Raw genomic sequence first — 54298 nt, forward strand, 5'->3', positions numbered from 1 at the left:
ACAAACGCGAGCGCCCCGGAACCTGACGGTTCCGGGCCTCTCGCGCTGCGGCGATCCCGACGGGACTTGAACCCGCGACCTCCACCTTGACAGGGTGGCGAGCTAACCAACTGCTCCACGGGACCAGATTTCCTGATCTCGTTCACTCGCTTGCCGCGCTGCGAACAAGACAGACTGTAGCCCATGGTGGGCCCCCAGGTCGAACTGGCTCCTGAAGGCCCACCCGCAGCTCACGGCGCCGAGCGGGCGGCGCCGCCCCGGGCGGGTCAGAGCGTCGCCCGCGCCGCCTCCATCGCCTTCACGATCCGCTTCTCCGAGACCGGGCTCGGCGTGCCCAGGGACTGGGCGAAGAAGCTCACCCGCAGCTCCTCGATCATCCAGCGGATCGCCCGCACCTCCGGGGAGGGCTGCTGCCCGGCCGGCACCGCCGCCAGCAGCTCCCCGTACGCCTGCTGCACCTGCTGCACCTTCAGCAGCTGCTGGGCGTCCCGCTGCGGGTGGTTGGGCAGCGCCTCCAGACGGCGGTCCACCGCGAGCAGGTAGCGCTTGAGGTCCGGCAGCCGCTGCCAGCCGGTGGCCGTCACGAAGCCCGGGTGCACCAGCGAGGCCAGGTGCAGCCGGACGTCGTTCACCGCGTTCAGCAGCACCGGGCTGCTCACCGTCTTCAGCCGGGTCGAGGCCTTGTGGAAGGCGATCAGCGCGGTGGCCGTCTTCAGCGTGGTGTCCGCGGACAGCTCGTACAGGTCCGCGCGCACCTTGTCGTGCAGCTTGGCGAAGGCCGCCTCGTCCCAGGCCGGGCCGCCGGCCAGCGTCATCAGCCGGTCCGTGGCGGCCGCCACGACGTCCTCGAACAGGGCGGCGATCGAGCCGTGCGGGCTGTGCGAGAGCGCCAGCTTCGCCTGGTTGCCCAGCCGGCCCTGGATCGACTTGGCCGGGGAGTTGGTGGTCAGCATCAGCAGCCGCCTGCTCCCCTCCCACATCGACCGGGCCTGCGCCTCCGGGGTGTCGAACAGCTTGACGCCGACCGACTGCCCCTCGTCCACCAGGGCCGGGTAGGCGCGCATCGAGTGGCCGCGCGAGCGCTGCTCGAAGGTGCGCTGGAGCACCGGGAGCGAGGCCGGCCAGGCGGTCAGCCCGCTCTGCTCGATGCCCTGGCCGGAGGCGGCCGAGGAGAGCGTCTCCTTGAGCTTCGGCTTGAGCTTCAGCCGCAGCTCCTCCAGGTCCTTGGACTCGGCGAGCCTGCGCTTGCCGTCCACCACCCGGAAGGTCACCTTGAGGTGGTCGGGGACCCGTTCGTCGTCCCAGGCCTCCGGAGGCACGGTGACCGCCGTCAGGCGCTTCAGGGCGTGCTCCAGGGCCGGGAGGAGGGGTTCCTGGCGGTCCTTCACCGCGCGCAGCGCCGCCTTGGCGAAGTCCGGCGCCGGGACGAAGTTGCGGCGGATCGCCTTCGGCAGCGACTTGATGTACGCGGTGACCAGCTCCTCCCGCAGACCGGGGATCTGCCAGTCGAAGCCCTCCGCGGTGACCTGGTTCAGCACCGGCAGCGGGATGTGCACCGTCACGCCGTCCGCGTCGCTGCCCGGCTCGAACTGGTAGGTCAGCCGGAAGCGGAGCTTGCCCTGCTGCCAGTGGTCCGGGTAGTCGGCCTCGGTGACGCCGTCCGCGGCGTCGTTGATCAGCATCGACTTCTCGAAGTTCAGCAGGTCCGGCTGCTCGTGCCGGGCCTTCTTCCACCAGGAGTCGAAGTGCCGGGTGGAGACGACCTCCTCGGGCAGCCGGGCGTCGTAGAAGTCGAACAGGGTCTGGTCGTCCACCAGGATGTCCCGGCGGCGGGCCCGGTTCTCCAGCTCCTCGACCTCGCCGAGCAGCTTGCGGTTCTCCGCGAAGAACCGGTGGTGGGTCTCCCAGTCGCCCTCGACCAGCGCGTTGCGGATGAACAGCTCGCGACAGAGCTCCGGGTCGATCCGCCCGTAGTTGACCTTGCGCTGGGCGACGACCGGCATCCCGTAGAGGGTCACCTTCTCGAACGCCATCACGGCGCCGGCCTTCTTCTCCCAGTGCGGCTCGCTGTAGCTGCGCTTGATCAGGTGGCCGGCCAGCGGCTCGACCCACTCCGGCTCGATCTTCGCGTTGATCCGCGCCCAGAGCCGCGAGGTCTCCACCAGCTCGGCCGACATCACCCAGCGCGGCGGCTTCTTGAACAGGCCCGAGCCCGGGAAGACCGCGAAGCGGGCGCCGCGCGCGCCGCCGTACTCGCGCTTCTCCGCGTCGAACAGGCCGATGTGGGAGAGCAGGCCGGCCAGCAGCGACTGGTGGATCCGGTCGGCGTCCGGCTCGGCGTCGGGGTGCGGCTCCTCGACCGTGACGCCCAACTGCTTGGCGACGGTGCGCAGCTGGACGTAGATGTCCTGCCACTCCCGTATCCGCAGGTAGTTGAGGAACTCCGCCTTGCACATCCGGCGGAACGCCGAGGAGGAGAGCTCCCGCTGCTGCTCCCGGACGTAGCGCCACATCGCCAGGTAGGCGAGGAAGTCGGAGGTCTCCGAGTTGAACCGGCGGTGCCGGTCGTCGGCGGCCTGGCGCTTCTCGGCCGGGCGCTCGCGCGGGTCCTGGATGGAGAGCGCGGCGGCGATCACCATGACGTCGCGGACGCAGCCGTTCCGGTCCGCCTCCAGCACCATGCGGGCCATCCGCGGGTCCACCGGGAGCTGGGCGAGCTTGCGGCCGAGCTGGGTCAGGCGCTTGCGCGGGTCCTTCTCGTCCGGGTCGAGCGCGCCCAGCTCGTGCAGCAGGTGGACGCCGTCCTTGATGTTGCGCGAGTCCGGCGGGTCCAGGAACGGGAAGGCGGCGATGTCGCCGAGGCCGGCCGCGGTCATCTGCAGGATCACCGAGGCCAGGTTGGTGCGCAGGATCTCGGCGTCGGTGAACTCGGGGCGGGAGAGGAAGTCCTCCTCCGAGTAGAGCCGGATGCAGATGCCGTCCGAGGTGCGGCCGCAGCGGCCCTTGCGCTGGTTGGCGCTGGCCTGGCTGATCGCCTCGATCGGCAGCCGCTGCACCTTGGTGCGGTGGCTGTAGCGGGAGATCCGGGCGGTGCCCGGGTCGATCACGTACTTGATGCCGGGGACGGTCAGCGAGGTCTCGGCGACGTTGGTGGCCAGCACGATCCGGCGGCTGCGCGAGCGCTGGAAGACCTTGTGCTGCTCGGCCGAGCTGAGCCGGGCGTACAGCGGCAGGATCTCGGTGTTCTTCAGCTTCAGCCTGCCGAGGGCGTCCGCGGTGTCGCGGATCTCGCGCTCGCCGGAGAGGAAGACCAGGATGTCGCCCGGGCCCTCGGCCTGGAGCTCCTCGGCGGCGTCGCAGATGGCCTGGACCTGGTCCCGGTCGCGGTCCGCCTCGGTGGTGTCCTCGTCCTCCTCGGCCCCGTCCTCGACGAGCGGCCGGTAGCGGACCTCGACCGGGTACGTGCGGCCGGAGACCTCGACGATCGGGGCGTCGCCGAAGTGCCGGGCGAAGCGCTCCGGGTCGATGGTCGCGGAGGTGATCACGACCTTGAGGTCGGGGCGGCGGGGGAGCAGCTGCTTGATGTAGCCGAGGATGAAGTCGATGTTGAGGCTGCGCTCGTGCGCCTCGTCGATGATCAGGGTGTCGTACTGGTGCAGGTCGCGGTCGGTCTGGATCTCGGCCAGCAGGATGCCGTCCGTCATCAGCTTGACCAGGGTGTCCTGGCCGACCTGGTCGGTGAACCGGACCTTCCAGCCGACCGCCTCGCCCAGCGGGCTGTCCAGCTCCTCCGCGACCCGCTCGGCCACCGTGCGGGCGGCGATCCGGCGCGGCTGGGTGTGGCCGACCAGGCCGCGCACGCCGCGGCCCAGCTCCAGGCAGATCTTCGGGATCTGGGTGGTCTTGCCGGAGCCGGTCTCGCCCGCGACGATCACCACCTGGTGGTCCCGGATCGCCGCCAGGATCTCGTCCTTCTTCTGGCTGACCGGGAGCTCGGCCGGGTAGCCGATCGCCGGGACGGCCTGCCGGCGCCGCTCGACGACCAGCTCGGCGCGCTCGATGTCGGCGGCGATCTCGGCGGCGATCTTCTGCCGGGCCTCGGGCCTGCGGACCCGACGGGCCCCCTCCAGCCGGCGCCCGAGCCGCACCTGGTCGCGCAGGGTCAGCTCGGGCAGGCGGGCGGCCAGCTCACCTATTCCGGGGCCCTCGGCGGGTACGGTGGCGGACTGGACTGCGGGAGAACTCACTGCGGGCATCCCTCTAGGTTCGCAAGGAGGCACGGCGGAGCGCACCTCGGTTTTCGAGCCCCTCCAGTGTCACAGCCGGGGGCGGCGAATCGCGAACGACGGGCAACGGTCCGAGGCCGTCCTGGGCTCCGGGGGGTTGAGGAGGTGCTCATGGGAGCCCACAAGACCGCCCGGGACGAGGAGTTCCGGGCGTTCGTCGGCGGCGCGTGGTCACGGCTGCTCAGGACGGCGTACCTGCTCGCGGGGGACCGGCACGGCGCCGAGGACCTGGTCCAGCAGGCGCTGGAACGGGCGTACGCGGCGTGGAACAGGGTCCGGGCCGCGGACGACCCGTACGCCTACGTGCGCCGGATCGTGATCAACGAACACGCCAGACGGTTCCGGCGGCGGCTGGTCGAGTACCCCGTCACCGCGTTCCCGGACCGGCCCGCACCGGCCGGCACCGACCCGGACGACCGGGCCGTGCTGCTCGCCGCACTCGCCGCGCTGCCGCCGCGCCAGCGCCAGGCCGTGGTGCTGCGGTACTGGGAGGACCTCAGCGAGACCCAGACCGCGGCGGCGATGGGCTGCTCGGTCGGGACGGTGAAGAGCCAGGCGGCCAGAGGGCTGGCCAAACTCCGCGGGGCCTCCTCACTCATCGGACTGACGAGCATCGGAGGGACAAGATGAGCCACGACTTCCTGCCCGGGGAGGCGGCGGCCGGCGACGAGCCGGCGGCCGTACGGGCACTGGGCGAACTGGCCGGGAGCGTCGACGTCGGCACGGCCCCGTACGACCGGCTGGTCGCCGGCGGACGGCGGCGGCTGCGGCGCCGGCGGCTGCTGACCGCCGGGGCGGCGGCGGTGCTGGTCGCGGCGATCGCCGGGGGGACGGCGGTGCTCGGCGAGAGCGGTCGGCACGCGGTCTCGACCGTGGCGGTGGCGGCCTCGGCCTCGGCCTCCGTGGCGGCGGTGCCCGGTTCCCCGACGGCTCCGGGCGGTGCGGGTGCGGCCACGCCCGCGGCGACGCCCGCGACGCCGGCCGGGGCCCCGGCCGGCGCGAGCGCGACCAGGGACCCGTTCACCCCCGTCCGGGTCAAGGTCGCCGAGGGCACGGCGAACGGCCACACCTGGGAGGCCTGGGCCGCGCTGTGGCCCACCCCGGCCGCCAGGAACGAGGCCGTCGGGCAGGCCCGGCTGATCCGCGCGGAGCGGTACGCCGCCAACCCGGACGTGAAGCAGGTCGTCCCCAAGGACGTCGAGAGCAACTGGGGCCCGGAGAACGACCTGGTGAACTACTACTTCACCGTCGACGGCAAGCGGCAGGCCGACGACTCCCTGCACGCGGTCACCTCACCGGGCAGGTTCGTGGGCGGCTACGGAGGTGCGTCGCTCGGCCTCCAGCACCCGTCGGGCGTGCCGCCGGTGGTGATCGAGGCGGCCCGGGCCGAGGTGGTGAAGGTCGTGGTCGAGTGGAAGTCCGGCGGCAGCACGGAGGCGGTGCCGGTCACGGTCGGCGACTCCCCGGTCCGCTACTTCGGTCTCGTGGCGAAGCCGGACACCGACGCCGCGCGGGTCACCTACTACCGGGCGGACGGCTCGGTGGAGCGCGCCACCGACCACTGGCTCCGGACCTCCTGAGCGGGAAGGGCCGGTGGGGCGGGAGGTGACGGCAGGGCAGGTGGGGACAGCGGGAGCGGCGGGGTCGGTGGCGCCGGGCGGCCGTCAGCGGCCGAGTGCGGCCCGGTCGGCGTCCGGGAGCCAGTCGCGGGCCGGGTCGTACTCCAGCCACCGGCTGCGGGCCGCCGCGGAGGCGAACGCCCGCAGCAGGCCGTCCAGCCCGGGGTGCGGTTCGGCCTCCGGGCCGGTGCGCCACAGGAGCGACCAGGCGTAGAGCGGGGTCGGGTCCGACAGCGGGACGGTGCGCACCCCCGGAAGGCCGGGCAGCGGGCCGTCGGCGGGAACGAGGGAGAAGCAGGCCGGGTCGGCGCGGACCTGCTCCACGAAGTGCTCCAGGCCCAGATTGGCCGAGCCGACCCGCCGGGAGATCCCGAACCGGGCGGCGAAGCGGGCGAGGAAGTCCAGCCGGTCCACCGCCGCCGGACAGCGCAGCACACCGCCCCGCAGTTCGTCCGGGCGCAGGACGTCCCGGCCGGCCAGCGGGTGGTCGGTGCTCACCAGCACGTCCACCGGCTCCAGCCGGACCAGGCGGTGCGTCAACCCGTTCCCGCCGGACGGAAGCCGGTGGACCCGGCCGAACCCGGCGTCCGACTCCCCGCGCAGGACGGCCGCCGCGACGGAGGGCAGGTCCCGGCCGGGACCCGGCTCCACCTGCAGCCCCGGCGCCGCGTCCACCGCCTGCGCGACCGTGCGCATCGGCGCGTACAGGTGCCCCCACACGTCGATCCGCAGCGGCCGGGCGGCGCACCCCACGGCGGCCACCGCCCGCTCCCCCTGCACCAGCAACCGCCGGGCCGGCTCCAGGAACCGCAGCCCGGCCCCGGTCAGCCCCACCCCGCGCGCGTCCCGCTCCAGCAGCCGCACCCCCAGCACCGACTCCAGCCGCGCCACCCGCTTGGACAGCCCCTGCTGGCTGATCCCCAACCGCCCGGCCGCCCGCCCGAAGTGCGACTCCTCGGCCGCCACGACGAACGCCCGCACCTGCGCCAGATCCAGATCCACCCGGGCACCCTAGGGGACGGCTCGCCGATCGTCCCCGGGTGCGCGGCGGTGGGGGCGGGCACGCACCCCCGCCGCCCTCGCGCCCCCGCCGCCCTCGCACCCGCGACCGTCCTCCCGGCCGACAACCGGTGGTTGTCGTCGCCGTCCCCCGGTTGTTGGACCGGGGGGTGCGGCGCGGGGTGGAGTGAGGAGGTGCCGACGAAGGCGGCCCCGCGCCACCCGAACGGCCCGAACGACCCGAAGGGAACCCCCGCCGTGCCCGACCTCTCCTTCCTCGACACCCCCGGTCTGCTGCCCGCCTTCGTCGAGGAGACCCGCCCGCGCGCCCACGGCGCAGGCCTGGACCCGTACGAGTACGCCCGGGTGACCACCCCGCTGACCTCGCTGCGCGACTGGCCGGCCGCCTGCCGGGGCGCCGGCCACCGGTACACCGCGGCGGCCGAGCGGGCCGCCGCCGAGGGCCGCACCGTCACCGCCGGCGAGGCGTTCCGGAGCGCCGCCCGCTGGTACCACTTCGCCGGGCTGCTCCCGCACCCCGACCGGGCCGCCGCGGCCGAGACCGCCGCCCGGGCCGACGAGGCGATGCACCGGGCGCTGGCGCTGCTCGACCCGGGGACGGAGCGGGTCGAGGGCGAGGGCTTCGCGGGCCGGTTGCGCCGCCCGGCGTCCGGCGGGGGAGCGGCCCCGCTGGTCGTGGTGGTGCCGGGGATGGACTCGGGCAAGGAGGAGTTCCACGCGGTGGCCGAGGCCCTGCTGGCCCGGGGCGTCGCGGTGCTCTCGATCGACGGGCCGGGGCAGGGCGTGCTGGCCGCCGGCACCGTGCCGGAGCCCGAGTACCACCGGGTGGTCGGCCGCGCCCTCGACGCGCTGGCGGGCCGGGCCGGGCTGGACCTCACCCGGACCGCCGTGATCGGCCTCAGCCTGGGCGGCTACTACGCGGTCGAGTCCGCCGTCCACGAGCCCCGGCTGCGCGCCGCCGCGGTGGTCAGCGGCCCGTACCGGCTGGACTGGGACGGCCTGGTCCCGTTCGTCACCGCGACCCTGGCCCAGCGCTGCGGCGGGTACGCGGCGGCCCGCGCCTTCGCCGCCCGGGTCGACCTGACCGCCCTCGCCCCGGCGGTCACCGTCCCGCTGCTGGTGGTCGAGGGCGGCGAGGACGGCATCCCGGGCGTCACCGCGGCCACCGTCCTGGCCGAACGCGCCCCGGACGCCGAACTGCTGCTCGTCCCGCACGGAAACCACCTGCTCGGCACCGCCCTGCCGGACTGGCTCCCCACCACCGCCGACTGGCTCGCCGCGCGGCTGACCGGCTGACTGGTTGACCGGCTCACCGGCTCACCGAGCCGCCGCTGACCGGCGCAGTGCCGGGCGGCCGAGCGAGAGGACGGTGAACAGCAGGCCGCCGGCCAGGAAGAACGGCTCGTAGCCGAAGGTCGCGAACCTGGCCATGGCGTCCGGCTCGGCACCCGGCCGGCGGTCGGCGGCGAGCGCGACCCAGTCCGGCACGGACGGCGCGGCGTGCAGCACCAGCAGCGCGGCGGTGCCCCACAGCGCCGGGCCCAGCAGCCGGGCGGGCACCCGCGCGCCCCACCGCCGCAGCGGGGCCAGCGCCACCGCCGCGGCCACCGCGCACAACGGGACCGCGATCACGTCGATCACCAGCAGCGGCGTGTTGCTCCACACCGACCGCCCGTCCGGCAGGCCCAGCCGCCCGTCCGCCAGCCAGTACAGGTGCACCAGCGCGAAGGCCACCGCCCACCCCGCCGCCGCGTACCCGGCCCCCCGCACCACCCGGTTCCAGCCCGTGTCCCGTGTCGTCTCCATGCCGTCCACGGTCCCGCGCCGCCCCGCCCCGCCGGATCGTCCCGCGGGCGGCACCCCCTCCCCCGCCAGGGGGAACCGGGGCCCGCCGCAGGGACCAGTCCCGTGGGGCGGCAGCCCGTCGGCCGGTTCGGCGGGGACTTGTCGAACGACGAAGCCCCCGTAGCGAATTCGCTACGGGGGCTTCCCGGTTGTGGCCAGGGCCGGGGTCGAACCGGCGACCTTCCGCTTTTCAGGCGGACGCTCGTACCAACTGAGCTACCTGGCCGTACTGCACCGTCTCTTGCGAGACGAGCGATCCCGACGGGACTTGAACCCGCGACCTCCACCTTGACAGGGTGGCGAGCTAACCAACTGCTCCACGGGACCTAGAAGTGGCGAACCACTCAGGGTCTTGCGGTCTTGCGCACTGCACTTTACTACGGTACTGCGTGCCCCCAACGGGATTCGAACCCGTGCTACCGCCTTGAAAGGGCGGCGTCCTGGGCCACTAGACGATGAGGGCTTGTGGCCTGTTCCCGGCGTTCGGGGACGTCGAGAAGCATATGGGATGCAGGGCGGATCGCCAAAACGGGTTTCGGCCGGGTGGGGGCGGGGGTGGGCCGGACCGGTGCCGGGGGTCAGGACCAGCCGAGCTCGTCGAGTTCGTGGTCGTCGAAGCCGAAGTGGTGGGCGACCTCGTGGATGACGGTGGTGCGGACCTCCTCGACCACCTGTTCGCGGGTGTCGCAGTGGCGCAGGGTGGGGCCGCGGTAGATCAGGATGCGGTCGGGCAGGACGCCCGCGTACCACTCGCCGCGCTCGGTGAGCGGGGTGCCCTCGTAGAGGCCGAGGAGTTCGGGGTCGCTCGGGTCGGGTTCGTCCTCGACGAAGATCGCGACGTTGTCCATCATGGCCGCGAGCTGCGGGGGGATCTGGTCGAGGGCGTCGCTGACCAGCGTCTCGAACTCTTCCCGGGTCATCTCCACCGGATCATTGTCCGGTGTCGGATGACGGTGTGCCAGGTGGCGACGGCCGGTGTTTGATGGGGCTATGACGACCTCGGAGGGCGCCGTGGACGACGCCGTGGGCGACGCGCCGTCCGGCACCGCGGCGGCGGCAGCCGCGGCCGGCCCCGTCCGGAACCGCCCGCCGGTGCTGCGCGGGCAGGGGCGGGCGGTGGCGGTGGTCGCGGCGGGCGGGGCGATCGGGGCCTCCGCGCGGTACGCGGCCGGGCTCGGCTGGCAGACCGGGCCGACGGCCTTCCCGTGGACGACGCTGCTGGTCAACGTGGTGGGCTGCGCGGTGATCGGGGTGTTCCTGGTGGTGATCACCGAAGGGCGGCAGGCGCATCCGCTGGTGCGGCCGTTCTTCGGCACCGGCGTGCTGGGCGGCTTCACCACCTTCTCGACGTACGCGGTGGACATCCGCCGCCTGCTGGAGGGCGGCCGCCCCGGGCCCGCCCTGGCGTACCTCGGGCTGACGCTGGTGGGCGCGCTGTTCGCGGTGTGGGCGGCGGCCGGACTGACCCGGCGTCTGGTCCACCGGGCCGTCCGCCGCGGGGCCGGGCGGGGCACGGCCGGGTCGGCCGGGGGCGCGCGGTGAGCCGGCTGAGCGGGCCGGCGCTGCGGCTGACCGTGCTGGTCGGGGAGAGCGACCGGTGGCACCACCGCCCGCTGTACAGCGAGATCGTGCACCGGGCCCGGGAGGCCGGACTGGCGGGCGCGAGCGTGTTCCGGGGGATCGAGGGGTTCGGGGCGTCGTCGCTGGTGCACACCACGCGGCTGCTGTCGCTGAGCGAGGACCTGCCGGTGGCGGTGGTGATCGTGGACGAGGAGGAGCGGGTGCGGGCGTTCCTGCCGCGGCTGGAGGGGCTGGTGGGGGAGGGGCTGGTGCTGCTGGACCGCTGCGAGGTCGTGACCTACGCCGGCCGGGGCGCGGGGGAGGCGGCGGAGTGAACTGGCTGCTGGTGGTGGCGGGCGCGGTGGTCGGCGCGCCGCTGCGGTACCTGACCGACCGGGCGGTGCAGTCCCGGCACGACTCGGTGTTCCCGTGGGGGACGTTCACGGTGAACGTGGCCGGCTGCCTGGTCCTCGGGCTGGTGACCGGCGCGGTGGCGGCGGGCGCGGCCTCCTCGAAGGTCCAGCTGTTGCTGGGGACCGGGCTCTGCGGGGCGTTGACCACCTACTCGACCTTCTCGTACGAGAGCCTGCGGCTGGCCGAGACCGGCGCCGGACGGTACGCGCTGGCCAATGTGGCCGGCAGCGTGGCGGCCGGGCTGGCCGCGGTGTACGCGGGCGCGGAGCTGGCCTCGGCGCTCTGGGGCTGAGCGGGCGCCACGGCGCCCCCGGCGGGGCGCCCGGCGGCTCGGGGAGCGCCGGGCGCCCCGGGTGGGCCCTGAGCACCCCCTGAGCGGCCCCGGGCGGCCCCGCCCCGCCGGGCAGCTTGCGCGCTGCCCGTGTCCCGCCGGGCCGGGCGCGCGTTGGGCACCGAAAGCGGCCGCGCGCGAGTGGGCGGCCCGGGTGGGGCGGTAGAGAGGGACCTCAGTGGCTTCGGTGCGGGCGGCGCGGACGGTGCGGGCGGTACGGGCGGTGCGGGTGCGGCTGGCCGCGTCGCGCACGGTTCCGGGGCGGGAGGCGGCGGTCCTGCGCTCGCGCGCGGTGCGGGCGGCGGCGCTGCTGACGGTGGCCGGGCTCGGACTGACCGGGTGCATGTCGGTCGGCCCGGCGGCGGAGGAGAAGCACGGTGTGGCGCCGGTCGGCCAGGCCGGTCCGGCGGTCCGGCCGGGGGCGACGGGCGGGCCCTCGGCCCCGCCGGGGGCCGGGCACCCGGGCGGGGCCTCGGGGCGTCCCGACCGGCCGGGGGGCCTCCAGGGCGACGGCGGGGCGAACGGCGCGACGACGACGGGGCCCGGCGACACGGCGCCGGGCGCGAACGGCGCGGCGGCCGGGGTGGTCCCGGTGCCGGGGGCGGGTGCCCCCGACGGTCCGGGCGGCGGTTCGGCGGGCGGCGTGAACACAAGTCCCGTGCCGCACCAGGGCGGTGGCCCGGGCGGGTCCGGCGGCGCGGCCGGGACCGGCGGGGCGGGCGGCACCGGTGAGGGCCGCTCCGGCGGCGGTTCCGCCGGGACGCCCTCGGCGACCCCGAGCGGCCGGCCGTCCGGCACCCCCGCGCCCGAGCACAGCTCGCCCGCCGCGACCGTCCCGCCCGTCCCGGACCCGACCTCCGGCAGTTCCGGTTCCTCGGCCCCGAGCCCGCGCGCCGCCGGGCACTAGCGGATTGAGCAGGGCATTTGCCTCGGATCCCCAGGCTCGTCTATGGTGGTAGATCGTTCGTTTGATCCATTTGACTGGCGCCCTACTCCCATCTGGCGCCCTTGGCGCGTTCCGGCGATCCGTGGCTGACCGCATAGAGGCGGTTGTGAAACAGAACCCCGGACTTTGGCGCGTGCCACTTCCGGAAGGTTTTGCATGTCTCTCGTTGACGACGCCCGCTTCGCCATGCCCGCGAACGAGGCCGCCGCCGATGTCACCGACTCCAACGACACCCTCGACACCGCCGCGGACGAGGTGATCGCCGAGGCCGTGGAGGCCACCGAGGAGGCGGCCGCCGAGCCCACCATCACCTTCGGCGACCTGGGCCTGCACGACGACGTCGTCCGCGCCCTCGCCAAGCGCGGTGTCACCACCCCGTTCCCGATCCAGGCCGCGACCATCCCGGACGCCCTGGCCGGCAAGGACGTGCTGGGCCGCGGCCGCACCGGCTCCGGCAAGACCCTCAGCTTCGGCCTGCCGCTGCTGACCCGCCTCGCCGACGGCGAGCGCACCAAGCCGAAGCACCCGCGCGGCCTGATCCTGGTCCCGACCCGCGAGCTGGCCATGCAGGTCGCCGACGCCCTGGAGCCGTTCGGCTCGGTGCTCGGCCTGCGCCTCAAGGTCGTCTGCGGCGGTACCTCGATGTCGAATCAGATCTACGCGCTGGAGCGCGGCGTCGACATCCTCGTCGCCACCCCGGGCCGTCTGCGCGACCTGCTGAACCGCGGCTCCGCCAAGCTGGACGACGTCCGCACCGTGGTGCTCGACGAGGCCGACCAGATGGCCGACATGGGCTTCCTGCCCGAGGTCACCGAGATCCTCGACCAGGTGCCGGCCGGCGGCCAGCGCCTGCTGTTCTCCGCCACCCTGGAGAACGAGATCGACACCCTGGTGAAGCGCTACCTGAAGAGCCCGGTCACCCACGAGGTCGACCCGTCGGCCGGTGCCGTCACCACCATGACCCACCACATCCTCGTGGTGAAGCCCAAGGACAAGGCGCCGATCACCAACGCGATCGCCGCCCGCAAGGGCCGCACGATCATCTTCGTCCGCACCCAGATGGGCGCCGACCGCGTCGCCGAGCAGCTGATCGAGGCCGGCGTGAAGGCCGACGCGCTGCACGGCGGCATGACCCAGGGCGCCCGCACCCGCGTCCTCGGCGACTTCAAGGACGGCTACACCAACGTCGTCGTCGCCACCGACGTGGCCGCCCGAGGCATCCACGTCGACGGCATCGACCTGGTCCTGAACGTGGACCCGGCCGGCGACCACAAGGACTACCTCCACCGCTCGGGCCGCACCGCCCGCGCCGGCCGCTCCGGCGCCGTCGTCACCCTGGTGCTGCCGCACCAGCGCCGCGGCGTCTTCCGCCTGATGGAGGACGCGGGCGTCGACGCCAGCCGCCACATCCTGGACCACGCCTTCGACGCCGAGGTCGCCAAGATCACCGGCGCCCGTTCGCTGACCGAGGTCCAGGCCGAGAGCGCCGCCAACATCGCCGGTGCCGCCGAGCGCGAGCTCGCCGACATGACCCGCCAGCTGGAGCGCGCGCAGCGCCGCACCACCGAGCTCCGCGAGGAGGCCGACCGCCTGGCCGCCCGTGCGGCGCGCGAGCGGGCCGAGCTGGGCATCGAGGACGAGGCCCCGGCCGCCGAGGCCGAGGCCGGCGAGTCGACCGAGGCCGCTCCGGCCGGCGCCGAGGCCCCCGCGGCCGCGGCGCAGACCGAGGAGCGCACCCCGTCGTACCGCGAGGCCCGCACCGAGCGTCCGGCCTTCGGCCGCGACCGCGATCGCGACCGTGACGACCGTCGTTCGGGCGGCTTCGGTGGTGGCCGTGACCGCGACGACCGCCGCTCCGGTGGTTTCGGTGGTGGCCGTGACCGTGACGACCGTCGTTCGGGTGGCTTCGACCGTGACCGTGGCGGCGACCGCGGTGGCTTCAACCGTGACCGCGGTGGCTTCGGTGGCGGCCGTGACCGTGACGACCGTCGTTCGGGTGGCTTCGACCGTGACCGTGGCGGCGACCGCGGTGGCTTCAACCGTGACCGCGGTGGCTTCGGCGGTGGCCGTGACCGTGACGACCGTCGTTCGGGTGGCTTCGACCGTGACCGTGGCGGCGACCGCGGTGGCTTCAACCGTGACCGCGACGACCGCGGCGGCCGTTCCTTCGGCGACCGTCCGGCCCGCTCCTTCGGCGACCGCCCGGCCTTCGGCCGCGACCGCGACGAGCGCGGCGGCAGCAGCAGCCGTCCGTTCTCGCGCCGTGACGACCACCGCTCCGGCGGCCGTCCGCAGGCCGACCGCGGTGGCTTCAACCGTGACCGCGGTGGCTTCGGCGCCGGCCGTGACCGCGACGACCGCCGCTCCGGTGGCTTCGACCGCGACGACCGCAAGCCGCGCTGGAAGAACTGACGCCGCACCGGCGGTAGTCGACCGCCGGCCGGGCTGAACGTGTGAAGGGCCCGCTCCGTCCCCGGAGCGGGCCCTTCGCGTTCCCCCGACACCCCCCGACAGCCACCTCGCCGTGCCCCGGAGGTGTTGTTCTGTAGGTGAGAATAACCTGTGGCGCGCGGGCGCGACAGTCCCGTAGCGTCGCGGCCATGAGCAGCAGACTGCACGACGTGGCACGGGTGAACGAGGAGATCGCCGCACGGGGGAGCTACCGGACGGACGGGGGCGAACTCGTACGGGTGGGCGAGGAGTTGGCGGCGGCGAAGGCCGGCACGGTGTCGTACGCGCCGGACGGGCTGGACGCGCTGCTGGCGGCGGGGGCCGACGGGCCGGGCCCGGCGTCCGGGCGGATCGAGGTGACGGCCGAGGGGAGCATCCAGGCCGCCCGCCGGCTGGTCGAGGCCGGGGCGGGGCCGGTCGGGGTGCTGAACTTCGCCTCCGCGCGCAACCCCGGCGGCGGGTACCTGCGCGGTGCCCGGGCCCAGGAGGAGGACCTGTGCCGCAGCGCGCTGCTGTACAGCTGCCTGCTGGAGGCACCGGACTACTACGAGGCGCACCGGGCGTCCACCGACCTCCGGTACAGCCACCGGGTGATCGTCTCGCCCGCGGTGCCGGTGATCCGGGGCGGGAGCGGCGAGCTGCTGGCACGGCCGTACCCGGTCACCTTCCTGACCTCGCCGGCGCCCAACGCCGGTCAGCTGGAACAGCGTTCGCCCGGTTCGGACGTCCGGGGCGTGCTCGCCGAGCGGGCCCTGCGGGTGCTCGCGGCGGCCGCCCGGCACGAGGTGCGCACGCTGGTGCTCGGCGCCTGGGGCTGCGGGGTGTTCCGCAACGACCCGGCGCAGGTCGCCGAGGCCTTCGAGGGGGCGCTGGCCCGGTACGGGGCGGCCTTCGAGCGGGTGGTGTTCGCGGTCTGGGACCGCTCACCGGTCTCGGCGAACCGGGCCGCCTTCGAGGCCCGGTTCACCGCGGGGTGATCGTCCGGCGGCCGGTCACGTCCGGTGGCCGGTCACTTCCGGCGGGCGGAGAGCGCCGTCGCGGCCGTGGAGGCCGCGGCGACCACTCCGGTCACGGCCAGGACGGACGGCCAGGCGCCGATCCGCTTGGCCAGCGGGTGGGAGCCGCCGAAGGCCGCCACGTACAGGCCGGTCAGCGCCGCCGCGGTGCCCGCACCCGAGCTCCGGTGCCACTGCGCGGCCGCCCCGGCGCCGGCCACCGCCAGCACCGCGCCGCCCAGTTCGCGCCGGCCGCTCCAGCGGGCGACACCGTAACCGCCGACCAGACCGCTCGCCGCGGTCAGCGCGGCGGGCGCGGCCGCCACGAGCACGTTCGGGACCTTCGCCATCGTCGACTCCACTCGTAGAGGGCTGTTCCGGCTTCCGACCATAACCCGGTGAACGGGCCGGGCCGCCCGGGGGCCGCCGCTACCGGAACGCCTCGGCGGGCGTCTGCCCCGGCACGGTGGCGGCCAGCCGGCGGGCGGCCTCCGCCGGGTCCAGCACCCGCTCCAGCCGCAGATCGCCCGGGACCTCCTGGATGAACCGCCCGGCCGACCAGCTCCGCTCGTACGGCAACGGCTCCAGCACCAGGGTGCGCACGCCGTCCACCACCGGGACGTCGCTCGGCGTCCCCTCGTTCCAGATCCAGGAGCCGTCCGGCGCGACCAGGTTGAAGGCGCCGGTGGCGATCACCCGGCGGCCGTCCAGGAACGCCGTCCGGGCCAGCGCCACCACCTCCCGGTCCTGCGGGGTGCCGGGCAGGTGGCCGCCGCCGATCAGCACGTCGGCGAGCAGGGTGTGCAGCTGGAAGGTGTCGCTCAGGCCGCTCATCCTCAGCAGGTAGCCGGTGCCGGTGGGGCGGTCGAGCACCAGCAGCGGCTCGTCGTCGAGCATCAGCGCCAGGTGGACCAGGCCCTTGAAGTCGTGCTGCTCGCCCTCGTAGCGGTCGAACAGTTCCAGGATCACCTCGGTCACGCCCGAGGCGCGGGCCTCGGTCCGGACCTCCGGGTGCGCGTACACCGCCCAGGCCGCCTGCTGCCACAGGTGCAGCGTCCACCAGGCGACCACGGCCAGGTGCGCGTTCCACTCGTCCAGGTGCGCCGGGTCGGCGATCCGCTCGTGCGCCTCGGCCGGATCGTCGTCCTCCGCGCTGGGCAGCGGGCCGCCGCCGGTGGAGACCCAGCGCCGCACCAGCAGCTGCGCGCCGGTCAGCGCCCCGCGCAGGCCGGCCAGCACCGGGCCGGAGCAGGCGACCGGGTCGGCCCCGTGCTCCACGCAGGCGCCCACCACCATCGCCAGGTGCGCGCGGGGGAACGGCGGCGAGTCCGGCAGCAGCGCGGCCAGCCGGGGCCCGGCCGCCACCCGCTCCGCCGGACCGGCCGCGCCGAACAGCCCGCCGACCAGCCCGAGGGCGGGCCCGAACGTGTCGTCGTCCCCGGCCGCGACCGCGGCCTCCAGGGCGGCCACGGCTTCGGTGAAGGTGGGTTGTTGACGGTGCGGCGGTATCTGCTCGGTGGACATTCGCCGCAGCATAGGGGGCCGGGCCGGTCCGGCGGAAACTCCTCCGCCGTCCCGGCCCGCGGGGGCCGTTCGGCGGGCCCGTCGGGCCGGGCGGGCACTGTCGGTGCCCGGTGGCAGACTGCGACCGTGACAGACTCCGCGATCACCGACGGCACCTACCTCGTCCGCAACGTCGGCAGCGGCCTGCTGCTGCGGGTCGCCGACGCCTCCCGGCGCAGCGGCGCCCGGATCGTCCTCGGCGCGGACGACGGCGGCGACGCCCGGCTCTGGCGCCTCACCGCCGTCCACCCGGGCGGCGCGCTGTTCCACATCGAGAACGTCGGCAGCGGGAAGCGCCTGGACGTCACCGGCGCCTCGACGGAGGACGGCGTCCGGATCCAGCAGTGGTCGGCCAACGCCTTCGGCGCCCAGGAGTGGCTGCTGGAGGCCCACGTCGACGCCCCGGGCACCTACACCGTCACCAGCTTCGTCAGCGGCAAGCCCCTGACGGCCGGCGACACTTCGGAGGCCGACGTCCACCAGCGCGAGGACGCCGACACCCCGGAGCAGTGGTGGCGCTTCGAGCGGCAGGAGGGCTGAGGGCCGGTCAGGCGGAGAGGTTGGCGCGGGCGGCGTCGAGCTCGGCGTCCGTCGTGCCGTGGTGGCGGAGGTACTCGGGGATCGAGCCGTGCCGGTCGTGGATCCAGGCCAGCGAGGAGACCAGGAGCTCGGCGCCGACCGGGCGGGAGAGGCGCTCGGTGCCGGTCTCGTCGATGTACGGGGTGGGGCCCCTGTCGAGGCCGAGGCCGATGTTGGAGAGCAGGAAGTCGGCGGTGATCTCGGCCTCGGAGGCGCCCAGCAGGGACTGGAGGACGGCGATGGTGAGCCCGGTGCGGTCCTTGCCGACGGCACAGTGCACGACGGCGGCCAGCGCGTCCGGTGCGGCGAGGCGGCGGACCACGGCGGCCAGCGAGGGGCCTGCCGTCGAGGCCATGAAGGGGTAGAGGGCGGTCTGGTCCTCGGGCCAGGGCCGGTCGCCGTCCCTGGGGTGCGGGGGCAGGGTCGGCAGGCCGAGGGTCTCGTGGCCGAGGCCGTGCCGCTGGTCCGGCCAGGTCTCCAGCTCGAACGCGCTGCGCAGGTCGAAGACCGTCCGCAGGCCGAGCTCCTCCAGCCGCCGGGCGCCCTCCTCGGTCAGGGTGTGGAAGGACCCGGAGCGGTACAGCACGCCCCGGCGGAGGGCGCCGATCCCGCCCGCGTCACGGAAGTTGCGCACACCGGGGATGTCGATGAAGGCGTCGGTCATGGCCACCACCGTACGGGCGGGGGCAGGCGGGCGGAAGGAGAAGTGCGAGGCCGCGTTCCCGGCGGGACGACACCGTCCGGAACCGGTCGCCGCCGGTGCGGAACCCGCCGTTTGGCGACCGCCGTTCAGCGCCTGCCGCTCAGCGCCTGCCGTTCAGCGACCGCCGCTCAGCGACCGCCCGAGACCTCCAGGAACGCGCCCGTGGTGTACGAGGCCGCCGGCGAGAGCAGGAAGAGGATCGCCTCGGCGACCTCCTCCGGCTGCCCGCCGCGCCCCATCGGCAGGCCGGGCGCGACCCGGTCGACCCGGCCGGGCTCGCCGCCGAGCGCGTGGATGCCGGTGTGGATCAGCCCCGGCCGAACCGTGTTGACCCGGATGCCCTCGGCGGCGACCTCCAGGGCGAGGCCGCGGGTCATCGAGTCCACCGCGCCCTTGGCGGCCGCGTAGTCGACGTACTCGTTCGGCGAGCCGATCCGGGAGGCGGCCGAGCCGACGTTGACGATGGCACCGCCGCGCCCGCCGTGCCGGGTGGACATCCGGCGCACGGCCTGGGCCGCGCACAGGAACGGGCCGGTGATGTTGGCGGCCCAGATCCGGTTCAGCCGGTCCTCGTCGATCTCCTCCAGCCGGCACTGCTTCTCCAGCGTGCCGGCGTTGTTCACCAGCCCGGTGAGCGGGCCGAGTTCATTGTCCACGGTGGTGAACAGCCGCTCCACCTCGGCGGTGCGGCTGACATCGGCGCGGACCGCGAGGGCGGTACCGCCCTCCGCCCGGATCGCGTCCACGACGGCCGCCGCCGCGGCCTCGTCCGTACGGTAGTTGACGCAGACCCGGTGGCCGCGGCGGGCGGCCAGCAGGGCGGTGGCGGCGCCGATGCCGCGGCTCGCGCCGGTGACGATCAGGACCTGTTCGGTGGGGGTGGTCGACATGGCTCGTACGCTACCCGGCGGACCGGCCGGGGACACGTGCGCCGGCCACCCGCAGGGCCGCGGTCTTCGGGGCCCGGCTCTTCGGCGAGTCGAGGCCGAAGCCGCGGGCGTCGCCCGGTTCGTCCCGGACGAAGGCCTCGGTGCGGGCCGCGGCCTCCCGCAGGGCGTCGTCGAGCGGGACGAAGGGCAGCCGGACGAGCTCGGCGGGATCGTGCCCGGCCCCGGCCCGGAATTCGCTCGCCCGGCGCGGCCCGCTCCGGGGAGGATGCCCGGACGAGGACGCGGCGCCCGCGGGCCCGTCCGTCCGTCTGTCCGTCTGCGGGTCTGCCCGTCCGTCTGCCCGTCCGTCCGGGAGGAGTCCGTCGATGTCCGCCGTCCCCGCCGCCATTGCCGCCGCGCCCGGCACGGTGCTGCTCTCGGGCATCGTCGGCTCCACCGCGTACGGCCTCGCCCACGCCGGCTCCGACCTCGACCGGCTCGGCCTGTTCGCCGTCCCCACCGAGGAGTTGCACGGCCTGAGCCGCCCGGCCGAGTCCCACGTCACCACCGCGCCCGACCTCACCCTGCACGAGGCCGCCAAGTGGTGCCGGCTGGCGCTGAACTGCAACCCGACCGCCTCCGAGCTGGTCTGGCTGCCGGACGGGCTGTACGAGGTCCGCACCCCGCTCGGTGACGAACTGGTCGGTCTGCGCTCCTCGTTCCTCAGCGCGCCGGCCGTGCGGAAGGCCTATCTCGGCTACGCCGAGCAGCAGTTCCGCAAGCTGCTGGCCCGCGACACCACCGACCCGGCCACCCGCCGCCGGGCCGCCAAGCACGCCCGGCACCTGGTCCGGCTGGTCGAGCAGGCGGTCCTCCTGCACGAGACCGGCCGCAACCCGATCCGGCTGCGCGACCCCGAACGCATCCGCGAACTCGGCGAACGCATCGCCGACCGCCCCACCCTCGCGGAGGATCTGCTGGCCGGGGCCGCCGAGCGCCTCGCCGGCCCCGGCGTGCTGCCCGCCGCCCCCGACCAGCGCCCCGTCGAGGCCTGGCTCCGCCGTGTCCGCGCGGCCCACTACACCCCGCCTCAAGACCCGCTCCACAACCCCGGCACGCCCGCGCAATCCACTGGCGGAGCCCTGGGGCCCACCGGGTAGGATCGCCGTGGTCCTTCCACCCGGCACTCCGGGTGCGCCAGGGCCGCGGGCCACTAGCTCAATTGGCAGAGCTGCGGACTTTTAATCCGTAGGTTCAGGGTTCGAGCCCCTGGTGGCCCACCGCGACGAGGCCGGATCGGGAGTTCTCCGATCCGGCCTCCGCTGTTTCCCGGGCGCGGTCGTCCCGCGGTCGTCCCGCGGGCCGGAGCCGCGCGAGGCGCCCCGCGCGTTCCCCACGCGTTCCCCGCGCGTCCGGTGTGCCCAACTCCGTTGTCCGCAAAGGCGCTGCGGTGCCCGGGCCGGCCGGTCGGCGGGCCGGCGGGCCGGTCGGGAGCCGGTCGCGCGCGGCACCGCCCAGGAGGGTGGCTGCGGCGCCGCCGCGTCCCCACGGACCGTGCCGGTGGCTGGATTTCGATGTCGGCGCGAAGCGGTGACGTGGCATGGGTCACGTCGGAATCGGGCGTTTTCGACTGTTCTGCGGGGATGTTGTCCGCCGGTCGGCGGGGTTGTCCGAGGGGCCGAGGGTCGGTGATCACGTCGGGCCTAAATATGATCGGAAGCCACGATCGTCGGTAGTGGTGACGGTCGTATGTGCAACCTGGGAACGGTCCGGACCGTCTCTCTGTGTGCGGTGCGCCGGATCGTCAGGGGCGTCGCTTCCGTCGGTGAAAGGTACGCGCATGTCAGGTCGGAGGGGCGAGAGCCCGGCTCGGGGCGAGGGCGTGCCCGCGACGGAGGACGCCGCGGGCTCCGTGCCCTCCCCGCGTGCCGGCGGCCGGGCGGAGGCCCGCCGCGCCGCCCAGGGCAAGGGCGGCGGCGCGGGCGGGAAGACGACGGCGGCGTCGGCGGCGGCGGCGTCGGGCGGGCGGGCGGCGGCGCGCAAGAGCGCCAAGCCCAAGAAGAACGTGAAGAAGATCGTCGCCTGGTCGACGGCGGGCGTGCTGGTGGTCATCGCCGGCGTCGGCGGCGCGATCTACCTCAAGCTGAACGCCAACATCAAGTCCTTCGACGCCGACGCGATAGCCCGCAACCGCCCCCCGGAGGCCCAGGCCGACGCGGACGGCAACAAGCCGGTCAACGTTCTGCTGATCGGTTCCGACAGCCGGGGCAAGAACAACTCCGACCTCGGCGGCGGCGAGGACGGCGGCGCCCGCTCCGACACCACGATCCTGCTGCACGTCTACGCCGACCACAAGCACGCCGTGGGCATCTCGATACCGCGCAACGCCATGGTCCAGATGCCGTCCTGCAAGCTGCCCAACGGCAAGTGGACGAAGGGCGGGAACACCGACCTGTTCAACGCGGCCTTCTCGACCGGCGGCAGCGACGACGGCAACCCGGCCTGCACCCAGAACACCGTGGAGAAGCTCACCGGCATCCGGGTCGACCACACCCTGGTGGTCGACTTCAACGGCTTCGCGTCGATGACCAAGGCCGTGAACGGTGTGGACATCTGCCTGCCGAAGGCCATCTACGAGGGGGACATCAACCCGAACCTGAAGAAGAAGGGCGACCTCGTCCTCCCGCAGGGCAAGCAGACCGTGGAGGGCCAGCAGGCGCTCGACTACGTCCGGCTGCGGCACGGCATCGGCGACGGTTCGGACATCGGCCGGATGATGCGCCAGCAGGCGTTCCTGAGCTCGCTCGCCAGCAAGATCAAGAAGGACGGGATGAACCCCACCACCCTTCTCCCGCTGGCCGACGCCGCGACCAAGTCGCTGACCGTCGACCCGGGCCTGGACTCGGCGGACAAGCTGCTCTCCTTCGGCCTGTCGCTCAAGAACATCGACATGCACGACCTCAAGTTCGTGACGGCGCCCTGGCGCTACCGGACGCAGGACAAGAACATCGACCTGGTCCAGGCGGACGCCAACAAGCTCTGGGACACCCTCAAGGCCGACCAGACCATCGACGGCCAGAACGCCACCGGCCAGCAGCCGGACGAGCCGGCCCCCGGCGCCACCGCGCCCGCGCAGCCGCCCGCGCCCACGACCCCGGCCGCCCCCGCCGGGGACACCGGCAACTCCGCGATCAGAGTGGCGGTCTACAACGGGACCCTCTTCAACGGCCTGGCGGGCAAGGCGACCGAGCAGCTGAAGGGCGCCAAGTTCACCGCCAGCACGGCGGGCCAGGCGGCGAGCACCAAGTACAAGACCACCACGATCGAGTACGGCTCCGGGCAGAAGGCGAACGCCGAGAAGGTCGCCGCGCTGTTCCCGGGGGCCTCCCTGGAGTCCAGCGGCGCGCGGGGCATCTCGGTGATCACCGGCCAGGACTTCGCGGCCGCGATGGGGATGACGGCCGGCGCGCCCGCCGGCAGCGTCGCGCCGACCACGCCGGGGGTCCAGGCGCCCCCGCAGCCGCTGCCCACCAGCATCACCAACGACGCCCGCTCGGCGGACGACGACATCTGCGCGAACACCAGCTACGGCAGCGGCGGCTGACCGGACCCGGCGGACACGGCGGACGACCCCCGGGCCCGCGCCCTCCGAGGCGCGCGGGCCCGGGGGTCGTGCCATGGTGGGCCGTAGCCCCCGGCGGGGGCTGAGCGGTCACCGAAAGGCGGACCCCATGCCCGAGATCGCCCTCCAACTCGACATCGCCGCGCCCCGGGCCGTGGTGCTCGCCGCGCTCACCACGCACGACGGGCTGACCTCCTGGTGGACCACCGGTGCGGACCGGGACGGCGACGTCCTGCTGTTCGAGTTCCCCGACGCCCCGGAACCGTTCCGGCTGCGGGTGGAGCGGGCCGACCGGGACCGGGTGGTGTGGACCAACGCCGGCTCCTTCCCGCCGCACTGGGCCGGCACCTGGATCAGCTGGGAGCTGTCCGCCCCACCCGCCCCGCCCGCCCCGCCCGCCGCGCCGGAGCAGCCCGCCGCCTCCGACCGGGCCGTGGCGCCCGGCGCGCCCGCCGCGCCCGAGCAGCGGCCCGAGGCCCCCGAGCGCACCCGGCTGCTGTTCCGGCACGGCGGCTGGCAGCCGGGCAGCGAGGAGGGCGTCCCGGCGGTGGCCGGCACCTGGGCCGAACTGCTGGTCCGGCTCAAGGACTACGCGCAGAGCGGCAAGGTGCAGCCGTACTTCGTCACGGCGCACCGCCACGACGCCCCGTGAGCCGTCCGCGCACGGACCGCGACGGCGCGGTCGGCGCCCCGTGACGCCCCGGCCGCCGGTCGCCCGCCAGGGCGCCGTCCGGTGGCGGGATCGCGGTGGCGGGCCGATGGTGGCGTTGTACCCCCGTCGTCCCGGCCGGGCCGTACCCCCACCGGGCCCGGGCCGGGGCGAGGTCCCGACCGCCCAGACCACCAGACTGCCCCGATCGTCCCGACCACCAGACCGTCCCGACCGTCCCGACCACCACAGCCGGCCACCACCGCCTCCGGGAGGCCCAGCAATGCCCGTAGTCACCGATCCGTACCAGCCCGGCACCCCGTGCTGGGTCGACCTGATGGCGAGCGACCAGCAGGCCGCGCTCGACTTCTACCGCGACCTGTTCGGCTGGCAGGGCGAGGTCGGCCCGGCCGAGTTCGGCGGCTACGCCGTGTGCCTGCTCAACGGCCGGCCGGTCGCCGGGATCATGGCGCAGATGGCGCCCGAGGGGCAGCCGGCGCCGCCCGTCGCCTGGACCACCTACCTCGCCTCGGACGACGCCGACGCGGCCAAGGCGTCCATCACCGGGGCCGGCGGCACGGTCCTGTACGACCCGATGGACGTCGGCACGATCGGCCGGATGCTGGTCGCCGCCGACCCGACCGGCGCGGTGTTCGGGGTCTGGCAGGCGATGGACTTCATCGGCGCGGGCGTGGTCAACGAGCCCGGCGCGCTGGTCTGGAACGAGCTCAACACCGCGGACACCGGCACGGCCGGCCGCTTCTACCAGCCGGCCCTCGGGCTGCGCCCGGCCACCATCCAGGGCATGGACGGCTACTACTCGCTCAACGTCGCCGACCGCACGGTGGGCGGCATGCAGGCGATCCCCGGCTACCTGCCGCCCGGCACGCCCTCGCACTGGATGACGTACTTCTCGGTGGACAGCACCGACTCCACCGTGGACGCCCTGGTCAAGGCCGGCGGCTCGGTGATCCAGCCGGCCTTCGACATGCAGTCCGGCCGGATGGCGGTGGTCCAGGACCCGCAGGGCGCGGCCTTCGCCGTCATCGAGTCGCCCGAGGCGCAGATGCCCGACTCGCCGTAGCCCCGGATCCGCCACCGCCCGCCCGTCGCGGCCGGGTGGCCGGAAGCCGCCCTTCCCGCGACGCGCCGCCGGGAAATGGGCGGCTTCCCCCCGTTCCCGGGTAAGACTGCACCCATGCTGGGGCTACCGGACGACATCCGCGCTTTCCTCTTCGACCTCGACGGAGTGCTCACCCAGACCGCGAAGGTACACGCCGCGGCCTGGAAGGACACCTTCGACGCCTTCCTGCGCGCCGAAGCCGCCCGCACCGGCGGGCAGTTCGTCCCCTTCGACGCCGTCACCGACTACGACACCTACGTGGACGGCCGCCCGCGCCTGGACGGCACCCGCGCGTTCCTGCGCAGCCGGGGCGTCGAACTGCCCGAGGGCACACCGGAAGACCCACCCAACTCCCGTACCGTGCAAGGGATCAGCCGGGCGAAGAACGACACCGTGCTGCGGCTGATCCGGGAGCGGGGCGTCCAGGCCTACCAGGGCTCGGTGGACTACGTGCACCGGCTGCGCGCGGCCGGGCTGCCCAGTGCCGTGGTCTCCTCCAGCGCCAACTGCCGCGACGTGCTGCGGGCGGCCGGCATCGAGGAACTGTTCGAGGTGATCGTGGACGGCAACGTCGCCAGGGCCGAGGGCCTGCCCGGCAAGCCCGCCCCCGACACCTACCTGTACGCCGCCCGCGCCCTCGGCGTCGAGCCGGCCCGTGCCGCGGTCTTCGAGGACGCCCTCGCCGGGGTCGCCTCCGGCCGGGCGGGCGGCTTCGGCGCGGTGGTCGGGGTGGACCGCACCGGCCAGGCCGCCGAACTGCGCCGGGACGGCGCCACCGTGGTCGTCCAGGACCTCTCCGAGCTCCTGGAGGGCGAGTGAGTCCCGAGTCCGGCTTCGCGATCGACCCCTGGCAGATCACCGAACACGGCCTGGACCTGGCCTCGATGGCCCGCGCCGAGTCCGTCTTCGCGCTCTCCAACGGGCACATCGGCCTGCGCGCCAACCTCGACGAGGGCGAGCCGCACGGCCTGCCCGGCACCTACCTCAACGGTGTCTTCGAGCTGCGCCCGCTGCCGTACGGCGAGGGCGGCTACGGCTACCCGGAGTCCAGCCAGAGCGTCATCAACGTGACCAACGGCAAGATCATCCGGCTGCTGGTGGACGACGAGCCCTTCGACCTGCGCTACGGCGAACTCATCAGCCACAAGCGCTGGTTGGACTTCCGGGAGGGCCTGCTGCACCGCGAGGCCGAGTGGACCTCCCCGGCCGGGCGGACGATCAGGGTGCGCTCCTCCCGGCTGGTCTCGCTCACCCAGCGCGCCATCGCCGCCGTCGAGTACCGCGTCGAGGCGGTGGACGGCCCGGTGCGGATCGTGCTGCAGTCCGAGCTGGTCGCCAACGAACAGCTGCCCGGCGGCCCCGAAGGCGACCCGCGGGCCGCCGCCGTGCTGGAGGCGCCGCTGCACCCCGAGGCGCACCACGCCAGCGGCACCAAGGCCGTCCTGGTGCACCGCACCCGCTACAGCGGCATCCGGGTCGCGGCCGGGATGGACCACATCATCGAGGGCCCGGAGAAGTCCGACACCGTCTCCGAGGCCGAGGCCGACCACTGCCGGATCAGCGTCACCACCGTGCTCAAGCCCGGACAGCGGCTGCGGCTCGCCAAGTTCATGGCCTACGGGTGGTCCGGCACCCGCTCGCTGCCCGCCGTGCGGGACCAGGTGGAGGCCGCGCTGACCGCCGCCCGGTACACCGGCTGGGACGGGCTGGTCGCCGAACAGGCCGACTTCCTCAGGGAGTTCTGGGAGACCAGCGACGTCGAGATCGAGGGCGACGTGGAGCTCCAGCAGGCCGTCCGGTTCGCCGTCTTCCACGTCCTGCAGGCCGGCGCCCGCAGCGAGGAGCGGGCCATCCCCGCCAAGGGGCTGACCGGGCCCGGCTACGACGGGCACAGCTTCTGGGACACCGAGACCTTCGTCCTGCCGGTGCTCACCTACTGCCTGCCCACCGCCGTCAACCAGGCCCTGCGCTGGCGGCACACCACGCTGCCGCTGGCCCGCGAACGGGCGGTCCAACTCGGCCTGTCCGGCGCGGTGTTCCCGTGGCGCACCATCCGCGGCGAGGAGTGCTCCGGGTACTGGCCGGCCGGCACCGCGGCCTTCCACATCGGCGCGGACATCGCCGCCGCCGTCGCCCGCTACGTCCGGGCCACCGGGGACGCGGAGTTCGAGCGCGAGTACGGTCTCGAACTGCTGGTCGAGACCGCCCGGATGTGGCGCTCGCTCGGCCACCACGACGTGGCCGGCAGGTTCCGCATCGAGGGCGTCACCGGCCCCGACGAGTACAGCGCCGTCGCGGACAACAACGTCTTCACCAACCTGATGGCGCAGACCAACCTGCGCGCCGCCGCCGAGGCTGCCGTCCGCCACCCCCACGAGGCCTCGCTGCTCGGCGTGGACACCGAGGAGACCGCGGCCTGGCGCGACGCGGCCGCCGCGATGTACATCCCGTACGACGAGGACCTCGGCGTCCACCCGCAGGCCGACGGCTTCACCCAGCACCAGGTCTGGGACTTCGAGCACACCCCGCCGGAGAACTACCCGCTGCTGCTGCACTACCCGTACTTCGACCTGTACCGCAAGCAGGTGGTCAAACAGTCCGACCTGGTGCTCGCCATGCAGGTCCGCGGCGACGCGTTCACCGACGAGCAGAAGGCCCGCAACTTCGCCTACTACGAGCGGCTGACCGTCCGGGACTCCTCGCTCTCCGCCTGCACCCAGGCCGTCATCGCGGCCGAGGTCGGCCAGCTCGACCTCGCCTACGACTACACCGCCGAAGCCGCCCTGATGGACCTGCACGACCTCGGCGGCAACACCCGCGACGGCCTGCACATGGCCTCGCTCGCCGGGGCCTGCATCGCCCTGGTGGCCGGCTTCGGCGGGCTGCGCGACCACAGCGAGACGCTCTCGTTCCGGCCCCGGCTGCCGTCCGGACTGATGCGGCTGAGCTTCTCGCTGCTGGTGCGCGGGCACCTGCTCGGCGTCGAGATCACCCACGAGCGGACGACGTACACGCTGCGCCGCGGCGAGGTCCTCCACCTGTGGCACGACGGCGAGGCGGTGCAGGTCAAGTCCGGCTCCCCGGTCGCCCTGCCGACCACCGTCCCGCCCGCCCAGGAGCGGGTCGCCCAGCCCCCGGGCCGCGAGCCCGCCCGCCGCCAGCCCCAGGCCGGGCTCGTCGCGGGCAAGCTCGGCCAGCAGGACCACCTGGCGGCCGAGTAGCCGGCACTGCGCTCACTCCTTCGGCCCGCCCCGGCTGCGCCCGCGACCTCCCCGGCGGAGGGTGCAGGTGACCCGTGGCGACCGAAGGAGTGCAGCCGTGCCGAGCGTGGCCGAACAGATGGTGGAGGTGCTCCGGCAGGCCGGGGTGGAGCGGGTCTACGGCGTCGTCGGGGACAGCCTCAACCCCGTCGTGGACGCGATCCGCAGGGCCGACGGCATCAGCTGGGTGCACGTGCGCAACGAGGAGGCCGGCGCCTTCGCGGCCGCCGCCGAGGCCGAACTCTCCGGCCGGCTCGCGGTCTGCGCCGGCTCCTGCGGCCCCGGCAACACCCACCTCGTCCAGGGCCTGTACGACGCCCAGCGCAGCGGCCTGCCGGTGCTCGCGCTCGCCTCGCACATCCCGTCCGGGCAGATCGGCACCGGCTTCTTCCAGGAGACCCACCCGGAGCGGGTGTTCACCGACTGCAGCACCTGGTGCGAGATGCTCTCCACCCCCGCCCAGCTGCCCCGGCTGCTGCGGGTCGCCATCCAGCACGCGCTGGGCTCGCACGGGGTCTCGGTGCTGGCCTTCCCCGGGGACGTCGCCGCGCTGTCCGCCGCCGCCCCCACCGGCACCAGCCACTTCCTCACCGAGGAGGCCGTCGCCGCGCCGCCCTGGTCCCAGGTGCAGGAGCTGGCCCGGCTGCTCAACGCGGCCCGCAAGGTGGTCCTGTTCTGCGGCGCCGGGGTGCGCGGGGCGCACGCCGAGGTGATGGCGGCCGCGCGGGCCCTGAACGCCCCGGTCGGCCACTCCCTGCGCGGCAAGGAGTGGATCCAGTTCGACAACCCGTACGACGTGGGCATGAGCGGCCTGCTCGGCTACGGGGCCTGCCACGAGGCGCTGCACTCCGCCGACCTGGTGCTGATGCTCGGCACCGACTTCCCGTACGACTCCTTCCTGCCGCAGGCGCGCACCGTGCAGGTCGACCACGACGCCACCCGGCTCGGCCGCCGCACCCCGCTCGAACTGGCCGTCCACGGCGACGTGGCCGCCACCCTGCGGGCCGTGCTGCCGCTGCTGGACGCCAAGCCCGACCGCGCGTTCCTGGACGGGATGCTGCGCAAGCACTGCCGGTCGCTGGAGGACGTGATCGGCGCGTACACCCGGGACATCGAGAAGCACCTGCCGATCCACCCCGAGTACGTCGCCTCGGTGCTGGACGAGGTGGCCGCCGAGGACGCGGTGTTCACCGTGGACACCGGCATGAACAACGTCTGGGCCGCCCGCTACCTCCAGCCCAACGGCCGCCGCCGGGTGATCGGCTCCTTCCTGCACGGCTCGATGGCCAACGCCCTCCCGCACGCGATCGGCGCCCAGCTCGCCTGCCCGGGGCGGCAGGTGGTCGCGATGGCGGGCGACGGCGGCATCGGCATGCTGCTCGGCGAACTGCTCACGGTGGCCAAGCACCGGCTGCCGGTGAAGACGGTGGTCTTCAACAACGGCGCGCTCGGCATGATCAAGCTGGAGATGCTGGTCTCCGGCTACCCGGAGTCGGAGATCGACAACGGGGACGTGGACTACGCCGGGATCGCCCGGGCGATGGGCATCCAGGCCAAGCGGGTGACCGAGCCGGCCCGGGTCCGGGAGGTGCTGGCGGAGGCGCTGGAGCGGCCGGGCCCGGCCCTGGTGGACGTGGTCACCGACCCCAACGCGCTGTCCATCCCGCCGCACATCACCGCCGCCCAGCTGAAGGGCTTCGCGCTGGCGGCGGGCAGGACGGTGCTCTCCGGCGGGGTCGGGCGCATGATCGACCTGGCCCGCAGCAACCTGCGGAACATCCCGCGGCCGTGAGGGCGGGGCTCCCGGGGGTTCTCGAGGTCTCCCCGCGGGCGTCCGGAGGGCGATCCGGGCCGCTTTGCCTCTGAGGCAAAATTCTTGCCCGTGAGGCACGGCGGGTGTCCACTGGACACATGACCAGCAGCTCCACCGGTGCCGCCGCCGCAGGCGAACAGCTCGACGACCAGGAGGTCGCCGGCCTCGCCGCCCGTCTCCGTGAGCACCGGCTCAGCAGCCGCCTCACGCTGGAGGTGGCAGCCGGTCGGGTCGGGCTCTCCCCAGCCTATCTGTCCCGGCTGGAGACCGGTCGCCGGCAGCCCTCGCTGCCGGTCCTGCTCGGCCTCGCCCGCGCGTACGGGACCTCGGTCTCCGGCCTGCTCGGGGAGACCCTGGCCGAGCCGGACCCGATCGTCCGCGGCGGAGCCATCGAGCCCGGCCGGGCCGGTGGCTGGGGCTACCGCCGGGCCGGCGCCCCCAGCCGCGCCATGCAGGCCCTGCGGGTGCACGTCCCGCCGGGCGTGCAGGACGCGGTGGTCCGGGTCCACCCGGGCGAGGAGTGGCTGTACGTCCTGAAGGGCGCGCTCCGGGTCACCCTCGGGGACCGCGTCCACCACCTGGAGGTGGGCGACTCGGCCCACTACGACTCGCTCACCCCGCACTGCATCGCCGCGGAGTCGGACAGCGGTGTCGAACTGCTCTTCGTCCACACCCTGCTGCAGAGCCCCGGCGGCGAACTCTGCCTCGGCGGCGGTCCCACCGCCGTCCACTGACCCGCCGTCAGAACCACCCGGAGGAGATCACCATGGCCGATCCCGCCACCACCGCGGCCACCGCCGCCCACGGCGCCGCTGCCCCCGACACCGCCGCCGGTCCGAAAACCATGGACGCGGGGAAGTGGGCCAACAAGCGGATCTACGTCCGTCTGCTGATCTACACCGCCGGCTGCCACCTCTTCGCCGGGTTCATCATCCTCCTGTTCCAACTCGGCAGCCGCAACAAGTAGTTCGCACCCAGGGCCGCCCGTCCGCCCCCACCCCCGAGGGAGGCGGGCGGGCCGCCCCGCCGACCGGCCCCGGCGGCGGGGCACCGGCGTCGGCACCCCGGGGCGGCGCTCTGCCCGCCCTGGGGCCCCGGCCCCCGGTCACGCCCCGCGCAGCAGCTCGCAGAGCGCTCGGACCGCCGCCGGGAAGACGTGGTCCGGCGGAGTGGAGTAGCCGATGACCAGGGCGGGCGGGGTCTCGGCGGGGGCCGGGGCGGCGGCGCGGTGCCAGCCGAGCCCGGCGAGGGAGAGGCCCGCCCGCTGGGCGCGGGCGAGGAGTTCGGCTTCCGGAGCGGAGCCGGGCGGCAGCTGGAGGACGGCGTGCAGGCCGGCCGCGATGCCCGTCACCCGGACGCGCGGGGCGTGTTCGGCGAGTGCCGCGACCAGGTGGTCGCGCCGGCGCCGGTAGTGCAGCCGGCAGCGCCGTACGTGGCGGTCGTACGTGCCCGAGGTGATCAGCTCCGCCAGGGTCAGCTGGTCCAGCACCGGGGACATCGTGTCGGCCAGTGCCTTCAGCCGGGCGACCGGCTCGACCAGCGCGTCCGGCAGGGCCAGCCAGGCCAGCCGCAGACCGGGGGCGAGGCTCTTGGCGGTCGTCCCGGCGTACACCACCCGTTCCGGGGCCAGCGCCTGCATCGCGCCGAGCGGCTGCCGGTCGTAGCGGAACTCCCCGTCGTAGTCGTCCTCGATGACGTACCGGTCCTGCTCCCGAGCCCACCGCACCGCCGCCGCCCGCCGCTCGGCGGACAGCGCCGTGCCGGTCGGGTACTGGTGGGCGGGGGTGAGCAGGACGGCGCCGGCCCGCGCGTCGAGCCGGTCGACCAGGGCGCCGTCCGCGTCCAGCGGCACCGGAGCGGTGGTGAGCCCGGCGGCCCGGACGACCGCGTGCTGCGGCGGCAGCCCGTACTCCTCGACGGCCAGCGCGCGGGCGCCGCGCTCCCGCAGGGCGGCGCAGACCAGGCCGAGGCCCTGGGTGACACCGGTGCAGACGAGCAGGCGGTCGGGGTCGGTGCGCACGCCGCGGACCCGGGCCAGGTAGTGGGTGAGCGCCTGGCGCAGTTCGATCCTGCCGAGCGGGCTGCCGTAGTCGAGCGCCTCGTGCGGCGCGGTGGCGAGGGCGCGGCGGGCGGCGGCCAGCCAGGCCGTGCGGGGGAAGAGCGAGAGGTCGGGCCGTCCGGACGTCAGGTCGTACCGGGCGGCCTGCCGCCGGGGCACCGACCGGACGGCCGGCCGCCGGCCCTGGACCGGCTCCGGCACCGCCCGCCGGGCGACCGTGGTGCCGGAGCCCTGCCGGGAGTCCAGCCAGCCCTCCGCGGTGAGCTGGCCGTACGCCTCGACCACGGTGTTGCGGGCGATCCCGAGGTCCTCGCCGAGCGCCCGGGAGGACGGCAGCCGGGTGCCGGGGCCGAGCCGCCCGTCCTGGACGGCCTCGCGCAGCGCGTCCTCCAGAGCGGCCCGCAGCCCGGCGCCGGCGGCCCGCCGCTCGGTGAGGTCCAGGTGCAGGTCGCCGCCGAAGGTGGTCCAGGTGGTGGTCCGGGAGGTGCTCACGGCCCCCATTCTCGCCCGCCGCCGGGGGCCGTCGCCGGGGTCGTTCCCGGCTCGTCCGCGGGGCCGTTCCCGGCTCGTCCCCGGGGCCGCGGCGGAGGCCCGCCGGGGCCTGCCGCCGGGTCACCAGGTGGTGCCGGCGGGCTCCTCGATGGTGGTGTTGACGCGGTTGAACAGGTTGGTCAGCCCGATCATCAGGATGATCGCGGAGAGCTGCTCCTCGTCGAAGTGGCCGGTGGCGGTGGACCAGACGTCGTCCGGGACGGCCCGGCCCGAGCGGTCGGCGATCCGGGTGGCGGCCTCGGTGAGGGCGAGGGCGGCGCGCTCCGCGTCGGTGAAGAACGGGGCCTCGCGCCAGGCGGCCACCGCGTGCAGCCGCTCGTCGGTCTCGCCGTGCTTCCGCGCGCCCTGGACGCCCGCGAACACGCAGGCGGCGCACCCGTTGATCTGGCTGGCCCGCAGGTGCACCAGCTCCAGGACCTTCGGGTCGACGCCGCCCCGGTACACGGCCTGGTAGATGCCCCGGATGCCCGCCATGGCGTCCGGCAGGACCATCGCGGGGTTCTTCATCCGCGCGGTGCGGGTGGTGGTCATGGTGTCCTCCTCATCGGTTAGCGTCCGTCACCGGACCGACGGATCCCGACGCGAGGATGTGACACGGTGAGCGAGGAAACCCCCCACCCCGGTGCGGAGCCGGCCGATCCGGCCGCCCGCTTCGAAGCGGAACGCCCCCAACTGCGGGCGGTGGCCTACCGGATGCTCGGCTCGATCGCCGAGGCCGAGGACGCCGTCCAGGAGGCCTGGCTGAGGCTCGACCGCAGCGACGCGGGCGAGGTGCGCAACCTCGGGGCCTGGCTCACCACCGTCGTCGGCCGGGTCTGCCTGGACCAGCTGCGCTCCCGCGCCTCCCGCCGTGAGCAGCCGCTGCCGGAGCAGGACGGCCGGGTACGGCTGCCGGACCCGGTGGTCGGCGGGTCGGCGGCGCTGGACCCGGTGCACGAGGTCCTGGTCGCGGACTCGGTCGGGATCGCGCTGATGGTGGTCCTGGAGACGCTCTCCCCGGCGGAGCGGGTGGCCTTCGTGCTGCACGACCTGTTCGAGGTGCCCTTCGACGCGATCGCCGAGGTGCTCGGCCGCACCTCCGCCGCCACCCGGCAGCTGGCCAGCCGTGCCCGCCGCCGGGTCCAGGGCGCCACCCCCGCCGCGGACTCCGACGTCGCCCGCAAGCGCGAGGTGGTGGAGGCCTTCCTGGCGGCCTCCCGGGGCGGCGACTTCGACGCCCTGCTGGCCGTGCTCGACCCCGGGGTGGTGGCCCGTTCGGACGGCGGCACGCTGGTGCCGAGCGTGCTGCGGCGCGGCGCGGCCGAGGTCGCCTCGCAGGCGATCGCCTTCGCCCGCTTCGCCGCCGAGGGCCGGCTGGTCCTGGTCAACGGCTCGCCCGGCGTGGTGTCCTTCGCCGGGGGCCGCCCGCTGTCGGTCATGTCGTTCACCATCCACGGCGGCCGCGTCACCGGGCTGGACATCCTCACCGACCCGACCCGCCTGGCCGCCCTGGGCCTCACCCCCTGACCCGCCCGGGGCCGGCGCCGGGCACCGGCACCGGCCCCGGACCGGCTCAGAGCGACAGGTAGACCGCGCTGCCGACGCCGGCCAGGAAGCAGTAGAGCGCGAACGGCGTCAGGCTGCGGGTCTCGAAGTACCTGGTGAGGAAGCGCACCGAGACGTAGCCGGCCACGAAGGCGGCGAGGCTGCCCGCGAGGACCGGGCCGAGGACGCCGGAGTTCTCGGGCTTGAACAGCTCGGGCACCTTCAGCACCGAGGCGGCCAGGATCACCGGGGTGGCGAGCAGGAAGGAGAACCGGGCGGCGTCCTCGTGGTGCAGTCCGCGCAGGATGCCGGCGCTCATGGTGACGCCGGAGCGGCTGATGCCGGGGAACAGCGCGAGGATCTGCGCGGCGCCGATCCAGGCGCCCCGGCCGTAGCCGAGCCCGGTCAGCCGCTGGTCGGAGGCGATCGCCGGGTCCGGGCCGGGCCCGTCGGCGGGGGCGGCGTGTCCGGCCCGGCGGCGGCCGGTGCCGCCGCGCTTGAGCCGCTCGGCGCCGAGCAGCACGAGTCCGTTGAGGGCGAGGAAGACCGCGGCCGGGACGGGCTTGCCGAGCGCGTTGCGCAGGGCCTTCTCCAGGGCGAGGCCGGCCACGCCGACCGGGATGGTGGAGAGGACGAGCAGCCAGGCGAGCTTCTCGTTGCGGGTCTCGACCCGACGGTGCCGGATCGAGCCGAACAGCCCTTCGGCGACCCGCACCCAGTCCTTGCGGAAGTAGACCACCAGCGCGAGCGCGGTGGCCAGGTGCAGGGCGACCAGGGCGGCGAGGTACGAGGAGCCCTCGGCGGTCATGTCGAGGTCGTGCTGGACCTTCCCGCCGATCAGCGCGGGCAGCAGGATGCTGTGTCCGAGGCTGGAGACCGGGAAGAGTTCCGTCACGCCCTGGAGCAGGCCGACGCCTATCGCTTCCGGGTAGGTCAGGGTCGACATCGCGCACCTTCGCTCGGGGATCGGTGGCCGGCCGGGGCCGGGGCCCTCGCGAAGCTACTACACGGATGTAGACGTTCGTCAACGACACCGTCGGAAGTTCACCGACCGTACGGCTGCGGGACACCGGGGCCCAGGTGCGCGAGCAGCGCCGCCGCTACGGTGGCCAGGAGGGAGGGGACGGCCCGGTGCGCCGCGTCGCCGAACAGGGCGAGGGCGGCCACCGCGGCCGGCGTGCCCGCCAGCGGCAGGGCGACGGTCAGCACGGCGAGCAGGCGGCGGGGGCGGTGGACGGGGTCGGGACGGGGCACGGCGGGTCTCCTTCGGGCTCGACCCGTGCCACGGTGCCGCCTCCCGCAGCGTCAGGTGCAAGTCCTTTTCCCCGATCCGGTGCGCACCGGCCCGTGCGTGACGGGGGCTCCGAGGGGCGCCGGTCAGTCCGTGGCCACCCGCCGCCACCCCGACCCGTCCGCGGCCACCGGCGCGGCCGCGAAGTCGTAGCGGAGCAGGTCCGGTCCGAGCGCGAGCAGCGAGATCGACGAGGAGCCCCAGATCCGCCCGTCGCCGAAGTCCCGCCGCTGGACCAGCGCGGCGTCCGCGTCCGGCGCCAGGCCGTCCCCGGTGACGATCGGCAGCCAGCCGCCCCAGGCCGCGGCGACCGGGCCCGCGGCGGTCGGCTCGGGCCGGGGTTCGGCGGTGAGGCGGGCCCGGAAGTGGGCGGCCCGCGCGGCCATCAGGGCGCGGATCCGCTCGGAGGTGGTCCGGCCGGCGGCCAGGCCCTCCAGCCCGTCGTTGAGCACCACGCTCAGGCCGGCGGGCAGTTCGCGCTCCTCCAGCCGTCCGCCGTCCCAACTGGAAACCCGGGCGCCGTCGGCCCGGACCAGGACGAGGTGGAACGGGTCGTACGGGGTGAGGTCGAGGTGGCCGATCCCGTCCTCCCGGACGGCGGTGAGCGGCAGCCGGCCGCGGGTGCGCCGGGCGTCGGCGGGGGCGAGCGGGCCGAAGCCGTTCAGCAGGCAGGCGGCGGTGCGCCGGTGGGGGTCGACGGCCAGCCAGGTGCCGCCGGCCGCGAGGTCCAGTCCGCCGAGCAGTTCGGGCCGGTCCGGCCAGTGGTGGTCCGGCGGCAGCCAGGCCCGGCCCAGGTACTCGTCCCGGACGGACAGCAGCAGCACCGGGACGGCCGCTCCCGGCTCGACGCTGACGAAGGCCGTGCACACGACCGGGCCCCCTGACCTCGTTGTCGACGATCTCCTGCCGGCGATCCTCGCACGGCCGTTCGCACGCCGGAAGTGGCCCAAGGAACGGACGGCCGAACGCACCAGGACGGTGGGCCTCCGCGCTCCTAGGCTGGCGGCCATGACGACGAACGAGACGACGACGGCCGGAACGACGCGCGCGCACGAGGGCCCGGTGCCCGCCCCCGAGCAGCGCCTGGAGATGTTCAAGCTGGCCCCCGAGTACTACGAGGCGATGATCGCGGTGGAGCGGGCCTCCCGGAAGGGCATCGACCCGAAGCTCGCCCACCTGGTCAAGGTGCACGCCTCGATGATCAACGGCTGCGCCTTCTGCATCGACATGCACTCCACCGACGCCGGCAAGCTCGGCGAGCAGGACCACCGGCTGCTCTCCCTGCCGGCCTGGCGCGAGACCCCGTGGTTCACCGCCCGCGAGCGCGCCGCCCTGGCCCTCACCGAGTCGATCACCCTGGTGACCCAGGGCCACGTGCCGGACGCCGTCTACGCGGAGGCCGCCGCGCTGTTCGACGAGACCGAGCTGGCCCAGCTGATCGCGCTGATCGCCACGATCAACGTCTGGAACCGGCTGAGCATCTCCACCCGCATGAGCCCGGCCGCCAAGTGAGCGCCGTCGACCGGAGTGCCCAGCGGGAGAGGGCCCGGCTGCTGGGGGAGCTGCACCGCCCGGGGGAGCCGCTGGTGCTCGCGAACGCCTGGGACGTGCCGAGCGCCCGGCTGGTCGCCGCCGCCGGGGCGCGGGCGGTGGCGACGGCCAGCGCGAGCGTGTCCTGGTCGCTCGGCAGCGCGGACGGCGGCGGCGCCGACCCCGAGCAGGTGCTGGCCCGGACCGCCCAGGTGGTCCGGGCCGTCGACCTGCCGGTGACCGCCGACCTGGAGAACGGCTACGCGGACACCGCCGCCGGGGTCGGCGGGACGGTCGCCGGGCTGCTCGCCACCGGCGCCGTCGGGGTGAACCTGGAGGACGAGGGCCGGCCCGAGGAGGAGGCCGCGGAGCGGATCGCGGCCGCCCGGGCCGCGGCGGACGCGGCCGGCGTGCCGCTCTTCGTCAACGCCCGCACCGACGTGTTCCTGCGCGGGACCGGCGCGCCGGAGGGCCGGCTGGACGACGCGGTCCGGCGGCTGAGGGCGTACGTCGAGGCGGGCGCGGACGGGGTGTTCGTCCCCGGGGTGTCCGACCCGGAGACCATCGCCGCCCTGGTCGCGGCCGTCCCGGCGCCGTTGAACGTGCTGGCCGGGCCCGGCGCCCCGGCCGTCGCCGAGCTGGCGAAGCTCGGGGTGGCCCGGATCAGCCTGGGCCCGGGCCTGGCCGAGGTGGCGTACGCGGCGGTCCGCCGGGCCGCCGAGGAGGTGTACGGCCGTGGGACGTTCACCGCGCTCGCCGAGGGCCTGAGCTACCCGGAACTCAACCGGCTGTCCGCGGGCTGAGCGCCGGCCGATCGCGGACCGTGCCGCCGGCCGACCCCGTGGGCCGGGGCGCATTGGGCCGAAGTGCCGCGGGCGGCCGGCCGTTCGGGGGCCGGCCGGCGACCGCGGGTCGGTCACCGGACCGGCCCGGGACCGGCCGGTCAGTTCAGGATCTGCCCGCTGAGCCCCGGGTGGCTCATCTGGCCGGTCCCGATCGCCTCGATCTCGTTGGCGGGCTTGCCGACCAGCGGGAGCTTGCCCACGGTCCGCAGGGCGAGGTCGGCGGGGGAGACTTCGAGCCCGTCGGTGAGCCCGCCGGTGGCGTCCGGCGAGGCGGCGGTCTGGGTGGTGGCGGAGGCCGCCGGGACGGCGAGGGCGAGGCCCGCCATGGTGAGGGCGGCCAGGGTGGCGAGTTTCTTCATGCCCTGCCGAACGACCCGGACCGCCCTCAGGTAACCGGTCGGCTCAGACCGTCACCCACAGGGTGCGCACGCTGTTGCTGACGAACGAGGCGATCGGCTCGTTCGTCCGGCCCTCCGCCGGGGCCAGCCTGGGGAAGCGGGTGAACAGGTGGCGCAGCGCCGTCTCGGCCTCCAGCCGGGCGAGTCCGGAGCCGAGGCAGAAGTGCGGGCCGTGACCGAGCGACAGGTGCTTGGCGGGCTGCCGGGTGAGGTCGAAGCGGTCCGCGTCCGGGTGGTGCCCGGAGTCCCGCCCGGCCGCCGCGTACGAGGCCAGCATCGCCTCGCCGCGCCGGATCACCACGTCGCCGACCGCGATGTCCTCGGTGGCGTAGCGCAGCGGGAACTGTCCGACCGGGGAGTCGTGGCGCAGCGTCTCCTCGACCACCGCCGACCACGGCTGCTCCCCGTCCAGGACGAGCCGCAGCTGGTCCGGGTGGGCGAGCAGGGCGCGAACGGCGTTGGTGATCAGGTTGAGCGTGGTCTCGTGCCCGGCGACCAGCATCAGCAGCAGGGTGCCGACCAGTTCGGCCTCGCTGAGCCGCTGCCGGTCGAGGGGGCGGTCGGCCTCGCGGACGGCGATCAGGTCGGTGGTGAGGTCGTCGCCGGGCTCGGCCCGCTTGGCCGCCACCACCGAGGCCAGCAGCGCGTAGAGGCTCCGCTGCGCGGCGACGGCCGCCTCCGGGGTGGCCGAGCTGGAGACCAGGGTGTCGGAGAGCTCGTGCAGCTCGTGCTGCTGCTCCGGCGCGAGGCCGAGCAGCTCGCCGATCACCTGCATCGGCAGCGGGTAGGCGAAGTGCTCCCGGAGGTCGAACTCGCCCTCCAGCGTGGCGACCCGGTCCAGCAGCGCGGTCGTCCGGGCCTCGACGGCGGGGGCCAGGGCGGCGATCCGGCGCGGGGTGAAGGCCTGCGAGACCAGTCCGCGCAGCCGCCGGTGGTCCTCGCCGTCGGCGGTGACCATGCCGGGGACGGTCACGAAGTTGAGCAGCGGCCAGCCCTCCGGCAGCCGCCCTTCCCGGAAGGTGGTCCACAGCCGGGCGTCCTTGCCGACCCGGGGGTCGGCGAGCAGCGACTGGAGGGTGTCGTGGTGGGTTATCGCCCAGACCACCACCCCGCCAGGGAGTTCCACCAGGACCGCGGGGCCGGCCGCGCGGAGTCGGACGTTCTCGGCGTGCTGGTCCCGGCCGAAGGGGTCGAGTCTGACGGGTTCGGCGCGGTTTCCGGAGTCTGCGGTGGTGTCCATGCGGGCCTCTCGGGGGCTGGCGGGCGGGGCGGGGTGAAGGCGCTGTAGAGCACCGGGAGGGCGTTCAGGGCCCGCGACCACGGGGATGGACGCCAGGTCAACTCGCCTGCGGGAACCGCGAGTTGGAGGTCCGGCAGGCGGTGCAGCAGGGTCTCGACGGCGGTCTCGACGATGATCCGGGCCGGGTGCTGGGCCGGGCAGACGTGCCGGCCCGCGCCCCAGGCGAGGTGGGCCCGGTTGCCGCCGAGCGAGCCCTGGGCGGCGGTCGAGACGCCCTGCGCGGCCGGGTCGGCGTTGGCCGCGGCCAGACCGAGGACGAGCAGGTCGCCGGCGCTGATGTACTGGCCGCCGAGGACGGTGTCGCCGGTGGCCCAGCGGCCGGGGAAGTTCTGCGTCGGCGGATCGCGCCAGAGCACCTCCTCCAGCGCGTCGGAGACGGTCAGCCGCCCGCCGGTGAGGGTGGCCCGGAAGCGCCGGTCGGTGAGCAGCAGCCGCAGGGTGTTGCCGGTCCAGCAGATGGTGGTCTCGTTCCCCGCGACCATCATCACCACCAGGTGGTGCACCGCCTCCTCGTCGGTCAGCGCGGCGGGGTGGGCCAGCAGCCAGGAGGTGAGGTCTGCGCTGGGCTCGGCCCGGCGGCGCCGCACCAGGTCGACCAGGACGGCGTGGAACTCCTGGTTGGCGCGCACCGATTCGGCGCTGCTGTCGGAGATGTCGTTGATCAGCCGGATGAGGTGCGGGCCGGCGTCGGCGGGCAGGCCGAGCAGCTGGGTGAAGACCAGCAGTGGGAGCCGGCGCGCGTACTGGGCGACCAGGTCGGCGGTGCCGTCCGGGCCCCAGCTGTCGATCAGGCCGTTGGCGGCGGCCTCGGTGGTGCCGCGCAGCTGGCGGTGGTCGATCTGGGCGAGGGTGTCGGCGACGGCGGTGCGCAGCCGCTGGTGCTCGGCGCCGTCCAGGTTGAGCAGGGTGGGGCGCCAGGAGGTCATCGGCTGGAGCCGCGAGTCGGTGGCCAGCCGGCCCTCGGCGGGCACCCGCCAGCGCCGCGAGTCCTTGGAGAACAGCGCCTCGTTGCGGGTGAGTTCGAGCAGTTCGGCGTAGCCGAGGACGAGCCAGGCCTCGACCCCGGGCTCCAGCTCGATCGGCGCGACCTGCCCGTAGCGCTCGCGCAGCCGGGCGTACAGGCCGTGCGGGTCCTCGGCGACGGCCGGGCCGTACAGCGGGGTCAGCGGCACGCCCACGGGCAGCCCGCCGGGGACGGTGCCGGGCCGGCCGCCGCCGTGGGCGACGGGACAGCCGGGAGCCCCGGAGGCTCCGGGAGCCACCGGGGGTTCGGGTGCGGTCATCCCTGGAGCTCCAGGATCGAGCTGCGGTGGAGGTGGTCGACGAAGTCGATCAGCAGGTCGTAGGACTGTCGGCGGTCGCGTGCGTCGCAGTGCAGGATCGGCACCTCCGGCAGCAGGTCCAGCGCCGCCCGCAGCTCCTCCTCCGGATAACTCGGGGTGTCCGGGAAGGTGTTGACGGCGACCGCGAACGGGATGCGCTGCTCCTCCAGCCGGCCGAGCACGTCGAAGCTCTCGTCCGGGCGGCGCAGGTCGACCATGGCGATGGCGCCGAGCGCGCCGCGCGACAGGTCGTCCCAGAGCGGCCAGAACCGCTGCTGCCCGGGCGTGCCGAACAGGTACAGCGCGAGCCGCGAGTTGAGCGTGATCCGGCCGAAGTCCAGCGCCACCGTGGTGGTGGTCTTGCCGGCGCGGCCGGTGAGGTCGTCGACGCCCGCGCTGGCGGCGGTCATCGTCTCCTCGGTGCGCAGCGGGGCGATCTCGCTCAGCGAGCCGACCAGGGTGGTCTTGCCGACCCCGAACGGACCGGTGACCAGGATCTTGACCGCGCCCTGCACCGACGAGGGCAGGTACTGCGGCCCGTCGGCGGACCCGGCGGCGCCGGTCGTGGCCCCGCCGGTCGCGGTGGCGTCGGGAACGGCTTCGTCGGGCACGGCTTCAGCGGAGTTGGCGGAGGCCAACGAGCACCTCCTCCAGGAGGGTGGCGGGCAGGCGTTCGGCCTGCGGGACGGGCGGGAGCACCTGGACGGCGCCGAGGTCCCACAGGTCTCCGACCAGCACCTTGACGACGCCGAGCGGCAGCCCCAGGTGGGCCGCGACCTCGGCGATGGACAGCAGGCTGTGGCAGAGGTCGAGGATGCGCCGGTGCTCGCGGTTCAGCAGCTCGTGCTCGGGCAGCTCCGGCGGCTCGGACAGCCCTAATGGTCCGGGCACGGCGCTGACCAGGCTCTCCACGGCCAGCTCGGCCCGGGTGGGGCGGCTGCGCCCCCCGGTGATGACGTACGGCCGGACCGGGCCGCTCACCGGTGGCCCCCCGCCGCGTGGTCGACGCGCGGCGGGCTGGTGAGGTGGGTGCCGATCCGTTCGACCAGGACCTGCATCTGGTAGGCGACCAGGCCGGCGTCGACGGCCTCGCCGGCCACCACGGCCAGGTGGGCGCCGACCCCGGCGGCGACGACGAAGAGGTAGCCGCCGCCGTACTCGATGATGATCTGGCGGGTGGCGCTGCCCGGTCCGCCGAAGCCCGTCGCGACGCCGCGGGCCAGCGACTGCAGTCCGGAGCAGGCGGCGGCGAGCCGTTCGGCGTCGTCGCGGGCGATGCCCTCGCTGCGGCCGATCTCCAGGCCGTCGTTGGAGACGACGACGGCGTGCTGGACCTGCGGGACGGCGATGATGTCGGCGAGCAGCCAGCCGAGATCAGGGGTGGTGGTCATGGAACTCTCCGGAGCGCTGGGGAAGTCGGGGGGAAGCGGGCAGGGAAGGACTGGACTGGGCCTGGGCCCGGACGGCGGAACGGCCGCTGGCGGTCCCGGCCTGGAACATCGCCATGAACGCCTGTGCGTCCCGGGCCGAGCGGTACGGCGGCGCGGGCGGCGGTGGGGGAGCGGCGTGCTGGGCGGGGCGGCCCGTGCGGCCGCGCCGGTGGCTCCGGCGGGGCAGCGGGGGAGGGGTGTCACCGGTGGCGGCGTGCCGGCCGGGCGGCGGGGTCTCCACCAGGGGGTGGCCGGCGGGAGAGGCCGGCCGGGGTCCGGGGCTGAACGCCCGGTCGTCCGGCCCGAGGCCGGGGACGGTGGGCGGCAGCGGCTCGGTGAGCAGCGCGTTCGGCAGCAGCAGGACCACGCGCACACCGCCGTACGGCGAGGGCGCCGAGCTGAGCGTGACCCGGAATCCGTACTGCTCGGCGAGCCGGCCGACCGCGGCCAGGCCCAGCTGCGGCACCTCGCCCAGCCGGGAGACCTCCAGGGTGCTGCCGCCTGCCAGGGCGGCGGCGGCCTTGGCGACGGCCTGTTCCGGCATGCCGACCCCGCCGTCGTCGATCTCGATGACGGCGCCGTTGTGCACCGGCATCAGGGTGACGAACACCTGGGTGCTGGGCGGGGAGTAGCGGGTGGCGTTGTCCAGCAGCTCGGCGATCGCGTGGATCAGCGCCTCGGCGGCGGCACCGACCACCGCGGTCTCGGTGCGGCTGCGCACCACCACGCGCTGGAACGGCAGGATGCGCGACTGGGCGCCGCGGACGACGTCCTCCAGGGAGACCGGTTCCGGCCAGTGCCGGCCGGCCCGCGCGCCGCACAGCACGGCCAGGGTCTGGGCCAGGCGGGCCTGTTGGGCGGCCGCATGGTCGGCCTTGAGCAGGCCCTCCAGCAGCGCCGGGTCGTCGTGGGTGCGCTCCATCTCGTCGAGCAGCGCCTGCTGGTCGTGGGCCATCACCAGGATCCGGCGGGCGACGCTGAGGAAGGCCCGCTGGGTGGAGGCGGTGTGCTCGTGCTCCTGCTGGACGGCGGCGAGTTCGGCGCCGCGGCGGGAGAGCTCGGTGGCCAGCTGGTCCTGGACGGCCGTGAGTTCGCCGCGCAGCCGGTCGGCGCGGCGGCGCTGGGTGACGGACACGGCGTGGAACCGCGCGGCGGCCACGAGGGCGAGGACGGCGAGCACGCCGGTTGCCGTTACGGACCACTGAGTCATCGTCACGCCGCGAATTCTAGGGTGATGATCCTACGAAGGTGTGAACGGATCTCGCCAAGTGACCGGATCTCGTCAATATCGAGTCAATTCGGCGTCAATCGGCACTCGTTCGACCCCGATCCCACCGCCTGACGAGGCATCCGACCCTCCTGGCCGGTGCCGGTTCGAAGCGTCGGGATCGAGCCGGGTGGCCGGATCCCGTTCTGTGATGTGTGGGGCCTGTGCGCAGGGTGTTACGAAAGGGACGCCTTTCGGTGCAGGGGTACCCGGACGGCGCCACACGCCCTGAGCGGGCCGGGCCCTCAGCGGGGCACGTCCCGGGCGGGCCAGGCGCGGAGGCCCGTGGTGAGGGTGGCGACGAGGCGGTCGTGGGTGGTGGTGAGGTCCTCGGCGAGCTGGAAGGCCCCGGCGGCGGTCAGGGAGGCGAAGCCGTGCGCCAGGGAGCGGACGGTGCGGGCGGCGTGGATCGCCTCGGAGCCGTCGAGGCCGTACTCCCGCAGCACCGCGATGATCACGCCGACCAGCCGGGCGGCCGCCCGGGCCAGGTCGTCGTCGGGCTGCGGGGCCTGGGGCAGGGCGTTGTAGCGGTGCGGGTGTTCGGTGGCGTACGCGTGGTAGGCGCGCAGCACCGCGGCCACGGCGTCGTCCCCGCCGCGCCCGACGGCCGCCTCGGCGAGCCGGTCGGCCAGGTCCCCGGTGACCCGGACGGCGATCAGCCGCCGCAGTTCGGCGAGGCCGCCGCTGACGTGCTTGTACAGCGAGGGGGTGGCGACCCCGGCCCGGGCGGCGACGGCCGCCAGGGTGAGGGCCTCGGGGCCCTGCTCGTCGATGAGGGTGAGGGCGTGGTCGACGACCTGGTCGGGGGTCAGTCCTACGCGGGGCATGGGTTCGGGCTCTCCGTACGGATGGGATCGGGCGGACGGGTCGGGCGGGGTGCGGCCGGGCAGGGGCCCGCGGGCTCAGCCGAGTTCGGCGAGGAACGGCAGCAGGGCGTCCGCGGTGGCCGCCGGGTTGTCGGCCATCGGGTAGTGCCCGGACCCCTCGATCATCGCCTTCCGGGCGCCGAGTGCGGCGGCCTGCCGGTCGGCGACCAGCTCCGGCTTCGGGAAGTCGGGGTCCTTGTCGCCCATGACGACCAGCGCCGGGCACCGCACCGCGGCCGTCCAGCCGACCGGCGCCGAGTCGCCGTGGACGTACCCGCGGGTGGCCGCCTTGCGCCCCGGGGTGCGCAGCGCGGCGACCAGCCCGTCCACGTACGCGTCGAAGTCGGCGGGCTTGGCGCCGGGGAAGGCCATCCGGCGCAGGTAGAAGCCCCAGGAGGCCGGCCAGTGCACGAGGGCCGCGCCCAGCAGGCCCATGGCGCCGCGCATCAGGGCGCCCGGCGGCGGGTTCTCGACGAAGGCGTCGATCAGGACGATCCCGGCGACCCGCTCGGGCGCGTCCCCGGCGGCCCTGACGACGGTCGCCCCGGTGTAGGAGTTCCCGGCGAGGACGGCGCGCTCGATGCCGAGGTGGTCGAGCAGGGCGAGGACGTCGCCGGCGATGGCGGCCGGGCCGTAGTCGTCCCAGGCGATCGAGGACTCGCCGAAGCCCCGCAGGTCCATGGTGACGACCCGGTGGCCGGCGGCGGTGAGCAGCGGGCGCAGGTGCCGGTACGCGGCCCGGCTGTCGAGCATGCCCGGCAGCAGGACCACGGGGGTGCCCTCGCCGTGCCGGGTGTCGTCGAAGGCGATCCGGCCTCCGGGGACGGTCAGGTACTGGGTGGTCGGGGTGGTGGTGCCGTTCACGGGGTCCTCCTCGGGCCGCCGGTGCGGGGCATCGGCGGTGCCGCCGATAGCCATAAAGCTAAGGCTAATAGCCTTAGCCGTCAAGCGGTCGGCGGCGCACCGGAGCGGACGGGGCGGGGAGCGGACGGGGGAGGAGTGGACGGGGCGAGGGGGGCGCGGGAGGAGGGGGCGGTGCCGTGCGGGGGCGGTGCGGTGCGGGGGCGCGGAGCGGTCAGACCCCCTCGACCTTGAACGGGTCGTGCTCGCTGAGCAGCTTCTCCAGCCGGGCCTGGTCCACCCGGGTGACCATCTCGTTCGACTCCTGCCGGTCCCGGATCACCTTCGCCAGCGTGAACGCGGAGGTGACGGTGTAGAGGAGTCCGATCCCCAGGAAGGCCCGGGTCCACCCGCCGACCGGCAGGTAGGCGATCCCGGCGGCGAGTGCGGTGCCCGACAGGGCGAAGGACAGGACGGACTGGATGTAGTACGCGGACGTGGTGCGGCTCTGCATCGGTGCGCTCATGGCGTCAGGATGCGGCCGTCGGATCGGACCGCACATGAGTATGGGTACTCAGATGGGGCCGTGCATGAGGGGCCGTTCGTTGACGTCCGATCATCTGTCCGCGGGCTGCTCCGAACGGATGGCTTGGAATCAGAGCCTCCTAGGATTAACGTTTGATAACGCAGCGCGGTTGTCAACGCCGTAACCAGACGGCACCGTGCGCCGTCGCCTAATCCCGACGACCGGCCCCCGGGCAGGTCAGGGAGCCGGGGAACCACGTTCCTTGGGGTGAATCGGCGGGGCTCCGGCCCGGCCGTAGGAGACCTTCCTGCTCCGAACCCGTCAGCTAACCCGGTAGGCGCGAAGGAAGGAAAGGAGCGCGCCTCCGTGGCGTCGACGCACACCCCGGCACACCCGGTCGGCCCCGCAGCCGGTACCCAGCTCCTCGACCACCCCGGCACGGACGGACCCGAGCCCTTCGGCCCGGACGACTTCGCCGCGGAGGCCGAGACCAACCGCCACCGGATGCCGCGTCAGACCCGCGGAGCCTCCCCGCTGCTCGGCGTCACCGCCGTGGCCGCCACCCTGGGCGCCACCGGCTTCGCCTCGGCGACCCCGGCCGCCGCCCCCGCCATCGAGGCCCCGGACGAGACCCCGCTCGCCCTCTCCGCGGACCCCGGCCTCGCGCTCGCCGCCCGCATCCAGAGCCAGGCCGACAGCCAGCGCACCGCCGCCGAGGAGACCGCCCGGCTCCAGGCCGCGCAGGAGGCCGAGGCCAAGGCCGCCGCCAAGGAGGCCGAGGCCAAGCGCGCCGCCGAGGAGGCCGAACGGGCCAAGGCCGCCGCGCTCGTCCTCCCCGTGGACGACTACCGGCTCTCCGCCCACTACGGACAGAGCGCCCGCTACTGGGCCAACCTGCACACCGGCCTGGACTTCGCCGCCGACACCGGCACCCCGGTCCACGCGCTCGGCCAGGGCACCATCACCTCGGCCGGCTGGGCCGGCTCGTACGGCTACCGGATCGTCGAGACCCTGCCCGACGGCACCGAGATCTGGTACTGCCACCTCTCCGCGATCACCAAGGGCTCCGGCAAGGTCGCCGCCGGCCAGCAGATCGGCAAGGTCGGCGCGACCGGCAACGTCACCGGCCCGCACCTGCACATGGAGGTCCGCCCCGGCGGCGGTGCCCCGGTCGACCCGGAGCCCTGGCTCCAGCAGCGCGGCCTCAACCCCTGACGCACCCGCGGAAGCCCCCGAGCCGGAGCCGCGGCACCGGCCCGGGGGCTTCCCGCGCGGCCACTCACTCCTCGGCGGGCAGCTGCGCCAGGTACGCCTCGATCTCCTCCGGGCCGGGCTCCGGCGCCAGCTCCGGGAACTCCGTCACCAGCAGCCGCGGCAGTCCCGGCACCGTCCACCCGCCGAGCAGGTCGAGCGCCGCGTCGACCGCCGCCTCCTCGAACCGCCCGAAGTCCCCGGCCAGTTCGTCCGGCATCGGCCGGCCCAGCGCGGTCAGCTCGGCCAGGTTGCGGTAGCTGCGCCGCATCAGGCCCTGCTCCAGCAGCCGCCGCGCGCCGTCCGTGGCCATGCCGACCGACAGCACCCGGCCCGGGCCCCAGCCCTGCTCGTCCGGCTCGTCCAGCCAGCCGGCCGGAGCCAGCGCCTCGAACGCGGCCAGCCGCTCCTCCTCCGGGAGCTCCCCGAAGCCGGCCAGCCAGTCCCGCACCGCCGCCCCGTCCGTCACGTCCACCCCGTACGCGTGCAGCAGCAGCGCGTACAGCCGGGGCCAGGTCACCAGGTCGGCGCGGCGCAGCAGCCCGGCCGCGACCTCGCCCTGCCACTCGGCCTCCGCGTGCAGCCGCTCCTGGCGCTTGGCGTTCAGCCGCCGGGCCGCCCGCTGGTGGTCGACCAGCAGCCGGACGGCGTCGCCGTAGGCGAGCGGGTCCTCCTCGGGCGCGGGTTGGACGTACAGGTGGAGGCGCTCGTACAGCAGGTGCTCCACCGCGCCGGAGGTCAGTTCGGGCCAGCCGTCGTGCATCCTGCCCTCGCCCAGCTCCAGCAGCGCCAGCACCGCGCGCAGCGGCCCCTCGGCCACCGGCGCGCGGCCCTGCTCGGCCGCCCAGGCGAGCAGGTCGGCGGCCTTGGTGCGCGGGGCGAGCCGCAGGTCTTCGTCGTTCATAGTCCGAACGGTAGCCGCCGGGCGGGGATAGGGTCGGCAGCCATGGTCCCCGTACGACTCACCGGCCCGCGACTGGCCGTCCGCGAGTACCACCACACCGAGGAGGACGTGGACGCGCTGCACGCGCTGTTCGGCGACCCGGAGGTCACCCGCCACCTGCCCTTCGGGCCGAGCGGCCGGGAGGACTGCGCCGACCAGATCGAGCTGTACCTGGAGGAGGCGATGGCCGAGGAGCGGGACACCTACCGGCTCGCCGTCACCAGGCTCGCCGACGCCGGGGAGCCGGACGACGCGACGCCGATCGGGCAGGCCTCGCTCACCCTCGAAGGACACCGCGCCGCCGGGATCGGGTGCGTGCTGGCCCGCGGCTGCTGGGGCCGCGGCTACGCCCGCGAGACCGTCGGCCTGCTCTGCGGCCTCGCCTTCGGCGCCCTGGACCTGCACCGGCTGACCGCCCGGGTCGCGGTGGCCAACGCGGCCTCCGTCCGGGTGCTCACCGGGCTGGGCTTCCGGCCGGAGGGGCGGCTGCGGCAGGACACGTTCAAGGACGGCACCTGGTCCGACTCGTACCTCTACTCGCTGCTCGCCGACGAGTGGCCCGGCCCGGCCGTCCCGGGGGAGGGGGGTTAACCCCACCCCGGATCCGCCAGGCCCCCGGATCCCCGCCGACCGGCCGGTCCACCAGACTGGACCTGTCAGCAGGACGAACGACCGACAGTACGAGGGGCCGGGGGCCGGGAGCATGAGCAGCAGCCGCAGCACGGAGGACCGGGAGTGGGACGTCCTGGGCGGTCACGGTGACGACCCGCGGCCCGGCCGGGCCCGCCGGACCGAGCGGCGGCCGGCGCTGTGGCGGACGCCGTTCTCGGGCTACTACTACCGCGAGGTCGGGTACGCGCTCAGCGGCCTGCCGGTGGCGATCGCCGGGTTCGCCGCCTCGATCGTCATGTTCTGCTTCGGCCTCGGCACCTTCGTCACCGTCCTCGGCCTGCCCGTGCTGGGCGCCCTGACCGGCCTCGCCCGCGGCTTCGGCCGGCTGGAGCGGGCCCGGGTGCGCAACATGCTGGCGCTGGACGTCCCCGGCCCGGCGCCGGTGCGCCGGGTCCGCCCGGGCAACTGGGGCGCGATCACCGCGCGGCTGGCGGACGGGGCAGGCTGGAAGGCCGTGCTGTACCAGGTGGTGATGTTCCCCTGGGCGATCTTCAGCTTCACGGTGACGCTGGTGTTCCTGGTGCTCGGCTGGGCCCTGACGCTGTACCCGCTGTACCACTGGATCTTCCGCGCCTACACCCCCTGGAACGGGTACCGGCTGTTCGACTTCGAGGACAGCGACGGCATCCGGCACGTGTACGAGATCCAGGCGCCCTGGCAGATCGCCGCGCTCTCGCTCCTCGGGGTGCTGCTGGTCTTCCTCACCACGCAGCTGGTCCGCGGGCTGACCAACGTCAACCGGGCCGCCGCCCAGGGGCTGCTCGGCCGCTGACCCGCAGCCCCGGCCGGCCCCGCCCGCGCCGCACACGGCCCCGCCCGCACCCCGCCGGCCCCGCCCGCGCCCCGGACGCCCTCCGGGTGCGGGCGGGGCCGCCGCGTGTTCGGATGGCCGGGTGCCCGCCGCCGGCATTCCCCCCGCTCTCCCGGACGTCCTGGTCACCTCCCGTCCGCTGGACGAGTACTGCGCCCTGTTCGGCCTCACCCGGGCCCGGCTCGCCGCCCTGCCCGGCCCACTGCTGGACTGCCCCGGCGGCGCGGCCGGCCTGGCCGCCGAGGCGCGCGAGCTGGGCTGCCGGGTGATCGCCGCCGACCCGGTGTACGCGCTGCCGCCGCCCGCGGTCGCGGACCGCGCCCTGGAAGCCCGCGCGGCGATGGCCGCCGCGATGGCGGCCCGCCCCCAGCTCTACCCCTCGCCCCGCCCGTACCGGCCCGAGCGGTACCTGCGCAGCTGGGACCGCGCCCGGCGGCTGTACACCGCGGACTCGGCCGCCCACCCGCAGCGCTACGTGGCCGCCGCACTGCCCCGGCTGCCCTTCGCGGACGGCGCGTTCGCCCTCACCCTGAGCGGGTACCTGATCTTCGCCTACCCCGAACTCTTCGGTCAGGAGCGCCAGTTGGCGGCGCTGACCGAGCTGGTCCGGGTCACCTCGCCGGACGGCGAGGTCCTGGTCCAGCCACTGAACGACGGGCAGGGCCGCCGCTGCGGCCACCTCGGCCCGCTGCGGCGGGCGCTCGGCGAGCGCCGGATCGCCAGCGAGATCCGCCGCTGCCCCGGGCCGGTGGACGGCCGGACCCGGCGGGTCCTGGTGCTGCGGTCCGCCGACCGCGGGCGCCGGGCCGCTCGGTGACCGGCCCGGCGTGTGGCGCGACGTGCGGCGCGGTGTGTGGCAGTCCGGGCGGCTCGGGCGTCGGGTCCGCGGGCGATTATGTAATGGTCACTGCTCCGGTTGACCCCTATACTCACCCGCATGATCGAGACGACCATCCGGCGGGCCGGCGCGGCCGACGCCGACCGGCTCACCGCACTCATCCAGGCCTCCTCCACCTACCACGGGGCGTACTTCGCGATGATCGACGGGTACCGGGTGACACCCGACTACGTCGCCCGGCACGAGGTGTGGATGGCCGTGGACACCGAGGGCGACCGCCTGCTGGGCTTCTACGGGATGATCCGCGAACCCGCCGAGCTGGACCTGATGTTCGTCGCCGACGAGGCGCAAGGACTGGGGATCGGCCGCCGGCTGATCGCCGACATGCTCGACCGCGCGCGCGAGGCCGGGATCGAGGGCGTCAAGGTGGTCTCCCACCCGCCGGCCGAGCGCTTCTACCTGGCGGTGGGCGCCGAACGCGTCGGCACCTTCCCCGCGCACGGGAACATCACCTGGGACCGCCCCGAACTGCTCTTCACTCCTTAGGAGTTCACCTCGGCACCGGGCGAAGCCGGCTGCCCCGGCGAGGCCGGTCGGCCCGGCGGGCTCGGCTGGGCCGGTACCACCGGTGCGGTCCGCGGTACGGCCGGGTCCGGCACGAGGGGCACCACCGGGAGCCGGGAGAGGATCTTCTCCGCCAGCCAGCTGCGGTCCGACCCGTACGGGATGCCCCGCGGGTCGGCCAGCTGTGCCGCCACCGCGTCCCGCAGCCGCTGCTCCCCGGCGGCGGGCAGCCGGGACAGCAGCCCCCGGGCGGCCAGCAGCGCGTGGTACTGCTCGAAGCCCGAGTGCGGGTGCTCGATCGCGTCCAGCACGCTCGACAGGTCCGCCAGCGCCGGGTCGCCCTGCATCAGCGCGAGCGCCTGGATCCGCCGGCCCTCGGAGCCGTCCGCGAAGAGGTCCCGCACCTGGTCCGCGGTGAGCGCCGAGCGCCGCGCGGTCGAGCGGACCTCGGCCACCACGCCCTCCGGCCCGGCCGGCGCACCGGAGGAGGGCGGCAGCTGGCCGGCCAGGGCGGCCGGGCGCTGCGCGCTGCCGCCCAGCAGTCCGAGCTGCTGCATCGCGCGGACCCGCAGGTCGTCCGCGCCCACCTTGTCGCCGTGCCGGTCGCGGTCCTGCCCGGCGAGGAAGAGGTCCAGCGCCTGGTCGGTCTCGGTCAGCGCCTGCGGCAGCGCCAGCCTGGTCACCAGCCAGCCGGCCAGGAAGCCGAAGACCAGGAAGTACAGCACCAGCGCCGCCGCGAACGGCGCCACGCCCTCGCCCCCGCCGAGCGCGGGCGCCAGTGCCGCGCCGAGGTCGTGCATCCGCTCGCCGAGCGAGCCGAGCTGGGTCAGCCCGACACCCAGCAGCACCTTGGTCAGCCAGTCCGAGACCTGCTCCAGATTGGTGTTCGGGGCGTAGGAGCCCTGCGGCTCTCCGGCGCCGGCGCCGCCGCGCACCCGGGGCACCCCGAACAGGAAGCCCAGCGCGCCGCCGAGCACCACCGAGGCCCCGACCACCACCAGCCCGCCGCCGAGCGCCTGCCAGGCGTGCTCTCGGCCGAGCGAGAACAGCAGCAGTCCGACCAGCCCCGTGCCGGCCAGCACCCCGGTGGCGCCCCACTGCGCCCTCCGCGGCGCCGCCCCGGCGTTCAGCCGCCGTGCCTTCGCCATCGCCCACCCCCTGTGTCCGCGCCGCTCCGCTCCGGAGTCCGCGCCGACTCTAGCGTCGCGGCCCCGCCGCGGAAACGCGGACGGCCCGCAGGCTGCTCCTCCGCGCCGGCCCGTGCACTGGCCAGGCGCCGAGGCACCGGGGATGTTCCGGTGGGCCTGCGGGCCGGGTGACTGCTGTGGATTTCGCCTGCCGGAGGCCTGGGGCCTCACCCTGCGCAGGCAGGGGCGGCTCTAGCGAGCAGCCACCTCACGCATCCTGATGGAACTCAATTCAGGATCACCTCCCTTCAGTGTGCTGCCAGCCTAGGCAGCCCCCGGCGGGAGGGCAACGGATTATTTCGCGGTGCCCGCGTCCGCCGTTCAGCCGGTCTTGAGCTGGTCCTTGAACTTGGTGAAGTCGACCGTGTTGTCGGCGGCCGGGGGCTGGACGGTCAGCGGCTTGTCGAACTCGCTGAAGTCGATCTTGCCGTTGCCGTCCTTGGCGCCGGTGTGCTCGATCCGCACCGGGTACGGCTTGCCCTCGGTGGCGATCTGGAGGGTCGAGACCTCGCCCTTGGAGTCGGTGGTCTTCAGGCTGAAGGTCTTCACGCCGTTGACATTGCCGGCGGAGCCCTTCTCGACCTTGTCGCTGCTCTTGCCCTCGGCGATCTTCTGGCCGAAGTCGGCCAGGTTGCAGACCTTGGTGAGGGAGCCCATCGACGGGTCGCTCTCGAAGCCGGTCAGGTAGCGGCCCTTGAACAGCTCGGCGGCCTTGGCGCCGTCCGGGCCGCCCACGTTGGTCCAGAAGTCCTTGTCCGGCTTGACGTACGAGGTCTTGCCGTCGCTGATGATCTCGAACTTGCCCAGGCCCGGCATCCCCATGGTGCCGGTGCACTGGCTCTTGTTGTCCATCGACAGGTTCATCTCCATCGCACCGTTGCCGGTGTCGACGGTGCCGGCCAGCTTGAGGGAGGTCGCGGAGGCCAGGGCGTCCTTGGCCTGCTTCTGGATCTCCTGGGCGCTGAGCTTGTCGGTGTCGAGCTTCTGCGCGGAGCCCGCCTTGGCGTCGCCGGCCTTCCCGTCGCTCTTGGTGTCGCCGCACGCGGCGGTGCCGGCGGCCAGGACGAGACATATCGCGGCGGTGCTGACCAGTCGCTTCGACAGCATGTGGTGCTTCCTGTCCGGGGTGGCACGAGCGGCCCGAGCACCCCCAATCGGATGAATTTTTCCTCAGTATGGTTCAGGGTCCTGACAGGGGATCATCAGACAGGCCGCTGTTACAGCTTCGTGGCAGGACCGTGCCCCGCCGGAGCCCGGACACGCGAAAGGCCCGGAGGAAGAATCCTCCGGGCCTTTCGGCTACTGAGTAGCGGGGACAGGATTTGAACCTGCGACCTCTGGGTTATGAGCCCAGCGAGCTACCGAGCTGCTCCACCCCGCGTCGGTGAACACAACAATACGGGGAAGTCGCCGAGATGGGAAATCGCCTCCTCAGGGCACCCCGGCCACCCGCCGCCGACGGGGCGCCGCGTGCCGGGCCGTACGGCACCTCGCCCAGGCCGCGAAGCAGACCAGGGCGGTGAAGCAGGGCACCATCAGTGCCCCGTACACCACCAGGAAGCCGTCCGTGCCGAGGTCGGCGGCGGCGTTCCAGGTGCCGTGCAGCACCATCGCCAGCAGCAGCCCGGCCGGCACCGCCAGCCGGGCCAGCCAGCGCCGCGAGGTGGTGAGGGCGACGGCCAGGCCGATCCCGGTGAGCGCGGTGAACAGCGGGTGGGCGAAGGGCGAGAGCAGGGCGCGCAGCACGAAGGTCTGCACGGTGCTGTCGAAGTCGCGCAGGCTGGGAGGGTCGCCGAGGCCGATGCTGTCCAGCCGCTGCCGCTGGTCGCTGCTGAAGGCCCGGCCCAGGTAGAGGGCGTTCTCGGTGAACGCGAAGCCGCAGGCGGTGATCCCGCCGAGCACCATTCCGGCGGCCAGGGTGCGCGGCCGGGAGCGGTGGTGCGGCGCGCCGGAGGGCGGGGCCGGGCGCAGGTAGGGCAGCGGCCGCAGGTACGGGCGCAGCCGCCGGCGGCCGCCGGCGTGCGGCCCGGCCGGGCGGTGCGGGTGCGGGTGGGAGTGCGGGCTCCGGGGCGCGGCGGACCGGTGCAGCAGCGGCGCGCAGGGGCGCCCGGTGCGGCGGCCGTGGCAGCGCAGCCGCTGGCCGAGGGGGAGCAGGAGCACCAGCAGGGCGGTGGCCTTGGCGGTCTCCTCGATCACCGGGGTGGCGATCCCGGCCCCGAGCAGCTCGCCGAACGGGCCCCGGTGCCGGGTCAGGTAGTTCGCCGTCCAGTTGTTGGCCAGGATCGCGACGGTGGTGGCCGCGCAGGCGCCCCAGCCGAGGCAGAACACGGTGTGCCGCAACGGCACCCGGGCGGTGAGGTTGAGCCAGGCCAGGCCGCCGAGCACGAACGGCAGCGGCACCATCGCCAGGCCCAGGCCGACCAGCAGCCCGACGGTGCCGGTCTGCCGTTGGACCAGGTGCAGGATCAGCACCCCGCAGCCGATCAGGGTCAGCACGGCGGTCGCGGTGACGGAGGAGAGCGCCACCGAGCGGCTGCGTCCCGGCGGGGCACCGGCGGCGGGTGTCCCGGGGGCCGGCGCACCCGCGGCGGGCGGTTCGGCGGCGGGGGCACCGGGAGGAGCGGCAGCGGAGGT

Annotated in this window: 55 protein-coding genes, 6 tRNA genes and 1 riboswitch (1 of these 62 cut by a window edge); of the genes, 28 read left to right on the forward strand and 33 right to left on the reverse strand. The window is 74.7% G+C overall.

All coding sequences use genetic code 11. The features are described 5' to 3' along the window. Positions 1-51 precede the first annotated feature (51 nt). Positions 52-125: transfer RNA gene (locus ACWD4P_RS17270), tRNA-Asp, on the reverse strand. A 141-nt stretch (positions 126-266) separates the two neighbouring features. Further along, positions 267-4256, reverse strand: coding sequence for an ATP-dependent RNA helicase HrpA (hrpA, locus tag ACWD4P_RS17275; protein WP_449780144.1), 3990 nt, complete (start codon positions 4254-4256; stop codon positions 267-269). Between the two features lie 141 nt (positions 4257-4397). Between hrpA and ACWD4P_RS17280 the strand changes: the two genes are divergently transcribed. Further along, a complete protein-coding gene (locus ACWD4P_RS17280) occupies positions 4398-4916 on the forward strand; it encodes a SigE family RNA polymerase sigma factor (protein ID WP_359816938.1) in 519 nt (172 codons plus the stop codon). After that, positions 4913-5866 carry a hypothetical protein gene (locus tag ACWD4P_RS17285; protein WP_449780145.1) on the forward strand — a complete coding sequence of 318 codons (954 nt, stop codon included), beginning with the start codon at positions 4913-4915 and terminating at the stop codon, positions 5864-5866. Before ACWD4P_RS17280 ends, ACWD4P_RS17285 begins: the two co-directional genes overlap by 4 nt. A gap of 84 nt (positions 5867-5950) precedes the next feature. Here the strand turns inward: ACWD4P_RS17285 and ACWD4P_RS17290 are convergent, their stop codons facing one another. Next, a complete protein-coding gene (locus ACWD4P_RS17290; RefSeq protein ID WP_449780146.1) occupies positions 5951-6907 on the reverse strand; it encodes a LysR family transcriptional regulator in 957 nt (318 codons plus the stop codon). A 192-nt stretch (positions 6908-7099) separates the two neighbouring features. On the opposite strand from ACWD4P_RS17290, the gene ACWD4P_RS17295 reads away from it, so the two are divergent. After that, positions 7100-8221, forward strand: coding sequence for an alpha/beta hydrolase family protein (locus ACWD4P_RS17295; RefSeq protein ID WP_449780147.1), 1122 nt, complete (start codon positions 7100-7102; stop codon positions 8219-8221). A 21-nt stretch (positions 8222-8242) separates the two neighbouring features. On the opposite strand, the gene ACWD4P_RS17300 is transcribed toward ACWD4P_RS17295, so the two are convergent. From ACWD4P_RS17300 to ACWD4P_RS17320, 5 genes are all read right to left on the reverse strand, one after another. Continuing rightward, a complete protein-coding gene (locus tag ACWD4P_RS17300) occupies positions 8243-8731 on the reverse strand; it encodes a DUF3995 domain-containing protein (protein WP_449780148.1) in 489 nt (162 codons plus the stop codon). Positions 8732-8922: 191 nt separating this feature from the next. After that, a tRNA-Phe gene (locus ACWD4P_RS17305) sits at positions 8923-8996 on the reverse strand. A 27-nt stretch (positions 8997-9023) separates the two neighbouring features. Beyond that, positions 9024-9097 (reverse strand) — tRNA-Asp (locus ACWD4P_RS17310). Positions 9098-9160: 63 nt separating this feature from the next. After that, positions 9161-9233, reverse strand: a tRNA-Glu gene (locus tag ACWD4P_RS17315). 115 nt (positions 9234-9348) lie between these two features. Continuing rightward, positions 9349-9690: a metallopeptidase family protein gene (locus ACWD4P_RS17320; protein ID WP_189913567.1), complete on the reverse strand. Its 342-nt coding sequence runs from the start codon at positions 9688-9690 to the stop codon at positions 9349-9351. Between the two features lie 70 nt (positions 9691-9760). On the opposite strand from ACWD4P_RS17320, the gene crcB (ACWD4P_RS17325) reads away from it, so the two are divergent. From crcB (ACWD4P_RS17325) to ACWD4P_RS17350, 6 genes are all read left to right on the forward strand, one after another. Then, the gene (crcB, locus tag ACWD4P_RS17325) at positions 9761-10312 is read left to right on the forward strand and encodes a fluoride efflux transporter CrcB (protein WP_449780149.1); all 552 of its coding nucleotides are present in this window, start codon (positions 9761-9763) and stop codon (positions 10310-10312) included. Further along, positions 10309-10665: a DUF190 domain-containing protein gene (locus tag ACWD4P_RS17330; protein WP_449780150.1), complete on the forward strand. Its 357-nt coding sequence runs from the start codon at positions 10309-10311 to the stop codon at positions 10663-10665. The genes crcB (ACWD4P_RS17325) and ACWD4P_RS17330 overlap by 4 nt, the downstream gene beginning before the upstream one ends. After that, entirely contained in the window at positions 10662-11036 is a 375-nt protein-coding gene (gene crcB / locus ACWD4P_RS17335; protein ID WP_449780151.1) for a fluoride efflux transporter CrcB, read from the forward strand. Before ACWD4P_RS17330 ends, crcB (ACWD4P_RS17335) begins: the two co-directional genes overlap by 4 nt. Positions 11037-11253: 217 nt before the next feature. Continuing rightward, positions 11254-11982: a hypothetical protein gene (locus tag ACWD4P_RS17340; protein ID WP_449780152.1), complete on the forward strand. Its 729-nt coding sequence runs from the start codon at positions 11254-11256 to the stop codon at positions 11980-11982. Between the two features lie 195 nt (positions 11983-12177). Next, the gene (locus tag ACWD4P_RS17345; RefSeq protein ID WP_449780153.1) at positions 12178-14433 is read left to right on the forward strand and encodes a DEAD/DEAH box helicase; all 2256 of its coding nucleotides are present in this window, start codon (positions 12178-12180) and stop codon (positions 14431-14433) included. Between the two features lie 188 nt (positions 14434-14621). Further along, positions 14622-15449 (forward strand): TIGR02452 family protein, encoded by an 828-nt coding sequence (locus ACWD4P_RS17350; protein ID WP_449780154.1) that lies wholly within the window; start codon positions 14622-14624, stop codon positions 15447-15449. A gap of 32 nt (positions 15450-15481) precedes the next feature. Here the strand turns inward: ACWD4P_RS17350 and ACWD4P_RS17355 are convergent, their stop codons facing one another. Next, entirely contained in the window at positions 15482-15793 is a 312-nt protein-coding gene (locus ACWD4P_RS17355; RefSeq protein WP_449780182.1) for a hypothetical protein, read from the reverse strand. Positions 15794-15896: 103 nt separating this feature from the next. Next, the gene (locus ACWD4P_RS17360) at positions 15897-16991 is read right to left on the reverse strand and encodes a hypothetical protein (RefSeq protein WP_449780155.1); all 1095 of its coding nucleotides are present in this window, start codon (positions 16989-16991) and stop codon (positions 15897-15899) included. On the opposite strand from ACWD4P_RS17360, the gene ACWD4P_RS17365 reads away from it, so the two are divergent. After that, the gene (locus tag ACWD4P_RS17365; protein ID WP_449780183.1) at positions 16965-17570 is read left to right on the forward strand and encodes an RICIN domain-containing protein; all 606 of its coding nucleotides are present in this window, start codon (positions 16965-16967) and stop codon (positions 17568-17570) included. The genes ACWD4P_RS17360 and ACWD4P_RS17365 overlap by 27 nt on opposite strands. Before the next feature lie 7 nt (positions 17571-17577). Here the strand turns inward: ACWD4P_RS17365 and ACWD4P_RS17370 are convergent, their stop codons facing one another. From ACWD4P_RS17370 to ACWD4P_RS17380, 3 genes are all read right to left on the reverse strand, one after another. Next, complete coding sequence (locus tag ACWD4P_RS17370) at positions 17578-18273, reverse strand: tyrosine-protein phosphatase (RefSeq protein ID WP_359829109.1); 696 nt, start codon at positions 18271-18273, stop codon at positions 17578-17580. A gap of 167 nt (positions 18274-18440) precedes the next feature. After that, on the reverse strand, positions 18441-19202 hold the full coding sequence (locus tag ACWD4P_RS17375; protein WP_449780156.1) for an SDR family oxidoreductase: 762 nt from the start codon (positions 19200-19202) through the stop codon (positions 18441-18443). Between the two features lie 10 nt (positions 19203-19212). Next, a complete protein-coding gene (locus tag ACWD4P_RS17380) occupies positions 19213-19590 on the reverse strand; it encodes a hypothetical protein (protein WP_449780157.1) in 378 nt (125 codons plus the stop codon). On the opposite strand from ACWD4P_RS17380, the gene ACWD4P_RS17385 reads away from it, so the two are divergent. The 10 genes from ACWD4P_RS17385 (at position 19568) to ACWD4P_RS17430 (ending at position 30615) form a co-directional block, all read left to right on the forward strand. Further along, complete coding sequence (locus ACWD4P_RS17385) at positions 19568-20341, forward strand: nucleotidyltransferase domain-containing protein (protein ID WP_449780158.1); 774 nt, start codon at positions 19568-19570, stop codon at positions 20339-20341. The two genes, ACWD4P_RS17380 and ACWD4P_RS17385, sit on opposite strands and share 23 nt — an antisense overlap. Before the next feature lie 47 nt (positions 20342-20388). Next, positions 20389-20461, forward strand: a tRNA-Lys gene (locus ACWD4P_RS17390). Positions 20462-21021: 560 nt separating this feature from the next. Further along, complete coding sequence (locus ACWD4P_RS17395) at positions 21022-22785, forward strand: LCP family protein (RefSeq protein ID WP_449780159.1); 1764 nt, start codon at positions 21022-21024, stop codon at positions 22783-22785. 127 nt (positions 22786-22912) lie between these two features. Next, complete coding sequence (locus tag ACWD4P_RS17400) at positions 22913-23455, forward strand: SRPBCC family protein (protein WP_449780160.1); 543 nt, start codon at positions 22913-22915, stop codon at positions 23453-23455. Positions 23456-23735: 280 nt separating this feature from the next. Beyond that, positions 23736-24536, forward strand: a complete 801-nt coding sequence (locus ACWD4P_RS17405; protein ID WP_359823995.1) for a VOC family protein — start codon at positions 23736-23738, stop codon at positions 24534-24536. Positions 24537-24650: 114 nt separating this feature from the next. Beyond that, positions 24651-25394, forward strand: coding sequence for an HAD family hydrolase (locus ACWD4P_RS17410; protein WP_449780161.1), 744 nt, complete (start codon positions 24651-24653; stop codon positions 25392-25394). Then, on the forward strand, positions 25391-27796 hold the full coding sequence (locus ACWD4P_RS17415) for a glycoside hydrolase family 65 protein (protein ID WP_449780162.1): 2406 nt from the start codon (positions 25391-25393) through the stop codon (positions 27794-27796). Before ACWD4P_RS17410 ends, ACWD4P_RS17415 begins: the two co-directional genes overlap by 4 nt. A gap of 118 nt (positions 27797-27914) precedes the next feature. Further along, a complete protein-coding gene (locus ACWD4P_RS17420) occupies positions 27915-29627 on the forward strand; it encodes a pyruvate dehydrogenase (protein WP_449780184.1) in 1713 nt (570 codons plus the stop codon). Between the two features lie 119 nt (positions 29628-29746). Beyond that, a complete protein-coding gene (locus ACWD4P_RS17425) occupies positions 29747-30382 on the forward strand; it encodes a helix-turn-helix domain-containing protein (protein WP_449780163.1) in 636 nt (211 codons plus the stop codon). Between the two features lie 32 nt (positions 30383-30414). Then, entirely contained in the window at positions 30415-30615 is a 201-nt protein-coding gene (locus ACWD4P_RS17430; protein ID WP_359823980.1) for a DUF6126 family protein, read from the forward strand. Positions 30616-30753: 138 nt separating this feature from the next. Here the strand turns inward: ACWD4P_RS17430 and pdxR are convergent, their stop codons facing one another. Together pdxR and ACWD4P_RS17440 are read right to left on the reverse strand one after the other, a co-directional pair. Beyond that, complete coding sequence (gene pdxR, locus ACWD4P_RS17435) at positions 30754-32208, reverse strand: MocR-like pyridoxine biosynthesis transcription factor PdxR (protein WP_449780164.1); 1455 nt, start codon at positions 32206-32208, stop codon at positions 30754-30756. A 111-nt stretch (positions 32209-32319) separates the two neighbouring features. Next, positions 32320-32790 (reverse strand): carboxymuconolactone decarboxylase family protein, encoded by a 471-nt coding sequence (locus ACWD4P_RS17440; RefSeq protein WP_359827551.1) that lies wholly within the window; start codon positions 32788-32790, stop codon positions 32320-32322. A 66-nt stretch (positions 32791-32856) separates the two neighbouring features. On the opposite strand from ACWD4P_RS17440, the gene sigJ reads away from it, so the two are divergent. After that, positions 32857-33765, forward strand: a complete 909-nt coding sequence (gene sigJ / locus ACWD4P_RS17445; RefSeq protein WP_359827550.1) for an RNA polymerase sigma factor SigJ — start codon at positions 32857-32859, stop codon at positions 33763-33765. 46 nt (positions 33766-33811) lie between these two features. Here sigJ and ACWD4P_RS17450 read toward each other — a convergent pair whose 3' ends face one another. The 3 genes from ACWD4P_RS17450 to ACWD4P_RS17460 form a co-directional block, all read right to left on the reverse strand. After that, a complete protein-coding gene (locus ACWD4P_RS17450) occupies positions 33812-34729 on the reverse strand; it encodes an undecaprenyl-diphosphate phosphatase (protein ID WP_449780165.1) in 918 nt (305 codons plus the stop codon). 98 nt (positions 34730-34827) lie between these two features. Then, on the reverse strand, positions 34828-35037 hold the full coding sequence (locus ACWD4P_RS17455; RefSeq protein WP_359827547.1) for a hypothetical protein: 210 nt from the start codon (positions 35035-35037) through the stop codon (positions 34828-34830). Positions 35038-35160: 123 nt separating this feature from the next. Further along, the gene (locus tag ACWD4P_RS17460) at positions 35161-35943 is read right to left on the reverse strand and encodes an NRDE family protein (RefSeq protein ID WP_359827545.1); all 783 of its coding nucleotides are present in this window, start codon (positions 35941-35943) and stop codon (positions 35161-35163) included. Between the two features lie 139 nt (positions 35944-36082). Here ACWD4P_RS17460 and ACWD4P_RS17465 point away from each other — a divergent pair, with 139 nt between their 5' ends. Both ACWD4P_RS17465 and ACWD4P_RS17470 read left to right on the forward strand, forming a co-directional pair. After that, a complete protein-coding gene (locus ACWD4P_RS17465; RefSeq protein ID WP_359827544.1) occupies positions 36083-36586 on the forward strand; it encodes a carboxymuconolactone decarboxylase family protein in 504 nt (167 codons plus the stop codon). After that, positions 36583-37407 (forward strand): isocitrate lyase/PEP mutase family protein, encoded by an 825-nt coding sequence (locus ACWD4P_RS17470; protein ID WP_359827543.1) that lies wholly within the window; start codon positions 36583-36585, stop codon positions 37405-37407. Before ACWD4P_RS17465 ends, ACWD4P_RS17470 begins: the two co-directional genes overlap by 4 nt. 140 nt (positions 37408-37547) lie before the next feature. On the opposite strand, the gene ACWD4P_RS17475 is transcribed toward ACWD4P_RS17470, so the two are convergent. The 10 genes from ACWD4P_RS17475 to ACWD4P_RS17520 form a co-directional block, all read right to left on the reverse strand. Then, the gene (locus ACWD4P_RS17475; protein ID WP_359827541.1) at positions 37548-37808 is read right to left on the reverse strand and encodes a hypothetical protein; all 261 of its coding nucleotides are present in this window, start codon (positions 37806-37808) and stop codon (positions 37548-37550) included. A gap of 43 nt (positions 37809-37851) precedes the next feature. Further along, positions 37852-38973, reverse strand: coding sequence for a cytochrome P450 family protein (locus ACWD4P_RS17480; protein WP_449780166.1), 1122 nt, complete (start codon positions 38971-38973; stop codon positions 37852-37854). Then, the gene (locus ACWD4P_RS17485) at positions 38937-40430 is read right to left on the reverse strand and encodes a cytochrome P450 (RefSeq protein WP_449780167.1); all 1494 of its coding nucleotides are present in this window, start codon (positions 40428-40430) and stop codon (positions 38937-38939) included. The genes ACWD4P_RS17480 and ACWD4P_RS17485 overlap by 37 nt, the downstream gene beginning before the upstream one ends. Further along, complete coding sequence (locus tag ACWD4P_RS17490; RefSeq protein WP_449780168.1) at positions 40427-41080, reverse strand: GTP-binding protein; 654 nt, start codon at positions 41078-41080, stop codon at positions 40427-40429. Before ACWD4P_RS17490 ends, ACWD4P_RS17485 begins: the two co-directional genes overlap by 4 nt. A gap of 4 nt (positions 41081-41084) precedes the next feature. After that, entirely contained in the window at positions 41085-41450 is a 366-nt protein-coding gene (locus tag ACWD4P_RS17495) for a DUF742 domain-containing protein (protein ID WP_449780169.1), read from the reverse strand. Beyond that, positions 41447-41860 carry a roadblock/LC7 domain-containing protein gene (locus ACWD4P_RS17500; protein WP_359827535.1) on the reverse strand — a complete coding sequence of 138 codons (414 nt, stop codon included), beginning with the start codon at positions 41858-41860 and terminating at the stop codon, positions 41447-41449. Before ACWD4P_RS17500 ends, ACWD4P_RS17495 begins: the two co-directional genes overlap by 4 nt. Next, positions 41844-43109 (reverse strand): ATP-binding protein, encoded by a 1266-nt coding sequence (locus tag ACWD4P_RS17505; RefSeq protein WP_449780185.1) that lies wholly within the window; start codon positions 43107-43109, stop codon positions 41844-41846. The genes ACWD4P_RS17500 and ACWD4P_RS17505 overlap by 17 nt, the downstream gene beginning before the upstream one ends. Before the next feature lie 302 nt (positions 43110-43411). Next, positions 43412-43993: a TetR/AcrR family transcriptional regulator gene (locus ACWD4P_RS17510; protein ID WP_449780170.1), complete on the reverse strand. Its 582-nt coding sequence runs from the start codon at positions 43991-43993 to the stop codon at positions 43412-43414. Positions 43994-44068: 75 nt separating this feature from the next. Further along, a complete protein-coding gene (locus tag ACWD4P_RS17515; RefSeq protein WP_449780171.1) occupies positions 44069-44950 on the reverse strand; it encodes an alpha/beta fold hydrolase in 882 nt (293 codons plus the stop codon). Between the two features lie 157 nt (positions 44951-45107). Continuing rightward, positions 45108-45398, reverse strand: coding sequence for a YiaA/YiaB family inner membrane protein (locus tag ACWD4P_RS17520; protein WP_359827530.1), 291 nt, complete (start codon positions 45396-45398; stop codon positions 45108-45110). Between the two features lie 195 nt (positions 45399-45593). Further along, a riboswitch (cyclic di-AMP (ydaO/yuaA leader) is annotated at positions 45594-45752 on the forward strand. 12 nt (positions 45753-45764) lie between these two features. On the opposite strand from ACWD4P_RS17520, the gene ACWD4P_RS17525 reads away from it, so the two are divergent. Beyond that, the gene (locus ACWD4P_RS17525; protein WP_449780172.1) at positions 45765-46613 is read left to right on the forward strand and encodes a M23 family metallopeptidase; all 849 of its coding nucleotides are present in this window, start codon (positions 45765-45767) and stop codon (positions 46611-46613) included. Positions 46614-46677: 64 nt separating this feature from the next. Here the strand turns inward: ACWD4P_RS17525 and ACWD4P_RS17530 are convergent, their stop codons facing one another. Beyond that, on the reverse strand, positions 46678-47553 hold the full coding sequence (locus ACWD4P_RS17530) for a hypothetical protein (RefSeq protein WP_359827528.1): 876 nt from the start codon (positions 47551-47553) through the stop codon (positions 46678-46680). 42 nt (positions 47554-47595) lie between these two features. Here ACWD4P_RS17530 and ACWD4P_RS17535 point away from each other — a divergent pair, with 42 nt between their 5' ends. The 4 genes from ACWD4P_RS17535 (at position 47596) to ACWD4P_RS17550 (ending at position 50459) form a co-directional block, all read left to right on the forward strand. Further along, positions 47596-48183 carry a GNAT family N-acetyltransferase gene (locus ACWD4P_RS17535; protein ID WP_449780173.1) on the forward strand — a complete coding sequence of 196 codons (588 nt, stop codon included), beginning with the start codon at positions 47596-47598 and terminating at the stop codon, positions 48181-48183. A 112-nt stretch (positions 48184-48295) separates the two neighbouring features. Continuing rightward, on the forward strand, positions 48296-49036 hold the full coding sequence (locus ACWD4P_RS17540) for a sensor domain-containing protein (protein ID WP_449780174.1): 741 nt from the start codon (positions 48296-48298) through the stop codon (positions 49034-49036). A gap of 121 nt (positions 49037-49157) precedes the next feature. After that, a complete protein-coding gene (locus tag ACWD4P_RS17545) occupies positions 49158-49892 on the forward strand; it encodes a hypothetical protein (protein ID WP_449780175.1) in 735 nt (244 codons plus the stop codon). 120 nt (positions 49893-50012) lie between these two features. Beyond that, entirely contained in the window at positions 50013-50459 is a 447-nt protein-coding gene (locus ACWD4P_RS17550) for a GNAT family N-acetyltransferase (RefSeq protein ID WP_359831062.1), read from the forward strand. Here the strand turns inward: ACWD4P_RS17550 and ACWD4P_RS17555 are convergent. The 4 genes from ACWD4P_RS17555 to ACWD4P_RS17570 form a co-directional block, all read right to left on the reverse strand. Then, complete coding sequence (locus ACWD4P_RS17555) at positions 50456-51625, reverse strand: hypothetical protein (RefSeq protein WP_449780176.1); 1170 nt, start codon at positions 51623-51625, stop codon at positions 50456-50458. The genes ACWD4P_RS17550 and ACWD4P_RS17555 overlap by 4 nt on opposite strands. A gap of 360 nt (positions 51626-51985) precedes the next feature. Next, the gene (locus ACWD4P_RS17560) at positions 51986-52771 is read right to left on the reverse strand and encodes a hypothetical protein (RefSeq protein WP_359831058.1); all 786 of its coding nucleotides are present in this window, start codon (positions 52769-52771) and stop codon (positions 51986-51988) included. A 200-nt stretch (positions 52772-52971) separates the two neighbouring features. Then, positions 52972-53045: transfer RNA gene (locus ACWD4P_RS17565), tRNA-Met, on the reverse strand. A 50-nt stretch (positions 53046-53095) separates the two neighbouring features. Further along, positions 53096-54298 carry the 3' portion of a PrsW family intramembrane metalloprotease gene (locus ACWD4P_RS17570; RefSeq protein WP_449780177.1) on the reverse strand. It continues 198 nt past the right edge of the window, so the window shows 1203 of its 1401 coding nt (coding positions 199-1401); its start codon lies beyond the right edge, outside the window; it ends in the stop codon at positions 53096-53098.

The organism is Kitasatospora sp. NPDC002543, assembly GCF_053594915.1.

Excerpts from the sequence above, each read along its gene's own strand:
- ACWD4P_RS17395 (WP_449780159.1), top strand. The coding sequence starts at position 21,022 with ATGTCAGGTCGGAGGGGCGAGAGCCCGGCTCGGGGCGAGGGCGTGCCC.
- ACWD4P_RS17400 (WP_449780160.1), top strand. The coding sequence starts at position 22,913 with ATGCCCGAGATCGCCCTCCAACTCGACATCGCCGCGCCCCGGGCCGTG.
- ACWD4P_RS17360 (WP_449780155.1), bottom strand. The coding sequence starts at position 16,991 with ATGTCCACCGAGCAGATACCGCCGCACCGTCAACAACCCACCTTCACC.
- ACWD4P_RS17285 (WP_449780145.1), top strand. The coding sequence starts at position 4,913 with ATGAGCCACGACTTCCTGCCCGGGGAGGCGGCGGCCGGCGACGAGCCG.
- ACWD4P_RS17465 (WP_359827544.1), top strand. The coding sequence starts at position 36,083 with ATGACGACGAACGAGACGACGACGGCCGGAACGACGCGCGCGCACGAG.
- pdxR (WP_449780164.1), bottom strand. The coding sequence starts at position 32,208 with ATGGGGGCCGTGAGCACCTCCCGGACCACCACCTGGACCACCTTCGGC.
- ACWD4P_RS17530 (WP_359827528.1), bottom strand. The coding sequence starts at position 47,553 with ATGAACGACGAAGACCTGCGGCTCGCCCCGCGCACCAAGGCCGCCGAC.
- ACWD4P_RS17320 (WP_189913567.1), bottom strand. The coding sequence starts at position 9,690 with ATGACCCGGGAAGAGTTCGAGACGCTGGTCAGCGACGCCCTCGACCAG.
- ACWD4P_RS17475 (WP_359827541.1), bottom strand. The coding sequence starts at position 37,808 with ATGAAGAAACTCGCCACCCTGGCCGCCCTCACCATGGCGGGCCTCGCC.
- ACWD4P_RS17350 (WP_449780154.1), top strand. The coding sequence starts at position 14,622 with ATGAGCAGCAGACTGCACGACGTGGCACGGGTGAACGAGGAGATCGCC.
- ACWD4P_RS17555 (WP_449780176.1), bottom strand. The coding sequence starts at position 51,625 with ATGGCGAAGGCACGGCGGCTGAACGCCGGGGCGGCGCCGCGGAGGGCG.
- ACWD4P_RS17440 (WP_359827551.1), bottom strand. The coding sequence starts at position 32,790 with ATGACCACCACCCGCACCGCGCGGATGAAGAACCCCGCGATGGTCCTG.
- ACWD4P_RS17520 (WP_359827530.1), bottom strand. The coding sequence starts at position 45,398 with ATGAGCGCACCGATGCAGAGCCGCACCACGTCCGCGTACTACATCCAG.
- ACWD4P_RS17345 (WP_449780153.1), top strand. The coding sequence starts at position 12,178 with ATGTCTCTCGTTGACGACGCCCGCTTCGCCATGCCCGCGAACGAGGCC.
- ACWD4P_RS17550 (WP_359831062.1), top strand. The coding sequence starts at position 50,013 with ATGATCGAGACGACCATCCGGCGGGCCGGCGCGGCCGACGCCGACCGG.
- ACWD4P_RS17450 (WP_449780165.1), bottom strand. The coding sequence starts at position 34,729 with ATGTCGACCCTGACCTACCCGGAAGCGATAGGCGTCGGCCTGCTCCAG.
- ACWD4P_RS17370 (WP_359829109.1), bottom strand. The coding sequence starts at position 18,273 with ATGACCGACGCCTTCATCGACATCCCCGGTGTGCGCAACTTCCGTGAC.
- ACWD4P_RS17510 (WP_449780170.1), bottom strand. The coding sequence starts at position 43,993 with ATGCCCCGCGTAGGACTGACCCCCGACCAGGTCGTCGACCACGCCCTC.
- ACWD4P_RS17560 (WP_359831058.1), bottom strand. The coding sequence starts at position 52,771 with ATGCTGTCGAAGCGACTGGTCAGCACCGCCGCGATATGTCTCGTCCTG.
- hrpA (WP_449780144.1), bottom strand. The coding sequence starts at position 4,256 with ATGCCCGCAGTGAGTTCTCCCGCAGTCCAGTCCGCCACCGTACCCGCC.
- ACWD4P_RS17425 (WP_449780163.1), top strand. The coding sequence starts at position 29,747 with ATGACCAGCAGCTCCACCGGTGCCGCCGCCGCAGGCGAACAGCTCGAC.
- ACWD4P_RS17430 (WP_359823980.1), top strand. The coding sequence starts at position 30,415 with ATGGCCGATCCCGCCACCACCGCGGCCACCGCCGCCCACGGCGCCGCT.
- ACWD4P_RS17540 (WP_449780174.1), top strand. The coding sequence starts at position 48,296 with ATGAGCAGCAGCCGCAGCACGGAGGACCGGGAGTGGGACGTCCTGGGC.
- ACWD4P_RS17535 (WP_449780173.1), top strand. The coding sequence starts at position 47,596 with ATGGTCCCCGTACGACTCACCGGCCCGCGACTGGCCGTCCGCGAGTAC.
- ACWD4P_RS17505 (WP_449780185.1), bottom strand. The coding sequence starts at position 43,109 with ATGACTCAGTGGTCCGTAACGGCAACCGGCGTGCTCGCCGTCCTCGCC.
- ACWD4P_RS17385 (WP_449780158.1), top strand. The coding sequence starts at position 19,568 with ATGTCCGCCGTCCCCGCCGCCATTGCCGCCGCGCCCGGCACGGTGCTG.
- ACWD4P_RS17500 (WP_359827535.1), bottom strand. The coding sequence starts at position 41,860 with ATGACCACCACCCCTGATCTCGGCTGGCTGCTCGCCGACATCATCGCC.
- ACWD4P_RS17405 (WP_359823995.1), top strand. The coding sequence starts at position 23,736 with ATGCCCGTAGTCACCGATCCGTACCAGCCCGGCACCCCGTGCTGGGTC.
- ACWD4P_RS17375 (WP_449780156.1), bottom strand. The coding sequence starts at position 19,202 with ATGTCGACCACCCCCACCGAACAGGTCCTGATCGTCACCGGCGCGAGC.
- ACWD4P_RS17380 (WP_449780157.1), bottom strand. The coding sequence starts at position 19,590 with ATGGCGGCGGGGACGGCGGACATCGACGGACTCCTCCCGGACGGACGG.
- ACWD4P_RS17410 (WP_449780161.1), top strand. The coding sequence starts at position 24,651 with ATGCTGGGGCTACCGGACGACATCCGCGCTTTCCTCTTCGACCTCGAC.
- ACWD4P_RS17485 (WP_449780167.1), bottom strand. The coding sequence starts at position 40,430 with ATGACCGCACCCGAACCCCCGGTGGCTCCCGGAGCCTCCGGGGCTCCC.
- ACWD4P_RS17300 (WP_449780148.1), bottom strand. The coding sequence starts at position 8,731 with ATGGAGACGACACGGGACACGGGCTGGAACCGGGTGGTGCGGGGGGCC.
- ACWD4P_RS17280 (WP_359816938.1), top strand. The coding sequence starts at position 4,398 with ATGGGAGCCCACAAGACCGCCCGGGACGAGGAGTTCCGGGCGTTCGTC.
- ACWD4P_RS17420 (WP_449780184.1), top strand. The coding sequence starts at position 27,915 with ATGGTGGAGGTGCTCCGGCAGGCCGGGGTGGAGCGGGTCTACGGCGTC.
- ACWD4P_RS17515 (WP_449780171.1), bottom strand. The coding sequence starts at position 44,950 with ATGGCTATCGGCGGCACCGCCGATGCCCCGCACCGGCGGCCCGAGGAG.
- crcB (WP_449780149.1), top strand. The coding sequence starts at position 9,761 with ATGACGACCTCGGAGGGCGCCGTGGACGACGCCGTGGGCGACGCGCCG.